This is a genomic window from Ruegeria sp. CDSA034 (assembly GCF_059612275.1).
In genome coordinates this window covers 57,672-103,825 of sequence record NZ_JBXWQH010000018.1, presented here as the reverse complement: position 1 = coordinate 103,825, position 46,154 = coordinate 57,672, and the positions used below count along the sequence as shown (strand labels likewise).

Here is a 46,154-nt window from a genome sequence, read left to right as displayed (position 1 = left end):
AGTTCATCCAAATGGCGGGATAAACTGCTCGCCAAATCCACTGATGCTTTGCCATCTAAAAAGTTTGCGACAGAACCAAGGCAAACGCACGGAAAAGACAGTGGTATCGGTGGGCTTACTCAATGCATACCTCTGGTTGTATTTTGAGTTTGTAACACAACTACCTTATCCTGTCATACACTCCAAGAGGAAACCGGGGGTGATTTTAGAAATCCGCATTTTCTCAAATTGCCCTCGGAACAGTTTTGCTCTTGGAGGCAATCTCCACGCCGGGAAAAGGGTCCCGCCCCTTTTCCAGCCAGCAGGCGTGGGTGCCGGTGGACTGGCGCAGGGCAATCATGCACCGCATGGGCTGCCCGAACGGCGCCCGTCACATACCGGCACATTCAAGTTCATTATGGCATTTTTTGCGCGCCTCAGCGCGCTCAGTTTCCCGCCGCTACCGCGGCGGGTGTGGCAGGGCTGAGCATAACTGAGTTGTGGTGGGACGGTGTCCCTGCCCGGCCGTTGGGCCGCGCGCCACGTGTGGCGCATATGTGGTCCGGGCTATGGCCGGAGCAATGGAAAGGGCGGCTTGCGCCGCCCTGCCCTCTCGTCACTCGGTGACCGGCTCGTCATCGACCCGCTTCGGGAAGGCCACCATCTCGACACCGGGGAACATGCTGTGCCGGACCTGGATCGAGGTGATGTTGCCGGTCTCATCGGTATTGACGAAGAGAACCCCGCAGCGATCCCAGAAAGTCTTGCCTTCTTTTTCGCCGGTCTTCACGTTCAGTTTCAGAGTTTGAGTTGCCATTGTTTGATCCTCGCTTTGGCGTGTTTCGATGAACATGGGAAAAGCGGGCATCAAGGGGATGTCAGCAGGGAATTTGATCCGCGCGGAATGCGCCGCAGGCGCAGGGGAAATTCCTTGTTGAAGCGCGGTGCCCGGCCCGGGCACCACGCGTCTTCCCCGACTTCCCGCTTATGTTCATCTCTTCAGAAACACGGCAGCCGAGAATCTTCTCCGGCAACGAGGTTGAAACTGTCAGGCCAAGTGAAAGGAAGGACGCTCTGGGATCGCTGCGCGCGGGTCATCTGAACAATGCGAAGTGGTGAGCGGCGGCATCATCACCATGGTCCGACACAGGCGCAGTGTTCAGTTCCGGGTGCGGGTGTGGCCTTTCTGGGTCAGAATGACCCGCGTGGCAAAGGTGGGAGGATCACCGGTGGCAAAAGTCGCCCTTTCCAACTGGCGAAGGCCAAAGACCAGACGGTCCGGCCCTGGACCGCGCTTGCGCGGATCAGGTTAACAGGCGGACTCAATTTGAAATGGCGGAGTCTGACCAATAACCGGTGCTAAATCTCTAAGTTGAACTTTGCTGCCCGAGCCATATCAATGGCCAGCTAAGCGAACGCACGGGATGCTCCCGCATCCACGCTCAAATTCATTCCGGAATGCAAATGCCCGCTCCCATCAAAACAGGCATTGTCTGCGCATCAGAATTAATCTCGAATACCTGTTCGACCCGAATTGAGCCAAATCGTGCCGCCTCCAGCGCGGTTTTCATTTGATGGGTCGTCAATCCAAAGCCGCCATCATCTGACGCCTGCCAATCCCACTGTACGAACTGCCCACCCTTGTTGAGCAATCCCGCCAGCACTGCCACGGCTCCAGTGTAATCCTGAAGAAAGGCACAAACGGAAGAGGCGCAGATCAAATCGAATCCTGAGAACCCAGTCTCCAAGCCCTGAACATTTCCTGCTAGCATATCTCCGTGAACGGCCCTGACATTGGGCAGGTTCTTTGCCTTCAGGACCGCAATCATATTCTCCGAGGTATCAACCGCGACAACTTCCGCCACATGCGGCGCAATTTTTTCCGCCAGCAATCCGGTGCCGCATCCAAAGTCGAGCACACGCTTTGATCGCCAAGTCTTCCCGCTAAGATCCAGGTGCTCGTCGAGCGAAGTAAATGCGCAACCGGCGTAACATCTGACGTCGCTATTGTCGTCCCAACCATCGGCATAGTCATTCCAGTCGTCCGTCATGTTGTTTGCGTTTCCTTCTGGATTTGGGTCGGCTCCAACCTATGTGCGCTGAGGCAGATGCGCTAATGGGAACGCACGACATTCTCGAGGTTGGCGACAACAGTCAATATGGGTTTGAGACGACCTTTGGAGGAAAATGAGGCGGCCTCGGCAAGCCTCTACCAACAGTCTCGCACCCAAGAAAGAGGCCCACCGAAGCGGGCCACAAGTTTAACCTCAGGGAACTCTACAGGTATTGAGAACAGGCTACCGCTTGCGCGCGCGATCGACAACACCGTCCGCTGTAATGGTGGCAATGCGATCCTCGGTGCGCCGGGTCATTTCCACCCCGTCACCTGTCATATGCGCCTCGGCAAACTCGGTGAACTTGAAGATGCTGCCATCGGCTTCCACATGGGTTTCGTCTTCTTCTGAGCGGCGTTTCACTGACCCGTCATGCCGGATTTCGATGAGCGTGTTGTCAGCCATTCGCACCGTCACGGAATGCTCATCCACAGCCACACCCTGCCACCACATTTCCGCATCGCGGCGCACCACGATCCGGTTAGGGTGCAATTTTATTTGCACGTCCTGCGCGGTCTCTGCTTCAGCGGATTTGACAACAACAATCGCTTCCTGCGCGGTCGGGTCGTTATGGATCGATGCGCTTCCGTTCTTGGGCGGCCAGAGCCTTGGCTGCGTGCGCGGCTTGCCCTTCTGATCCGTATGAAACCCGACAAACATCTGCGCGGATTTCCAAACGCGGCGAATGGTCTTTTCGGCTGTTGAAGGAGCTACATCGGTAGACATGGTGGGTTGCCTTCTAAAACGGTTAACTCACGTGCATTTTCGGGGTGAGCGTAACACCCACAGCACTCAGCACTTTGAGGATGGTGCCAAATTCCGGATTGCCGTTTTCGCTAAGCGCACGATAGAGACTTTCCCGAGACAGGCCGGATTTGTCGGCTACGCTCGACATACCTTTGGCCTTAGCAACATCGCCAAGAGCTGATGCGATCAGGGCCGTGTCACTGGTTTCAAAAGCCGCTTCAAGATAGGCTTGAATGGCTTCGGGGCTGTCCAGATAGTCAGCCGCTTCAAACTTCGTTGTTTTGACACCCATGTTTTTCACTCCAACTCTTTTGCCATCGCTTTGGCGGTTTTGATGTCCGCTTGCTGGGATGACTTGTCTCCCCCGCAGAGCAAAATTATCAAAACGTCACCGCGCGACACGTAGTAAACGCGATACCCCTTACCCTCAGAAATACGCAGTTCACTGACACCTTCACCAACCGGCTTCACGTCACCGGGATTGCCCAGGCTCAACCGCGTGATGCGAACCAATATCCTGGCTTTCGCTCTTTGGTCCTTCAATCCCTTGAGCCATTTATCAAACAGGGCAGTCTTGCGAATTTCTATCATACCCAAATGTAGCCTACAAGCTACATCCTTTCAAGTGAAGAAAGCGTAAAGCATTGAATTAAAAGAGAACAACACCGCTGAAAGGTAGGGCGCTAAGCGCCCCACCCGATTGTTTCAGAAGCACTCCGGCACCCAAGCATCGATCCGGGCTTTCTGTGCCTCGGTCACGCCCAGTGCAGCCTGATGTTCATTGTCATTGAACAGCTTGTGCATCGCTTCGTTCTTCGCGCCTTTCTTGGATTTCGTGAAGGCTTTGAACATGTCGGTGTCGACATGCAGGTCCAGCAGGTGTTTGTAGAGATCATCCAGCTGCCAGCCTTTCAGCCGTTTGAAGCAGTTCTCAGCCGAGGGCGTCCAGATCGCGCGCATGTTCGCTTCGATTTCACCCTCGATCTCTGCCATGAACTCTGCGCGCTGGGTCAGGAACCGCCGGGCCAGAAAACCTGTGATCTCTCCATTGCGGGTCTTCTTGCCCAGTTCGCGAAACGCCTTGAACGCCTCGACGCTGCCTTTTGCGGCCATCTCCTGGAATTGGTCATAGGCTGCGTCTGCGGCCTCATCCCGCTCCCCGCCGAGGCGCGGGTCGAGGATGAACTGGTCATCGATCTCAGGTGTGTTCCGTTCAGCGCCACCATAGCCAAACCCAAACAGATTGCTGGTCAGACCGGAAGCCGGGGTGGTGGAGAAGGCAAACAGGCTCAACACATAGTCAGGCTTGTCCAGCAGGGCCGTTTGAACCGCCGCCAGCCGGATCGCCACCATGTCATCGATGAACTTCTGCGAATAGGCCGGTTTAGGTGCTTCTTTGATCTCCGGCTCTTTGACCGGGGCCAGTACACCCGCCTCAATGGCAGCCTGCATATGTTCTGCCGCGACATAGGCCGATGTTGTTTTGATCTCGCCAGTGTTGCTGACATAGAGGAATACGCCGGACAGCTTGCGCTGATCGTCAGAATAGAACGGCGCAGCATAGTCCTCGAGCGCGGCCAGCTCCTTTTCGCCAGCCTCGTCCAGAGCTTCACCTTCATGAAGTTCCGCAACTTCGTCATACCGTTCGGCCTGTTCTTCGGTGAAGTCCCGGTTCACCATATCCAGACGGTGCATGCCTTCACTTCCCGAGAACCCATAGGGAATATAACTTTCATCATGGGTCTCCACCCAGTCCCAGCCATCCGCTTCGCGCAGCTTCTCTGCTTCTGCCGCCAGTTTCTCAGCAAACAGGTGATCCAGTAGCGCGCCGTCATTGAACAGGGTCTCATCGGCAAAGAGATCGGCGGTGACCGTGCCACCCGCTTCAACATAGGCCTCCTGCCCCACAAACACGGCCTTGCGGTTGGTGCTGCTAACAGCCTCGGACGTCAGGGCCTGTTTGACATCATGCTCACTGAACCACCGGCAGTCCCTGGCTCGTTCCAGCACTTGCAGAATTTTCTCTTCCTCGGTGCTGACTGTCATGGCCTTGGCCAGCCCCATGCTGATCTCACCAGCTTTGAGCGCGTCCAATACGGCAGCGGGCAGACCGGCCAATGCGAGGCGGCGGCGCACATGGGCTTCGGTCACGCCAAACGCATTGCTGATCTTGGCAACAGACAAAGATTTCTCCGCCATTTTACCATAGGCACGGACCTCGTCCACCGGTTCCAGTTCCTCACGGGCGGTGTTTTCCGCATTGGCCCATTGTTCGGCCACAAACGGGTTGTCTGTGACTTTCACGGGGACCTGTGCCAGATCGGGGCGTTCAGTCACGGCGATATTCAGAGCCCGCAGGCGGCGGCCACCGGCAACGATGGCGACTTTGCCATCCGCATCGCGCAAGCCGCTCAAGTTCTGGATCAGACCGCACATGACCAGACTATCAGCCAGCAGGGCAATCCCCTCCTCGGTAACGTCCTGACGCGGGTTCAGGTTGGACAGGTAGAGATCGGACAGGGCGATGGTTTCGATGGTCTCCGGTGCGGTGAATGTTTCGAGTTTGCTCATGGGGCAAATCCTTGTTTGAGTGTTTCGCTTCGTGTTAAGGATGCCCTACCCCTCATGGGGTAGAGCGTGGCCGCTTAAACGGCTGCGTTTTTGATCAGGAAGCGGCGTCCGATGTCGAAGTCATCGCCCTTCCTGATTAGCGCCCACGCTTCTGCGATACGCTGCTGCAAGATTTCATTGCTCATGGTGTTCACCTCCTTTCTGGTTTGGGATTGGGATCAGTATTCGCTGGGGCACATGATGGTCAGAACGCGACGCGTCACTGCGGGATCAAACGGGCGGTCGGAGCCGTATTTGTAATCCGCGTCGTAGAGGTCAATTTTCCAGAACAGCTTCTGGCCGCTGACGATCACTGTTCCGAAAGTGTGATCGCCGTAGGGGTCATTGCCCTCGTCAAACCGGTCATCAGATGCCACCGCCGACAAAGCTGCGGTCTGAAATTCCATCCCTTCGCCGGACACGCCGGGCGTCACGAAAACCTGTCCCTGAATGCCTTTGGAGTGCATCTCGATTGCCGCATTCGGATTGATCAGAGCTTTCCGAAACAGGTCATTCTCAGCCGCTTGAAGGCTAGTGTCATTTTCGATGTCTGTTGTTGCTTCACTGTTCAAAACCGTCTCTCCTTTGTGGTGCGACCTCCGGGACTGATTCCTTTTGGTGCTGGTTTTGAGCCGAGCCCTGAAAGGGCGTCGTCTCTAAAACCTGCCCCGTGGCGAACGCGGAGAGGGGCGAGACAGGACAAATCGACAAGAGTGGTGCGGCCCGCAGCGCAGCGCGCGAGGACACGGTCTTGTCTATTTGTCTTGTCCGAGGGGGGAGGCCGCGCCTTCCCCCTGACGTCGGGTGGCGTATGGCTTGTCCAAATCCCGCCTGACATAGGCAAAGAAGCCAAAGGATCTTCGATCCTGCAGGAGCGCAAAAGGGATCATCACCCGAACGGGCAGATCATCACGGCATGGAGCGACCATGACCCAAAGCCCCTGCCCCGGCGCGCAAGAGACGGTTCAGGGGCTACTGCGTCAGGGAGATCATGCTGGGGTGTTCTGGGTGGAAGCCGATATGTCGGCTGGAACCTCGAGCCCGGTCACGAGACGACAGGCTCGGGATTTGTCAGGGAAACAGATTGCAACACGAAGTCACTCACCGACCGGAACATACCCTCGACGGCGCTTTTGCTTTTCGAGGTTATGGAGTGCATCAGCAGCCTCGACTTCGTCATCATAAGTTACCATCATGGCTTGTCCGTTTGTGCCAATTCGCCCCCAGGTACGCAGGACGGACACTTCCCCAAACAGCGTTGGCTGCAACTCAATTCCATAGAACCGTGCCATGTTGACGTCCGGGTCCACGTGGATCAGGTGGACAGGAGTGGTCGTTGACAGCTCCATAGCCCGATTGTCGGCTAACATAGTCTTTCTGTCCAATGACTTTGCGAGATCAGTTCTTCGGAAAGGATTCCAAGCCTGTAAGGAACCTGACGTCGACTTGGTTACTGTTAAGCAGATTTTGCCGCCTTTAACGACAGCGCTTTCAATGACCGTTTTTGCAATGCTGGCAAAACACAGTCCTTATCGCCAGTGACAGAAGCGTTCGAATTTCGGTGTATCCAAAATGGGACGCGTGCCCACAAGTGTTGGATACACAATAACTGGCCGTGGTCACGCGACCTACGATGGCTGCGCATTTGTATGAAATTGTCAGCCGTTAAGTGTTGAGAAATGCTTTCTGTCCAGTAGAGCCAAAAGCCTACTATATATAGTGCTAAGAGTATCTAGCTCTACTACATACTTGATTTTTATCCTCTTTTGTTCTATATTTATTGTACCGTCAAGGGGGGAAGCAGATGTCCGAAACTGCCATTTCAGAGACACAGACCGCACTGCCAGCCACGGCCAAACAACTTGCTTACGCACATAAAATAGCGGCGCAACAAAACGTAGTTCTACCCTGGGAAATCCAGCAAGACCGGCGTGCTTTGAGTCAGTGGATTGATACACAGCGCGCAACGCCACGCATACGTGATACCAGACCGAGTTCCAAACAGGTGGCTTTCGCAGAGCGTATCGCACGGATCAAGCGCAGCGTTGTTCCGGACGAGTGCTTTCGGGATCGCACATTGATGTCCCGCTGGATCGACAGCAATAAGCCTTGACGGACCCGGCCCCGATCGCGTCCGCTGTGGTCATGACGATAGATGAAGACAAGGTGGATGACGCGGTTCTGGCGTTGCTTTGGCTAACGTTGCATGACGAATGCCGCGCCTGGAAAGGTTTTGACTGGGACGCGCTTGACCGTCTGTACCAGAAAGAACTGATCCTGGACCCTAAAGGTAAGGCGAAGTCAGTGGTGTTGACCGAGGACGGGTTACGCCGATCGGAAGCGCTCTTCACGGAACTATTTGTACAGAAGCCCACAAAATAGCTATCTCACAGCGCGACCAGCAAGGCAATCTAGACTGGCGTAAGCTTGACCTCTGGCTGACGACTGCAACCTACGCTAAATCGACCCTGTCCAATTAACGATGAAGAAAGATACCGGCTGATGGGACATGATCTGGACAGGCTCATAAGGTTCGTCACGCGCGGCTTGCGGACGTTCTGGAAGAGCATTTCCTGCCGACCCTCGAAACATTTGATCTCGACTTCGAAGACCTGACTGATCTGCTGGGCGAAAACTGGCCAATGGTCCTGTGGGGCGGCAGGCTGGAGGATCTGCTGGGCCGAACATTTGGACCAAACAATAAAAACGCGGCCGATGCCTATCTGAAGCGGCATGGATCGAAGGAAAGTGCCCAGACCCGAGCTTATATCGCGGGGTTGCGGGACGCTCCCGTCAGCCTCTACGAGGTCAGCACCATCAAACCAGGCAAATCCATGGTGCTGACGGACCTGCTGTCAGACGCCGACCCCGTCACCGTTCGGGAAAAAAGCGCCACACAAATGGTGCAGCAATGGGATCGCATCGTTGTTCGGGTGGTCAGGCAGGGTGATCACAACATAATCTCGGGCGCCCTGCTTCCGTTCGACGCGAACGCCGTTGCGTTGCTCGATGATGAGCTTCGGGCCGTCCTGAAATTGAATGAGACAGATCAGTTGCGGCTGACGCCGGATCAACTACGGCGCTCCGCGCCCCTCTTCGCCAATGCCTGGCTCTTTGCACATCTGCCGAATCTGCTGGATCCGGAACTACCATAGATCCGCAACAGTGATGGTGACGATCTGGTCTTTCATGATCTGCGTTTTCCCCTCGCCAGCGGAGTGACACAAAACCGAGTTTCAGAGCGACTGTTGCAGGCCGCTGAACTCGTGGCCTCGGGTCAGAAAGAATGGACATGGCTGGCTTTGGACGACGCCGGCGGCATGCGACGCACGACCGGCCTGGTCCTGGACAAGTCGGTGTCCGGCGCTGCTGTCCTCGGATCTCTGTCCCTGAAAGGCAGGGCGCTGACGCTGTCTGTGGATTCAGTCGCGCGCGCGAGACGTGGCGAAGCATATATCCTTGAGCTGCTGGGTGATCTGGTGAAGCCGCCGCTGACAGCAATCCAGACCGTTGAGCAGATGATGGCAGAGGACACTCAAGAGACCGGACCCGCTGCAGACGAGGACATCCCCCCTGCCCTGGCCCGGCAGCTCGCCCAGGAGTATCTCGACCAACACTACCGTGACTCGCTCGACCAGCCGATACCGGCCTTGGGTGACAAAACTCCCCGCCAGGCCAGTTGCAGCGCCGCAGACAAGAAACAAGTGATTGAATGGCTAAAGACAATCGAAAACCGCAGCGCCCGTCAGACCGGCTCCCCTGTCGCAGATTATGATTTCAGCTGGATGTGGGACGAGCTGGACCTGTCAGACCACCGAAAATGACAGATAGCCTGGACAATCGAGCCATTCAAGTTTCACTCGAAACCAGGCAATCGCATTTGTCAGAAGTGTAACTATGCTACTGGTCGTTGACGTGCCCTACTGCCCACCCGCAATGTTGACTTTGCCCACAATCTTCGCACCGCTTTCGGTTGCCATAGTCCTGGCCTCTACATCAGCTTGAACATGTGAAGTCGATGCAATCTTCAGATCGTCACATTTCAGGCTTCCCTGGTGCTTGCCATCAATAATGATCTTCTTGGCCGAAAGTGCACCGTCGACCGACCCACCGATCTGAACAGTGATTGTCTCAGCGCTAACGTCGCCAACCACTTGCCCTTTGACCTCGATGCCTCCCGCACTTGAGTTGAGATTGCCCTCAATTGTCAGATTTTCTTCAATGATTGAGCTTGCCACGTTGAAATCCTCTGGATGAGACGTTGGCGACCCTAAGACGGAAGCTGGGATTTGACCACCAGCGTTAAAGGTGACCTGATCCCGGGGCAAAGATCCGCCTTTAGCCAAAGGCAATACTGCAGGACTGCTGTATTTGCATTTCCGGATGCTCTCTCTACTTGGCAAAGGCGCGCGCCAGAATCGAGCCCATACGCTGTGCGAATGCGGATGGGTCGATGGGGGCTTCACCTTCGACGATGCGGGCTTGATCCAGCAATAGATGGGCAGCGTCTTTCAGCAGGTCGTCATCGTTCACATTCTCTTGCGTGGCACGGTCTGCCAGTTTGGTAACGATCGCATGGCTGGGGTTCAGCTCAAGAACGCGCGGGGCGCCATGCAGCAACTGCCCGTGGCGTTTTAACAGGCGCTCCAGATTGACATCCAAGTCCCCGTCATCGGCAATGAGGCAAACAGGGCTGTCGGTCAGACGTTTCGAAGGGCGCACGTCTTTGACGGCTTCGCCCAGTTCGGCTTTAAACGCAGCGATCAGTGCAGTGAGGTCTGCCTCTTCAGGCTTGACGTCTTCCGATTGGGTTTCATCTGCCTTGAATTCATCGAGATCAGCTGCCCCACGGGTGATGGACTTGAACGGTTTGCCGTCATAGTCCGTGATGTGCTGCAGCCAGAACTCGTCCACATGGTTGGAAAGGAGCAACACCTCGACCCCTTTGGCCTTGAAGCCCTCTAGGTGGGGTGACTGGGCCAATTTGGCAGCATCCTCGCCAGTTATGTAGAAGATTGCCTCTTGTCCCTCTTTCATTCGGGCCACGTAGTCGGCTAGGCTTGCCAAATCGCCAGCAGCGGTGGAGGCGAAGCGGCAAACCTGGAGGATCCGATCACGGAGCGCGGCATCTTCGACCAGGCCTTCCTTCAGCACTGCACCGAAGTTGCACCAAAACGCCGCGTACTCTTCAGGTGCTTTGGTGGCCTTTTTCTTCAGCTCGCTCAGCACCTTTTTTGTGATCGACGTCTTGATCTTGGCAAGCTGCGGGTCGGTCTGCAACATCTCGCGCGAGACATTGAGCGACAGATCCTGGCTATCCACAACCCCCCGCAGGAAGCGCATATAGGCTGGAATCAGATCCTTTGTGGTCTCGGAGATGAAGACTCTATTGACGTATAGCTTCACATGACTTTTGCGCTCGGGTTCAAAAAGATCGAATGGCTGGGTGCTGGGCACAAAGAGCAGGCTGGTGTGGTTGAGTGTGCCTTCGACCTTACTATGCATCACGTGCCACGGCGCATCAAAGGCGTGGGAGCAGTGACGGTAGAACTCAGTGTATTGTTCCTCCGAGATGTCCTTCGCAGGGCGGGTCCAGAGCGCTTCGGCTGAATTGAGCGTGCCTTCTCCAAGTTTAACCGGGAAGTTGATATGCTCGGAATAGGTCTTGATGATGTGCCGAATACGGGCTTCTTCGGCAAATTCCTTGGCATCTTTCTTGAGGTGCAACGTCACTGTAGTTCCGTTGGTCACGCGCTCGGTCGGCTCAATGGAGAACTCGCCCTTGCCGTCAGAAGACCAAAGCCAGGCCTCGCTCTCGCCTGCCTTGCGGGTCACGACATCGACCCGAGACGCCACCATGAACGCTGAATAAAAACCCACACCAAACTGGCCAATCAGGCCTGGCTTGTCCTTGTCGTCAGCCTTGAGCGCTTCAATGAAAGCACCGGTGCCGGATTTGGCAATGGTGCCAAGGGTCTCAAGCAGATCAGCGTGGTTCATGCCGATACCATTGTCCGAAATCGACAACGCCTTGGTCTTGGCATCAATCTCAAGCGTGATCGCAAAATCCTCGGATGGGGCAAGCGACGCGTCGGTCAGGGCAGCGTAGCGCAGCTTGTCACAGGCGTCGGATGCATTGGATACGAGCTCTCGCAAAAACACCTCGCGGTTGGAATAAAGCGAACCCGCGACGATCTCCAAGAGCTGGCCCACTTCGGTCTGGAAGGAAAACGTTTCTTTCTCAAGGGTCTCTGTCATGGCTCGTAACTCCTATTGGCAATCGCGGCGCAAACTAATGATCTATCATGCCGGTTTCAACTAGCCCCAAGGGCCACCTCTCGAAGGGTGGGCGCTGCTTTTCAACCCTTTGGCACCACCAAGTGCCCGCAGCTTGGCGATGCGCTTGTCTATCGGCGGGTGCGTGGCAAAAAGGCTATCCACCGCCTGCATATGAAGCGGGTTGACGATGAACATATGCGCCGTGGCCGGGTTACGCTCGGCAGCAATATTGTCGATCCGGCCAGAGAGCTGGCCCAATCGGGCGAGCGCCGAGGCCAACCAATCAGGATTACCGCAGATCGCGGCCCCCTCGGCATCTGCCTCATACTCACGCACCCGGCTGATCGCCATCTGCACCATGCCCGCAGCCAGGGGCGCAAGGATCATCATGGCAATAGTACCGACAATACCCAAAGGCCTGTCGCGCCCGCCGCCAAAGAAGATCGCGAAATTCGCCAGCATCGAAACTGCCCCGGCCAGGGTTGCGGTGATGGTCATCGTAAGCGTGTCGCGGTTTTTGATATGTGCCAGCTCATGAGCAACAACAGCAGCCATCTCTTCGCGGCTCATGTTGCTCAACAAGCCGCGCGTGACGGCAACAGCGGCATTCTCCGGATTGCGTCCGGTGGCGAAGGCGTTGGGCTGCTCGGTCTCCATGATGTAGAGCGCGGGCATGGGCATACCGGCCTTCCGGGCCATCATTTCGGTCATTTTCCACAGCTCCGGTGCCGAGCGCGCATCAACACGCCGCGCACCATGCATACGCAGAACGGCTTTGTCCGAATTCCAGTAGGAGAAGAAGTTCATCGCAAATGCGAGGCAGAGCGCGATGACAAGGCCCACCTCACCGCCCAGCATGAGCCCGATGACACCCACAAAAGCTGTCATCACGGCCATGAGAACAAACGTACGCACCATCAGACTTGGCCTCCAAAACCCATCGCCGCGCATATAGGATCTGCCTTTTGCGAGAACAATGACCTGGTACGGGAAGTAGCTGGATTGCGGGCAAAACTGTAATTCGGAGAAACTAATTCAACTTCCTCTATCCCAAGCTGCGGCCTTTGATGTTAGAACCGCAGAAGAAAAACATTGAACAGATGACTGACAATGAAGCTGGAATTTCATCACATTAACTTTGTGGCCGACGATGTCGATCGTATGCACGACTTTTACACAAGCGTACTTGGTCTTGCTGATATCCCACAACAAAATTTCCCTCGCACTGAAGCAAACGAAGATATGGGCTATGACGGCAAAATCAGATTTGCGACCGAAGGTAGCATGCAGATGCATCTTGCAGAACGGGACTTAGGTGTCGCGTTCAAAAACATGCATGCAATAAATCCGGTTGAACGAGGGCATATTGCCTTTCGTACCGATGACCTTGATGCCTTTCTCAGAAAGCTCGATGAATGCGGCATTCCATACTCAGACTATGGAACGGCTTTCTCGAAAGAGTGGCACCAAGTGTTCTTTCACGACCCAGAAGGAAACGTGATTGAAGTTCATCAAAAAGTCTCCTCCATGGGATAGGCAAATCGCTTGCGAAGCGAAGTTCCACTCGTGCATTTGACGGCCCAAAGCTGCCATTCATCGGGTCAGGCCACGCCGCAACGCAGCTTCATCAAACCGGCCATTCGCTGCGCGGGCGAGATCCGTGCGTTGTGATAGGTAAGCACCGCGGACGAAGGGGGCTTTCGCATTATCTCGGACAACGACGCCAGGCAGCCCTAAAAACAATCAAGGGATCTGTCACGACCGGCCGCCAGAGCGGCGGCGACCTTGACCGACGCCTTCCGGCACAGCCGCGCGCCAAGCTGAGGTGCCCTTGCAGCGGGAACAGATGCGCTCGCCAAAACCTTCACTCCAGAAAGAGGATTTGCAGCGCAAGCAGAACCGTTCCTTGGGCGCATCTGCAAGCGCACGCATTGGCGGTTCCGAGACGATGAATTCCTTCTTCTTTTGCATCAGTTCCTCGCGTATCGTTGATTCAGGCATTCGCTTCTTCCACTTCATTCAGGTACAAGCGAAGTGGCCTGTTGGCATGGCATCCCTTCATTTTCGGCGTTCTGAATTTCAGAGCTGTCCTGCGAAAAAACTTGCGGGGTCTCGTCTTTGGGACTTTGGTCAACGAGATCGATATTCTCCCGCGTTGTCCGCGATCCAGAGTAAAGATGGCGCAATTGGGCCTCGGATACCCCGTCGGCCTGCATCACAAGCTGCACCATTGGGTCTGCCAGCATTTCTTCCAGAAAAACATCAGACAGCTCTCTTCCTGAAAGCTTGTCCTTCGCGCGGGCATTGTCGAGATCAATTAATGAAACGGTTAGGCTCCGGGTTAATCCCGGATGGGAAATGCGTGGATGCAGGTGGACAACAACCGAGGCCTTCCAAGCTTCAGGGTCTTGGTGATCCGGAGGCGAGGCGAGTTCGGTCTCGATTTCATACTCGCCGGCGGGGAGCGTTTCTGCAAAACCGGGCACTGTGAATGGCCAGTCGAAAACTGCGATGGTCTTGCTGAATTGGTCATCCATTGCGGTGGTCCTTTCGATTAAGGGCCAGGTAGGGCTCGCCAGCCCGTTCCGGCGCGACTCTCGGGGTTTTTCGAGATTGGCTGAACCGGTCTTTGCCGCCCTGATTGTCGGTTTCCTTATTCGACGGTTCAGCAGGACGGCAGACCTAATAGCCAGGTCATTGAAAGACATGATCCCAATCGATTTCGGATTTTCCACTGAGACCTCGGTGCGTCGGTCAGACCCGAAAATTCGCACGTAGCCTATCAGTATATGGGGTTTGAAGGGCCGATTTACTACGGCGCGTTGCCAAGCAAATCAGCACATGACGCTCGGTATCGGACCGCTATTTGAGAAGTTACAACAACTTCAAATTTAGGCAGGCTTCGCTATCCCCGTTAGTTTTGGCAAGTTTTCCTTGCATAGTCGAATTCTCGCGACATCCGGCGCGTTTATTGCCCCCAATAAGAGCGTTGTAGTTCATGCCTATTTTCATTTCGCGCCTGACGGGCCCGGTGAGTTTGGCTGAGCCGGTGTGATCGCTTGTTGCGCCGCGGTAGATTGTACTTGAGGGAAATTTCAGACTGCTTGCATCGGTATCCCACTTTCTAACATCAAGGGTCGAATAGGTTCCATGGTCGCTTTCTAGTTGCAATCCAAACATCCCACTTACCGTAGCAAACCAGTGTGAATTGACGAGGGCGGCCTTGACGCAATCATATTAAGATGCATCAAGGTTCAGCCCTTCTATGCACGCTTTGGCGAGATCGCGGTTCGGAGAATCGGAACCAGGCATGGTTGCCCAACCCGCATCCATCACGGCGTCGCGTCGCTTGTACGACGTGGCAGCCTGGATCGTTGCGAGCTTTGCTAAACGCTGATTATCCGTGCGGGACATGTCGTGGCAAATTGGCACGAGCGCCGCGATCACCTGGTCCCGCGCCATTTCGCTTGCCAACTTGTTCGCGCTTCCGCCAGTCATCCAGCCGCCCCAAGAGAATCCAACGACACCGACAAACACCGCGCCGAGCAGTGCGCCATACATACCGGGTTTCAGCCATTCAGGATTGGTCATATCAAGTCCTCCAGCGGAGAAAGCGCCGCTTCGCTATGTTGAATTGTTTCACAACGGGCCTAGTCGCAGGCAATGGCGTGCTCCAGATCCTTTTGTGTTGTCATGTGCATCGTTGTTTGACCGACATGACTCCCTCGACCCCTGACCATTAAGTAGGTCGCGGTGCGTCGGTAAGCCTCAAAGCTGACGCCTTGCAGCAACTCCTCCTCGAAGAGAATTTCATACGCGCCAGCCGGAAACACGATGTCGCTGTTTCCCAACCTGAAGGCATTGGTGAACGTCACCTTTGACCTGATCGAACGCGTGAGCATCCCATACCTCCGTTGAATTGATCGCTGGATTTCCGGCACCGACCATGGTCGGCCGCATCAGTCCAGATGCCCCGTCAAGTCACAGCACTTAGGGCTATATTATTCCCAACCCACGGGCTTTATGCTGATCGAAGTTAGTACCCATCAGGTTCTTTACTGTCAGGATGTGTGCAACTACCTCACCCCCGACAATCGGGGCTAGAAGGTGGCGCATCCAGGCAGATGCAAGTCTTTGCGCCTTGCAGCAATCAAGCAATATTGAATGCGGTATCCAACGCGTTGATCGGTATCTTTGTCCCAACGATTTTTGTCGAGCGCCGCTCCCCCAGCCCGAAAGGAAAAATCATGTCTGTATCAGATGTTCTTCGCCCGGATGGCTCCGACTACGACCCTTTCCTGCTTGCAGAAGTGGGTGAAGACAAAACCGGTGCAACAGTCACGGTTTTGTCAGCCCTTGCGCGTCTCGGGCTCGAGCCTTGGACCGAGGCTCGTGAGCTTACACTTCTGGGCCGGGATGCAGCGCATGCCCGGCTGAAAGCACATCTTTCGACAGTCAGAGATGTACCCACGCTTGATCATGCGAGCGGCAGCGTGGCGACAAAGTTGGTGGCCTTGTTACCTAAGCGCGTGTCGCATCGCGTTTCGAAATTGCCTGAGACAATAAAGTATACCGGCCCCCGGGTCCCGATCTATTGGATGCTGATTTCACTCATGGGCGCTCTGATACTTGCGCGGATCTTTTATCTCGCTCAAGCGGGCTAACCTGCGTCAGTACGAAGGCGCTCTGAAACCCGTTAGGTAACATGTGTCCGCTGTGTATTTGGTTGGCATTTTTTTTGAGTATCTGAGGGGCGCGGGGAACATGGAGCTCCCCAAAAGGGCTGTATGAGTCTCGTGCTTCTTATTCTCGGACCGTCCAGGAAAGGACATTCCAATGAATGATGAAGACCAGAGTCAGGAAAACCACGCCGTCAAGCACATGGCCTCCGTCAAGGCCGCCTGGGACAAAGCGCCTGAAGGCCCCAAAAAGGCGACGGCATTGAAACACTATCAGGCCGCTGAAAGTGCCCATGAAGCCGAAAATGACGAAGAGGCTCACAAGAAACTCAAGGAAGCCAGTCGGGCGCTGATGTAACGTCACGCGTTGGAGATGCAAGCAGGATCGTCCAAAACCAGATTGTGGGACCCAATCAGGCCAGAAGCGGCCGCTTCTGATCCAGATACGCTGGATCGAAATCCGCCAGTTTAACCAGACCCTCATAGTTATTGAACGTCACAAACCCATCCCGAAATGTAACCAACTCGTCCTCCCTGAGTTTGCGCAGGACGCGGTTGACGTGAATGGCGCTCAATCCCAGTGCATCGGCAAGATGGTACTGTGTGAGCGGGCAGGCATAGCCTTTCTTGCTGCCCATCCCCACAAGCGACAGCCTGACTCCCAGTTCCAGTAGGAAATGTGCCATGCGCGCATCCGCATCACGCCGCCCAAGCCCGACAAGATGTTCGACAACCATCGCTTCGTCGCGTGACACGGCCCATAAAACTGCAGTGGCCAGCCGAGGTGTCTCTGCGAAGGCTTGCAAAAGATCACTCACCAGAACCTCGGCGGCTTCGATATCAACAATCGGCTCAATGCCATGGTCTGAAGTGTGCAACAAAACGCTGCGCAGCCCAAGGAAATCCCCAGGAATCTGGAAATCGACGATTTGGCGTGATCCGTCAGGCTGAATCTTATATGAAACAACCCAGCCTGCGGCGAGGATATAGGCAGCCTGTTCCGATTGTCCCTGATGAACAAGATCTCGGCCAGCCTCAAAGGTTCTCCTCCGCTGGTGCAATTGTTCCAAAACGGCCAGTTCCGCCTCTGCCAAGGCAACAAATGCCGAGAGTTTCTGTGTTAGCGGGCTGGTGTTGGTGTTCATCGTAGGATTTCCCCGAGCCTGCAAAGACTCTACGAAGAATTTGGTATTGAGGCTACTTTCGATCAGTCCAAAATACCAAAACTCATATGACAATAGAAAAACCATCACCACCTCGCCTGGTCACGAATCCAATGACTTTAAAAGGAATGACCCCAATGTCAGACCACCAAGATCCCGCAGGCATGGCTGCACTCTCGATCTGCGAGGCTCTTCTACTTGCCTTAAACGATCTCAATCTTCTTCAGGAACGTGAGATCGTCGGGGTTTTGCGCGATGCTGCCGTGACCCACGAGTGTGCCAATGGTTCGGAATTAGAGCTAGAAACCCATTCGGCAGTCGCCAAATTGATCAACGAGATTATTGTCAGCGGTAACTTCTCGCGCCGATCTTAGATCACGCGGCCGGATACTTGGACGTCCTGTTGTTCGTGTTTCTACCGACGATGCTCCTCGCTGCAATTGCTGGTATGTGGTTCTTTTACCTGCAGCACCAGTTCGAGGATACCAGTTGGCAGCGGGAAAATGATTGGAGCATTCTGGATGCGGCGCTTGAAGGCAGTTCACACTATGCACTGCCCGGAATGCTGCGCTGGATCACCGGGAATACCGGAGTTCACCATGTTCATAATCTGGCCAGCCGTATCCCGTTCTATCGTCTTCCCGAGGTCCTTCGAGGTCATGACGTCCTTGCCAACACCCGGCGCATCACTCTCCGCGATAGCTTGCGCTTCTCAAGCCTCGCGCTCTGGGACGAAACCGAACGCATCGTTATAGTGAGTTATGAATCAATCCGGGTACAGATCAGAAACTTCGGAAACCAAATTGCGAAGCATGCCAAAGCGGCGCTCCAATGGCCTTCGGACACCATGGGCCGGAGTTGCGGCTATTGCCCATGTCTCCATCCCTTCCTAACGACGCGAATCCTGCACGCACTGCTGTGGTTCAATCTTCGTCTTGCGACTATGAAAATTACTTTTTCTTATTCCCGATCCTGACCGGCCTCTGACCCTTTGTGAAATCGGCCGTCGCCACGATTTTTTCCTTTGGTTTCTTTGGCTTTTTAACTTCGCGGTTGCCGCGCCTCTTGTCACCTTTTGACATCTAAATTCCTTTCAGGTTGGTTTCTCTCAATACGTTTGCATGTTACAAATCGACCGACTGCATTGAGGTGGTCCCGTCGTTGGGTCAAAAGACCTGCGTCACGCCCTCAAGGGTCCCAAATCTGATGCAGTTCCAGACCTGTTGGGTTTTTGTGCGACCATCGCCTCGGTTGTGATCAGAAGGCTTGCAATCGACGCCGCATCTTCCAGAGCAACCCGGACAACTTTGGTGGGGTCAATGATCCCCGCTGTCAGCATGTCGACATAAGTTTCCGTTTGAGCGTCGAACCCGAAGGATGGGTTTTCGCTTTCGATGATCTTTGCCGCGACGACCGATCCGTCCACGCCGGCATTTTCGACAATCTGGCGCAGCGGTGCCTGGATTGATCGCCGGACGATCCTGATGCCGGCATCCTGGTCGGAGTTGGCACCTTTAAGGGTCGCAAGCGCTTTGTCTGAATGGAGCAGCGCAACACCACCGCCTGGAACAACACCTTCCTGAACCGCCGCGCGAGTGGCGTTCAACGCGTCGTCAACCCGGTCTTTGCGTTCCGTTACCTCAATCTCCGTGGCCCCTCCGACCCGGATGATGGCGACCCCGCCTGTCAGTTTAGCAAGACGACTCTGCAGCTTTTCCCGTTCGTAGTCGGACGTCGTATCTTCGATTTGGGAGCGAATCTGGGCGACCCGTGAAGTGATTGCTGATTTGTCGCCAGCGCCATCAATGACGGTCGTATCGTCCTTTGAGATGACGACTTTCTTTGCGGCACCGAGCATGTCCAGCGTGACGGTTTCAAGCTTGGCCCCCAAATCGGTCGAGATCACTTGACCGCCCGTCAGGATCGCGAGATCCTCCAGCATCTCCCTGCGGCTATCCCCAAACCCAGGCGCCTTCACGGCGGCAACTTTCAATCCACCACGAAGCTTGTTGACCACAAGCATGGCCAGCGCATCGCCCTCCACGTCCTCGGCAACAACCAGAAGCTGCTTTTCGGCTTCCATGACTGCTTCGAGGAACGGCACCATGTCGGCAAGAGACGACAACTTGCTCTCGTGGAACAGTATAACGCAGTCTTCCAGCTCTACGCTCATCTTGACCACATTTGTTATGAAATATGGGCTAAGGTAACCGCGATCGAAATTCATACCTTCGACCACTTCGGTTTCGGTCTCCAATCCCTTGCTCTCTTCAACCGTGATTACGCCTTCAGTGCCGACCGCAGCCATCGCATGGGCGATCTGACGGCCAATCGCTATATCTCCGTTGGCGGAGATGGCCCCTACCTTCGCAATTTCGACACTGTCGCCAACCGGTCGGGACAGGTCCTTGATCTTTGCGGCGACGACCCGGACGGCTTGTTCAATACCTCGCTTCAGATCCATCGGATTCATGCCAGCGGCAACGGCCTTCATCCCTTCCTTGACGATCGCCTGAGCCAGTACGGTAGCAGTGGTTGTGCCGTCGCCAGCCTCTTCGTTGGTGCGGGACGCGACTTCCTTCACCATCTGGGCTCCCATGTTTTCAAAGTGATCCGGAAGCTCGAATTCTTTGGCAACAGTAACGCCGTCCTTGGTGATACGCGGGGCACCGTGGGATCTGTCCAAAATGACGTTTCGACCTTTTGGACCAAGAGTGATCCTGACGGTGTTCGCCAGCATGTTGATCCCTGTTAGCATTCGGCTGCGCGCATCAGCACTGAATTTGACGTCTTTGGCGGACATGTCGGGAACTCCCTGAGACAAGGATTGGATGATGGTCTGCTGCGTCGGAAAAGACCGTCTGGTCCATGGTCTTTTCGTCTTCGTCGAAAAGGCGACGCTAAGTGAACGGCTTCGAAGCACTCCTTTTTAAGGTTTGCCGAGCAGAACAGCACTGGACGGAGGCGTGCTGATCGGGCGAGTTTCATTCGGGCGGGAGCGGTGGCGGATTCTTTTTCGGGTCCACTTCAAAGGTCGGGAGTCAAACCACTACCGCGCGGTGTCACAAACATCGAACCGTGTTTTTGGTGACTATGATCGCGTTAATCAAGTCAGCAACGGCCTGATGGCATTTTGTTTCCAATCCTATTGTTGGAGCGTTTTCGTGAGCCGTCACCGCGGCGCGTAATTCCCTCGCGGCTTGGCGTTCCGGAAGCAATTTTTGATTATTCAAGGAGAGCGATGGTGCCTCATAGATCGAGAGTGCCGCTATTCCTGCAAACTCTGTTGGGTCAGACATCATGGGCCGTTCCTGTCGCGTTAACTCATCAGGACCAGAAGTGGGCTCGATGAATTCAACCATCGTTGCAGAATTTTCTGCATGTTGGACTGATTGAAAGCAGCTTCGCGTCGAATTTTCTCGTGAAATTTTCGCCGCACTTGGATGACCCAATAAAAACAATCGAAAACAGACCTCTCACTCGAAAACTATCTGCAATCGTCGCTCTTTCGGGTGCTGAACGGTTGTGTTGCAAACTTTTAGAACGGCCAGAGTTAACGACATGCTGGACACATTTATCCAGCGATCACACCAAACAACCGAAAGCCCAAAGTTGTAGCGCTAGAGAGCTGCTTCATTCGGATCATATAGACGACTTCAATGCCATCCAAGTTAGCGGACGCAGATGCGAAAGATTTGAACCCACACATGCGCCGAACACGCTGTATTTTGAACTGATGTTCTTGCTCGATCAGTCTATTCAGGAGTTTCGACCTTATTGTCTGTACTTTAACCGGGCAACCAAATCGCCTCAAGTTCCTGTTCACTTCTTGAAATACCTGCTGCGTTGGCTCCGCTCTTATCGATTACGGTTTTGCCAGTGCTTCCGATTGACTACAACGCTTTGGCAAAGAACTTGGTTGCTGCGAGACCGTTCCATCGCTCAGGCAGCACGAAATCATGGGTGTTCCCTGTCACCTGCTTTATCGACAGTTCGATAAAGGCGCATCCAATTGCCGCGAACACGCAGTTAAATCCGGTCCATGCGCCAGGAATTCAGCACAGGGTGCCTTTTCGATTGTGCTCGCGCGGCGATCATCGGCGAGTATTTGGGAACCTACCTATTCAATGTGGCGTTATCTACGCGCACGACCGACCGCTCTGCGGACACTAAGCGGACATAACTTGCTCCTTCAACTTGTGCGATTGCCATGGAGTGTAGTCTAATCGTGGAAGCATTGGAGGACGTCACATTGTGGGTGTCATTGCTTGACCGCCTTTTGACCAAGATCATCCAAGAAGGTGAGCTTGCGGTGACTTGGCCGGATGGGCGTTGCAGCACCTATGGCCGCGGAAAAGGGCCCAGTTCAGCCATAACCCTCCACGACAAAGCGCTTCCGCGCAAATTGGTAATGAACGGCGATCTCGCCTTGGGCGAAGCCTATATGGATGAGACTCTCACAATTTCGCAAAACGATTTACGCGGCTTTGTTTCGCTAATTGTGCGCAATGCGAACAACTATGGTGGTGGGCGTTACGGCACGTCGGTCACAGGGCTGCGCAAGTCACTTAGACGTATCGCACAGTATAATCCCGTTCATATCGCGCGCAGAAATGTCGAACATCATTATGACCTTTCCGCTGATCTCTATGAACTTTTTCTTGACCAAGACCTTCAATATACCTGCGCCTATTTCTCAGATCCGGTGCAAAGCATCGAAGAGGCCCAGGTAGCAAAGAAGGCGCACATAGCCAAGAAGCTCTTAATCGAACCAGGAATGACAGTGATGGATATCGGCTGTGGTTGGGGCGGCATGTCAATTACCATGGCGCGAGACTATGGAGCGAAGGTGGTTGGTGTGACCTTGTCCAAAGTGCAGTTGGAATATGCAAAAAGCAGAGCCGAAGCGGCCGGTGTCGGGAATATGGTCGAATTTCGCCTGATCGACTATCGAGAGGTCGACGAAGAATTTGATCGTATCGTTGTGGTCGGAATGATGGAGCATGTTGGTCGGCCCCAATATCCAACATTTTTTCGCAAACTGCGTGAGAATCTGAAACCGGATGGCGTCGCATTGGTGCATACAATCGGTCGATCCACCGCACCCGGTCGAACGTCGCCATGGATTCACAAATACATTTTTCCCGGCGGATATGCACCATCAATGTCCGAAGCCATGAAGGAGATTGAAAAGCAGGACTTGGTGACCACAGATGTTGAAGTCTGGCGCGGCCACTACGCGCGAACGCTTCAATGTTGGCAGGAAAAGTTCGAGGCCAATCTGGAATCGATCCGCGACCTCTACGATGATCGGTTTCTGCGAATGTGGCGATACTATCTGATCGTATCCGAGATGGCCTTTTCGGAACAGGGCTTGGTTGTATTTCAGTTTCAGCTAAGCCGAGGTCAGATGGTTGTTCCTGTAACCAGAGATTATCTGTGCAAAACGTCTAATCAATCGGGCTGAACTCACGATTTGCGGGCCAATCCGCTATTCGCGGGACAGTCGGTCAAATTCCGCCACAAGGCGCAACGTTTTTCTTTATTGGCCCAACCGACCCGAGCGTGCATATTTGGGCGTCATGAAAAACAAATAGTGAACATGTAAACCAGTTGCCATTCGTTGTGCCCTATGCGTACCGATAAGACGCGAGGTGATTTCAACGGACAAACTGGACTTTTGCGTTTGCGGCGGATGCACGTGCCGAAAACCCAAAACTTTGAACCTATTAAACGCGGATGGTGTGGATGACGTTTGCTCCCAAACACCGCGTTTGCGGCATCGGGTGTCGGTCGCAATCTGGCGTTCGGCGCTTCGCGTTTCGTCCAAATCCACCGGTTCTTCCGTCATCTCTTTGTCCTCCGATTCATCAGCGTTCGGCCGCAGCCGTCAGGCCGGGAGGGGGAGGAGATGTACTTCCAGACGGCTCTCCGGCCTCCATTCCTCTCAGAAACCTGAAAAGTTCGCTATCGGTTGTCAGGACCAGCGTCGTTCCGCCTGAAATCATGTCCTTGTAGGCCTGCATTGTCCGGGTAAACGCATAGAATTCGGCTGCTTGGGCGTCGATGTTGTAGGCTTTTGCGTAGATCGCAGCCGCCGAGGCGTCAGCCACGCCGCGGATTTCCTCGACGGCGCGATACGCTTCGGATTGTATCTTGTTCAGATCGCGAACCCGGTTGCCGCGAATTCGCGCGGCTTCGCCATTGCCTTCGGAAAGAAAACGTTCAGCGATCTGGCGACGCTCGGAGATCATGCGGTCATAGATCTTCGGACGCACACTCTCATTGTAATTGATCCGCTTGAAACGGATATCGAGAAGCTCGATCCCAAATACACGAACCTTCTCTGAGGCGGCTGCGAAAATCTCCTGTTCCACAAGTGCGCGGCCTTTCTGGATAGGAACCAGAGAACCTATGTCCTGCGCACGCTCCTCATCGGTTAGAAGCGTGTCCCGCAGCGGGATCCGGCCTTTCGTAGTCCGGATAATCTCTATCAACTCGTGTTTGGCGACGGCATTGCGGGTTTCGCTGCCGAGAATATCGTCTAGTCGGGATTGCGCGCTGCGCTCATCGCGCAGCCGCAGGAAATATTGCAATGGGTCGGTGATTTTCCAGCGGGCGAACAGATCGACGGAAATGTAGAGCTTGTCCTTGGTGGGCATGTCGGACGGATTGCCATCCCACTCAAGAACCCGGCGGTCGATCCGGTTGACTTCCTGAACGATGGGCAGCTTTAGCTTTAAACCGGCCGTTATAACTGGTTCTCCCACGGGTTTGCCGAATTGGGTGATAATGGCCTGTTCGACTTCGCCAACTGTGTAGAGGGAACCGGAGGCAATCACGCCAACTGCAGCCGCAATCCCTGCAATGAGACCCAGTCTGATGCTCATGACGGATCCTCCTGAAGCCTGTCGAGGTTCAAAAGCGGCAGGATGCTCGCAGTCGATCCTTCGACAATGATTTTTGACAGGATTGTGGGCAGAACATCCTGGAGGGTTTCTATGTATATCCGCCGCCTCGTGACCTCAGGCGCCTTGACGTATTCGGCCAAAAGCGCGGTGAACCGCGCGGCGTCGCCTTCCGCCTCGTTGATGCGTTTCAGGCGATAGCCGTCGGCCTCGCGGATCCGCTGATCTTTCTCGCCCTCGGCCAGCGGAATGACTTTGTTATATTCGCGGCGCGCCTCATTGATCAGGCGTTCCTTTTCCTGCTGGGCCTGGTTGACCTCATTAAACGACGCCTGAACGGGTCCCGGCGGGTTGATGTTTTTCAGCTGCACCTGGTCGATGCTGATGCCCATGGCGTATTTCGTGGACAGAGCCTGCATCTTAAAAAGTGCCTCGCTCTCGATCTCTTGCCGGCCGATGGTGATGACCTCGTCAACCGTGCGGTCTCCAACGACCTCGCGCATCACCGACTCAGAGACGTAACGCAAAGTCGCGCTTGGCTCGCGTACCTCGAACAGGAACTTCAGGGGGTCCGAGATCCGGTACTGCACCACCCATTCCACAAGCGCGGCGTTCAGATCTCCCGTAACCATTTCGGTTTCACGTCGGCCGTCTGACGGGCTTTGGAAGGGATCACTCCTGCCCGGCGTGGTGAATCCGAATTCCTGCTTCAGTTGCCGTTTCACGGGCACCAGTGTGGCAACGTCGATGCCAAACGGGAATTTGAAATGCAGGCCAGGCGGAACCTCAGCAATGTATTTGCCGAAACGCTGGACAACGGCGACCGAGTCGCTCGGGACTGTGTAATAAGAAGACCAGGCTGCAACCGCCGCCAAGACTATCGCTCCTGCAACCAGTACCCCTCTCAGAGGCGGCCGCCCTTCAGGGAGTAATCCGCTCAGGCGGTCGCGGCCTTGACGAAGAAGATCGTCAATCTCGGGAGGATTGCTCTTATGTTTGCTTTGCCATGGCCCACGGTCTTCCGGGCCGCCGTTCTGGTCGGGCATATCGTTTTCTCCCTTGCTCGTGCGAACCGGCACTCGGCGCAGACCTTGGCGGTCGGCGGGGTGGATCCACGTGTCTTATTCCCTCTGTGTCGGCATTCCTTCGTTCTCAGCAGCCTGTATTTGTGAGTTTTCTTGTGGCGATGTACCTGTTGTATCCGCATCCCATGTCTCTTTGTCCGCCTGAGATGCGCGCCCGCCCGCGTAGAGATGCCGAAGCTGCATCTCGGAAACACCGTCGGCCTCCATCACCAGCCGAACCATCGGGTCTGCCAGCATTTCTTCGAGGAAAATTTCGGCCAGATCTTTTCCGGTCAGCTTGTCCTTTGCCAGGGCGTCATCGAGGTCGGCCAGTGAAACGGTCAAGGTTCTCGCCAGGCCGGGGTGGGATGCCCGAGAATGCAGCCTCACCGCTACAGATGCTTTCCAGACTTCCGGGTGCAGCTGGTCGGGCGGTGAACACAGTTCCGTTTCAATGTCATACTCTCCTGCCGGAAGCCTCTCGTCGAAGTCAGGCACACTGAAAGGCCGGGCGAAAACCGCAATTGACTTTCTGACTAGCTCGTTCATAGGAGAAGTCCTCTCATCAAAGCGACAAGCGCGCCAAAGCTGCGGCTGCCAGAGCAATGCCCTTGTCGTGGTAGTCCCCGTGGAATACGCCATCCACCTTGACCTCCCAGATCCCATTCCTCTCTCTGACACGGACACGATCAGCTTGCGCGGTTGGATAATAGGGGTGTGCCGAAGTTTGTCTCTTTTCCGGTTGGTGCAATGGCTTAACGAGTACGCTGGAGCTCGCCGCCTTTGGCAATTGCGTTTCTCCAAGGGCCATCACGGCGCGAATAAACTCCTCCGCGTAGTCATCCGCGTTCCGGTGGTCATGCTCGTGCCGCACCATGGCCATCGGCTCAACAAAACGCTTCTTCAGGTGCTCAACAAAACGCGGTTCCGTGTGCGACATGTAAGCAATGAGCGACTGGAGAACCCGTTCATGGGCTAGAACGCGCCGTTCAAGATCGGTTGTTTCAGGCAGAGGTGGTGACATGGCGCTGCTCATCCTTCATTGATCGTGTTTTCCGGACGCTCCGGTGACTTGTTTACGTCAAGGGCTGCAAGGCAGGCTTGCGCGATGTCCCGGTTCGGGGTCTCTGTGCCTGGTATCGTCACCCAGCCAGCCGCCATCAGGGCCTCTCGCTGCCGGAAGGTAGAGGCTGCCCGGATCGCCGCCATCTTGGCAGCCCGTTCCGGATCGGATCGGGCCATGTCCAGACAGACAGGCACCAATGCGGTGGCAACATGTTCACGGGCCATAGCCACGGACCTGTCGTTCGAGGTTCGGCCGGTTACCCAGCCGCCCCAAGAAAATCCAGCTACACTAACAAGTACCGCGCCGATGACGGCACCGTAGAGGCCGGGTTTAAGCCATTCGGGAGTGTTCATTGTAGTTCCTCCAGCGGCAAAGCGCCGCCTCGCTATCTTCAGGTGTCACATTGAATGCCGTGGCCAAGTGCCGTTTCCAGGTCGGTCCAGGTAATTGGCCGCATTTCTGTTCGGCCCAGCGAACGCCCCTTGCCGTTTATGGTCAGGAAAATCGCTGTTCTGCGGTAGTCCGTGAAACTCAGCGTCTCGATAAGTTCTTCCTCAACCAATACTTCGTATTCACCGGCAGGCAGCTCGTCCGAATATCCGGATAGGGCAAACGGGCGCGGGAAGGTCACGGTGGATCTGATTGAACGCAGCGCCATCCCCGGTCTCCGCGATGTATACGTGCCTTCCGCGCTGCAAGGGCTGCCGTATCCTGATTGCAGAGAGGTAGCCTGCATTTGCGGTCATCATACATTATCCCAGAACCGGGCGATGCGCGCTGACCCATGTTAGCGCCGCTGGGCCCTGGGCAGTGCCGGCGAACCTTGGAGCTGCCCTGATGCTTGACTCTAGAGGTTTGGACACCGGCTGATCTGCGTCAGCGCGTGCTCCAAGCGATGCGGGTATGATCGAAATAATCCGAAACATTTTGATCTTGCCAGAGGAGGCCCCGGTCAGTCGGCACGTTCGCTCCCAAGGTCCGAAAGCACTGAAAAGGAGGAAATGGTGATGCCCGCAGGTGGCATTCTTTACCCGCATAGCCCTGAGTTCGATCGGTTTTTGCTAGCTTTCGTTGGTGAGGATCGGAAGGGCAATGCTGTTACGGTACTTTCGGCCCTTGCAAGGCTAGAACTCGAACCTTGGGAAGAGGCAGATCCCGATTTATTGGATGCTGATTGCACTCATGGGCGCTCTGATGCTTGCGCGGATCTTTTATCTGGCTCAAGCGGGCTAACCTGCGTCAGTACGAAGGCGCTCTGAAATCCGTTAGGTGACATGTGTCCGCTGTGTATTTGGTTGGCATTTTTTTTGAGTACCTGAGGGGCGCGGGGAACATGGAGCTCCCCAAAAGGGCTGTATGAGTCTCGTGCTTCTTATTCTCGGACCGTCCAGGAAAGGACATTCCAATGAATGATGAAGACCAGAGTCTGGAAAACCACACCGTCAAGCACATGGCCTCCGTCAAGGCCGCTTGGGACAAAGCGCCTGAAGGTCCAAAAAGGCGACGACATTGAAACACTATGCCAAGGTATTAGTCTGGTAGCCAACAGGCGTAGCAAAGTTTGTACTCGCCCCAAGTATCACCGCAACAACAAAGGGCCGCAGGTCAATGCCGTACTATTCGGCAGGGCCGATTGCGAACGGGGTCACCACGACGGCAACAGCGTTATTGGTGACTGCTTCGGTCAGCACCAAGGACAATAGGTAGACCGCAGCAAGCGTTACAATTGGAGGCATTCCGTCTAGTGCCGGGGTTACGCTTTTGACGATCAGGCCAACGGCCCCAGAGTTTTGAAGACCTATCCCCACAATCAACATTGAGAAGATCAGGACAAGAACACCTGCGTCGATGGAACTCCAGGCCTCGTTGCTGTCGATGCACCGCAATACGAGGATGGTCGCAATGGCGATGAGAGCAAGCACACTGACCTCGGCTATCCTAGCGGCTGCAAGGACCACGACCACACACCGCGCCAGGAGAGCGAGCGGCGCTTTCTCGCGGCGGAAAGCGCGGCCTCCGGCATCCGTGATCGCTGCGAGATCGCCAGCCTCGGTCATCTGCGCAAAGCCTTCAAGTGTTCCCTCCAAAAGCAGCGTATCAGCCGGACGCAGGAGTGCCGTTGACAAGTCAGGTCCAATTGTTTCCCCGTGCCGGTGGGCGCCAACAACGCGCATGCCATAGCGAGTTGGGCAAATTCGCACACCACGACTTCGACGGGAAAGGGTAACGATAGCCTCAGCGACTATCAGGTCGATGACGGTCTCGGGGACTGGTCCTTGACGCAAACTAACTTCGCTACTTTCGATCCTACGGAGGGTGAGGAGTTCCGATGTCGTCACCTTGGCAATGATCTTGTCACTTGGCTCGAGAACGTGCTCATTCAGGCGATCGCGCTTTACCCCGGATCGCGACCGGACACCAATGATCTCCATGCCTCGCCGGTTCAGGTCAAAAATTCCGCCCATGCGCTGACCCACGCCCAGATAATCCTCCCACGGACGAAGCTCTGTGAAGAAGGCTGTTTCATTGTCTGCGCCCAGTCGTGCAATATCCCCGCGATCGGGCAAAAGAAAAGGCCCGAGCATGAGTAATGCCAAACCGCCCGTGGCTGCCGCAACCAAACCGACCGGAATAATTTCGAAAATTGAAAGGGGCTCGATTCCCGATGCCTGCGGCACACCATCAACCAGCAAATTGGTTGTATTCCCGATAAGTGTGCAAGTTCCTCCAAGAACCGCCATGTATGATTGCGGGATCAGCAGGCGTGTTGCGGCAAAAAATGAGGCTTCGCGCCAATCGAATGGCCACCGGGATTAAGACAATGACGACCGGCGTGTTGTTCATCATCAAATCTGAGGCGATTAGGTACAAAGCCAATATTTGGGCAGCTATCAGAAAGACCGAAAGGAAATCGAGTATCAACATATTGGTTTTTCCTTTCACAATGCGCAGTGGCTGGTGCTTTGGACCCGATGCAAACACACTCCTTCAGGAAAGGAGGAGGACATGCCCGAAATCTGCGAGATCGACGCCCACAGATTGCACTGCGCCGGTGCTCGAACATGACAAGGCATTTAAAACCTGCACAGGTCGTACCAGCAGTTATTTTCTTCATCTCTATCAACTGTCGCCGATCTGCAAACCTTGTTTCAGCCCGCGGATTGGACGGATCAGGACCAAACGAATTTGGTGAGCAATTCAGTCGGGATCACGGGTGTTTGCTGGTGCGAAATCCTAAGCCAATTGTCCTCATCTTGCAAATATGTGGACGCGCAGAGTGCCTCATAGATCGGCACGCCGGCCTTCTCGGCCGAAACGCGATACGCGAGCATTGCAATGCTGCCGCGAAGCGTCGTATTGCGGTCGGTCATCACAACAGATCGCCAGCCTGTATTCCGTTGCAAGTGGTCCCAGACCTGTTCGCCTTGAAGGATGCCGGGCGGAAAGGGAAAGATCATGACGGCGTTCTGTGCAGTCGTCGCGCGCGCGCTATCTAGACCACTAGTCCAGAACCTCTCCTCAAGGCTCCAAAGGAACGCGTCTTCGATCGCCGACGTGACCTCAGGTCTCTCAATCGATCGCCGGTGGTCCACGGGCGCTTGATGGGCAGAGGTCATTCGTCTGATCCTGGCGAATTGATGAACAGCATTTGTATCAGGACGAAGACGATCGCGAGTATCGTCCAGATTGCACCGCTGGACACCAAGCGACCATTGGCAACTGTCGAGCTCACCCGCGTCAGAGGAGTTACTCGTGGGCTTTCCGGAAGCAACAGGCTCAATTCCTGCGCGACGGCATTGTGGTCCTGCTTTAGCTCGGGAACGTCCCTGAATTTCGAAAGGAGGATCTCAAGCCGCGCGCAGGCTTCTTCCCGCCGCAACTTCACGAGTTCGGCGGTTTCGTTCCAGGGATCGAGGCCAAGACGTGCAAGCGCCGAGAGAACCGTCACGACATATCCGTTCCGGTCTTCGCCGACAGGTGCATAGAGAAAGCGTTCGAATTCAGGTGGGCGAGTACCCAGTGCTTTGTTTTCAGCCATCTTTATTCTCCTCTTTTATTGACGGTCAGCTCTTGACCAGTACGCACCGGGCAAAACGAAGTTCTGGACGCACACAGGTGGAGCATTTTCAGATTTAACCAATTTTACGCGATCGCTCGTCGCGGTGCCCTTACACAGGTCAGTCCAGTTGGCGGTCCAGGGGCCTTCGGTAGATTGCATTCCGGTGGCCGAGACTAACATGCGTCAGCGCCCGTCGAATGATCATGAGATACAAGGAGGGAGTTCGTTCGACCATGTAGCCCCTGGAATCTGGTGGTGAGTGACAATGGCGCGGGAAAGACCCGCAGACAGTCTGGAGGTCGGGGATGAGCACGCGATCGTCGAGATCGATGGTGACTTTTGCCAATGCGTTTGTATTGCCGGGCTACTCGGACGAGCTGGCCGCAGGCGAATATGAAATCGTCGTCGAAGAAGAGCTTTTGCAAAGCCTCAGCTTTGAGGCCTTTCGCCGGACTGCGACCTACTCGGTCGTCCATGGGAAAGGGAGCCAGATTGGTCGCACCGAACAGCGTCCAATTACCGAGAAAGACCTAGAAACGGCGCTGCGCCGGGACCGGCGCATTGACCCAGACTGAAAAATGATAGCGAGGCGGCGCTTTCTCCGCTGGAGGATTCGAAATGAACACTCCTGAATGGCTGAAACCTAGCATCTATGGGGCCGTGATCGGTGCGGTCTTTGTCGGTGTGGTTGGATTTTCATGGGGCGGTTGGGTGACTGGCGGAACCGCAGATACCAGAGCGACGGCGATGGCTCGAAACCAAGTCATAGCGGCGATGGTGCCGGTCTGCCTCGATATGGCACGCGTGGATCCGGATCGGGTTGCACATATTGACACTATTCGAAAAGCCACAACCTACAAACGCCGCGATGCCGTCATGGAGACAGGCTGGGCAACCATTCCGGGCACGGATGTTCCGGACCGTGACATCGCTCAAGCTTGTCTTGCCGGCCTTGACGTCGACAAGCCGCCGGAACGCGCGGAAAACACGGTGGAAAAGGGATGAAACATGCCACACCAAAACCGTTGGCTGAAATGGCGCTGCAGAAGCTGTCTTTTGTGATGACGATGGCCGTTCAATCAGCGGAACTGACGGGACACCCTATCCAAACTATCGAGAACGAAGACGTGCCACCACTACGAGACGAACGGCCTGAGTCGTGGCGCACCCAACAGGACCTTAACAGGGCAACTGAAACCCAAGAATAAAAGCCGATGCCATTAGGTCAGAAGGGAGCCAGTTATGACACCTAGAAAATTGCCCAAAAAGAAACCGTCAGAACGGCTTTCGGTAAGAATGTACATTCTGGCTGGTATCTTCGCGTCATTCGCATTCCCTGTGTTCGCACAATCTGCAGACGCCCTCATGCCTGAGAATGCACACTCCAGGAGTTACGGGGACGGATGGGAATGCGACCGATCCTACCGGATCGAAGACGACCTTTGCGTCGCCATTATAGTCCCTCAGAATGCTTACGCAACAAACAGGACCTATGGCAGGGGCTGGGATTGTTTGCATGGATTTCTAGAAGAAAATGGCCTGGCTTGTGTCGAAGTACCCGTACCCGAAGGCGGATATCTCGCCTCTTCAGGAAAAAGTTGGCGGTGCCTGCGCGGCTTCGTGAAAATTGACGAGACTTGCCTGGAAGTTGCAGTACCTGACAACGGGTACCTGTCGGGCGAGTCTTATGGTGATGTTTGGGTTTGCAATCGGGGCTATCGGGCCGAAGGTGAGATTTGTGCCCCAATCATGGTACCAGCCAATGCCTTTCTGAATGGATCGTCTTATGGGCAACCCTGGACATGCGAGCGCGGGTACTTCCAGCGAGTTGGCGCTTGTGAACCGGTTATTGTTCCCGAGAACGCTTACTTTGACGATGCCTCCCATGGACAAGGTTGGAAATGTGACCGCGGGTATGCGGAAACTGCCAGTGGATGCGTTTTCATAGACTTACCGGCCAACGCCCACTTGGACAGGGCCGGAAACCGCTGGGAGTGCCACCGAAATTTCCAGCGATCAAAGGGCGTTTGCGTTCTGAACAACTAACGCGAAGCCTGCTGATCCCAAATCAGGCGTCACTTCGTTGACCCTGGTGGCTTCATTGTCCCGGGTTTGGCTCGACATAGAAAGGAACAGACATGAAAACGGAAGATCATTTAGCGCAAATGAAGAGACCGGTCGCAAGAGCAGCACAGGCGCCGCCGATGGAACTCTCAATTTGTCCAGATAACCCTCCTAAGATAATCTCTTATGACGCTCCAACCGCCACCGTCTATTGTGAAGGGAATTTCGGCAAGACTGACGGCAAGACTGCAAACGGTCTAGTCCGGTTTTCGCAGGTCTTTCGTGTTCTGTCAGTAATTGACAGCACTCTAGAAGGGCGTGACAGCGGCGAGGTTCTCGATGGTATCGACAACGGCATTCCAGTGCATGGCGATCTTAGCGCGGCCATCGCTCACGAAGCGGTAGCCCCAGACACTCTGATCTATGGAATGGCACCGTCCAGTGGTACATTGTCCACGGCAGACAGAGGCGTTGTTCTGGACGCGATTTCGTCAGGCATGAATATCGTCAGTGGGCTACACGAATATCTCGGCGACGATCTCGAAATTGGCTCAGCCGCCCAGTTTGGATGTGTTACCATTCGGGACATTCGGAAGCCGCAACCTAGCAAGAACATGCGTCTGTTTGACGGCTGCGTTGCAGATGTTGAAGCGATCCGTATCGCTGTGTTGGGCACTGATTGCGCAATCGGAAAGCGGACCACGGCAACTTTGCTGGCGAATGCCCTGAATGAACGGGGGATCAAGACGGTTTTGGTCGGAACCGGTCAGACCGGCGTGATGCAGGGAGCCAAGTATGGTATTGCCTTGGATGCAGTGCCGCCTCAGTTCTGCTGTGGCGAGCTTGAGCGTGTCATTGTTGCGGCATCCGAAAAGGAACAACCAGATGTCATCCTAATTGAAGGCCAAGGCGCGCTCAGCCATCCGGCTTTCTGCACATCAGCATTCATTCTTCGCGGTAGCCAGCCACACGCCGTCATTCTGCAACACGCCCCCAAACGGACCCACCGTTGCGATTTTCCCAACATGCCGATGCCCGATCCGCGCCTCGAGATAAAACTTATCGAAGCTTTCGCCAAAACGAAAGTGATTGGTGTCACGCTCAATCATGAAGGAATGACGAACACCGAGGTGGAAACAGCCATCAGGGGCTTTTCACGCAACTTCTGTCTCCCAGTGACTGACGCTCTGCTCCGACCAGCGGCGCACTTGGCAGAGTTGGTTCTTTCTGCCTATCCCCAGTTGCGGCCATTGCCGCGTGTGGTTGCCGAATGACGACGCCGCGGATCGAAATCGACTTGTGCAAGATCCGCCAGAATACGCGCTTTCTGGTGGACCGTCTTGCTTCGCACGGGATCAGTGTGACAGGCGTGACAAAGGCTGTTTGCGGTGACCCAGCCGTCGCCCATGCCATGCTAGAAAGCGGCGTTTCCCAGTTGGCCGATGCCCGGGTCGCGAACGTAAAGCGCATGCGTTGCGCCGGCATCATCTGCCCAATATCCATGATCCGCTCTCCTTTGCTGAGCGAAATCGATCAAATCATCGAGACCTGTGAAACCAGTTACAATACAGAGATTGACGTTATCGCGGAACTTTCCGCAGTCGCGCTACGCAATGGCGAGGTGCATGGCGTTATCTTGATGATTGAGATGGGAGATATGCGCGATGGGATAATGCCAGAAGATCTTGAGCGTATCGCGACATTGGTGATGAAGATGCCTGGCGTAGCTCTCAAAGGTATTGGTGCCAACTTCGCCTGCCTGGGCAACATTGCTCCAAACGCTGATGCAATGGATGTCGTAACGACGCTCGCATACGAAATCGAGGGCGCTTGCGGCCCATTTCTTGAGACCGTATCAGGAGGCAGTTCCGCCAATTTACCTTGGGCTTTGGATCTACCGACAAAGGGGCGTATCAACGAACTGCGCCTGGGCGAGGCGATCCTGTTGGGCACCGATCCCGTTTCCGGCGAGCAGATAGATGGGCTTCATACAGATGCGTTCACTCTTGTGGTCGAGGTGATCGAAACAAAGTTCAAGACAAGGCCCTTTCCCTTGCGTCTGATTGATCCGGCTCTTTTGGCGTTGCGTCTTGTGCAGGATAGTTCCAGCAAGTCCCGTTCGGTTCTTGCTGTCGGGCTGCAGGACACGAATGTTGGCGGGCTGAGCTTTCCTACGGACATCACATTTGTCGGCGCGACGAGTGATCACACTGTCACTGAAACCTCCAAATGCGCTTTGCAGGTTGGGGCCGAAATCAGGTGTCAGTTGAACTACGGTGCGCTCATGAGGGCGATGAACGCGACCGATGTCGAAAAGGTCTTTGTCAGTGAAACAACTTGGAACGGAGCTGTGATAGAACCGGATCGTGTGCATCCAACGGTGATATAGGCCGATGAGCTCAAATTGAGGCAGCATCAAATCACGATAGAGGAACCGATCTCTTGGTAGCCCATAGTAAATCGGGTCTCCAACACCTATATGTGCACTAGCCACAAGTGAATTTTATGTTCCATCGCGAGTTCGAAATACTTGTTGGCAATCAAAGGAAAAAGCGTGTCTTTCAAGGATCTGACGATCAGAGCGGCAGCGTTGCTGAATTCGAAGGCTGCTGAAGACTCAGAAGTCGAACCCAAACTCAAACCTGCCTTCATCGGCCCGGAACAGGTCAAGTCTGACCCCAAGAAATTATGAAAATCCGGTAGGTCTGAACGGTGTCGTCACGTTAACCGTCGTTCGGTTGCCGATGATATGATTTGGACGTAGGTGACATTGATGAATTCAACATCCATCAGCTACAAGCGTCACCGATTTCCCCCTCAGATCATTACCCACGCGGTGTGGCTTTATCCCAAGCTAACCTGCGTCAGTATTGCGGGGCGGAGAAGATGAGTACATGGCTTCGTGCCTGCCGAATCTCCGGCGGCACTCATTTCCGAGCAAAATAGAAGCGCGTGAAGCGTGCGGTTCTTGAAACGAGCCGCATTGCCCAGCGTTTCCTATTCTCGGAATGTCCAGGAAAGGACATTCTAATGACGCCTGAACAAACCAATGTCACCGAGAAGATGACCTCGGTCAAAGCAGCTTGTGACAAAGCACCTGCCGGTCCCAGAAAGGATCGGGCGCTGGAACACTACCAGGCTGCCGAGAAAGCGCACGAGGCGAATAACTACGACGAGACGGACAGGGAACTCAACGCGGCTGCAGAAGAGATTATCTGACTTATCTCGTCTTATTACTGACTTATCTCGTCTTAGAAGAAAATCAGGCCGCCCAAGTTTAGCGAAGGGCGGCCTCCTTCATTTCAAAAGTGAGCCGGTCTGATCCAGATACGCCGTATCGAAACCTGAAATGGCCACCAATCCGTCATAGTCGTCGAACGTCACGCGGCCGTCCTGAAAGGTCAGCAGCCGTTTTTCGCGAAGCTGCCTCAAAACACGGTTCACATGGATGGCGCTTAAGCCGAGTGCATCAGCAAGATGGTACTGCGTCAAAGGGCAAGCGAATCCTTTCTTGCTCCCCATTCCGACCAACCTCAGCCGTTCCGCCAGTTCCAAGAAGAAATGCGCCATGCGCGAATCTGCGGCGCGTCGGCCAACCCCAACGAGGTGTTCGACGACCATGGCTTCGTCCCGTGATGCTGCCCAGAGAACGGCTGCCGCCAGGCGAGGCGTTTTCTCGAATGCTTCCAGAAGGTCGCCCCCCAGAACCTCCACCGCCTGAATGTCCGTGACCGGTTCGAAACTGTGGTCGGAGGTGCGCAGAAGGACGCTGCGCAATCCAAGAAAATCCCCTGGTATCTGGAAGTCTACGATCTGTCGGGTTCCATCCGGCTGAAGCTTGTAGGAACACACCCAACCAGCGGCCAGAATGTAAGCGGCCTGATCCGACTGCCCCTGATGCACAAGATCACGCCCCGCGGTGAAGGAACGGCGGCGCAGATGCAAACGCTTCAAAACGTCCAATTCATCGTCAGACAAGGCGACGAAGACTTGCAGCTTCCGTGTCAGCGGGCTTTCAAAGATATCCGTCATCGGGGCCTCACAAGCCGGAAAAGCTCCAGGCGCAATCGTGCAGAGACTGCTTTCGGTTAGCCCAACATAGCCTTTTTTCTGCGAAGATGCTTGTGATAAGCGAGGCCGCCCGGTCGCGCGTTACTTTAACCGTTACCTGGAAGGAAGTCACAAAATGCGTAGCGAACAGGACTTCTCGGGAATGGCGGCCCTCGCAATCTGCGAGTCGATGCTGCTGGCGATGAACGATCACAAGCTTCTCGCAGAACGTGAGATCATGGGTATCCTTCGCGATGCTGCAAAGACGCATGAAACCGCGGCTGTAACTGATGGAGAGATAGAGGCGCATCGGTCCGTGGCGGTTCTCATCAACCGGATCATTGCTAGCGGGAACTCCGTTCGGAGGCCGCCGGGATGACACATAATTTCAGCGAGATAGATATCGCCCATGCCGTTTTCGTCCAACTCGAATAACGCACGGGGCCAACAGCCCGACCAGCAGGACATGCCGGGTAGCATGGGCCACCAAGACGGTAGCATCCAAACCGACATGCAGACTGCCGGATCTGCCTCGACCGCGCGGCAAGCGCGGGTCCAGCCAGGACCCTTGCCCGTCACGGGCGGGGCACCCAGCGCGGGATACCCCTCCGGTGTAACCGGTCCAAGACAGGAAGAGGCGCGGCTGACCGCATCAGACTGGACACGAACCCTGATGAAGTACCGGCAGCCAATCCCCTCTCGCAGTATTTTCGAACTGACGGTCACGCTCGCGCCTTTCGTGGCAATATGGGCGGTTGCCTGGTGGGTGCTCTCGATCAGCACCGCGTTGGCACTGGCTCTCGCGTTGGCGAATGCAGCCTTCCTGCTCCGGCTGTTCATAATCCAGCACGACTGCGGGCATGGTTCCCTGTTCCGCGACCGGCGTCTGTGCGATTGGATCGGTCGCGTGATCGGCGTTATCACGCTGACACCCTACGACGTCTGGCGCAAGACCCACGCGATCCACCACGCCACGAGCGGAAACCTGGACCGGCGGGGCATCGGAGACCTGCCGGTGCTGACAGTCAGGGAGTACCGCGGGAAGGGATGGCCCGATCGTACGCTTTACCGCCTGTTACGCCATCCGGTTTTCCTGTTCGGGGTGGTGCCGTTCTACACGTTCTTCCTGCACAACCGGCTGCCAGTACACCTGATGCGGTCCGGCTGGCGCTACTGGTTGAGTGCGATGGCGACAAATGTTGCCATAGGCCTCACTCTGACAGTGATTGTCTTGCTGGGCGGTTGGGAGGTAATGCTGTTCGTCTTCCTGCCGACGATGCTTCTGGCCGCAATAGCCGGCATGTGGTTTTTCTACGTGCAGCATCAGTTTGAGGAAACCAGCTGGCGGCACGAGGAAGACTGGAACATCCGGGACGCGTCCCTTCACGGCAGTTCGCACTACGCTCTGCCCGGCATCCTGCGCTGGATCACCGGGAACATCGGAGTCCACCATGTGCATCACCTGGCCAGCCGCATCCCGTTTTACCGTTTACACGACGTGGTCAAGGATCACGACGTCCTGGCACAGACCAGACGCATTACGCTTTGGGAAAGCTTCCGCTGCGCGCGACTGCACCTTTGGGATGAGAAAAGCCGCAGATTGCTGTCGTTTGCAGAGGCCCGGGCACTTCCCACCTGAGCCTTGCGTAATATTGCCACTGGTCAGTGAATTGGTGCGTTGGATAGGAAACTGGGAGCACCTCAATAGGACATTTGTTGCTCCACGGACGGCCACATCTGCGTCAGTAGGGTTTCTTTCTGAGCCAGTATTGTCGGGACAATTGGGCTGATTATTCAGTTGTCGCTCTATTCAGGAAGGTGGATGCTGCGACCGGCATATCGTCAGCGGCAAAGGTATGAATGAAGGAGGGCGGACAGATTGAGCTCATGGCCGACTATGAACCCTATCTTGCGCTCGCAATTGTCATCCTTCTGTTCGCAGCATTTCTTTCCGAGCGCTTCGAACCGGACGTAACCGCTGCGGGGGCCGCCGCGCTGTTTGTCGTATTGGGGTTTGTCCCCACGAATGAAGTTCTGGCAGTGTTTTCGAACCCTGCACCCATAACGATCGCCGCGATGTTCGTAATCAGCGGCGCGCTGGTCCGAACCGGGTTTCTCGACGCACTTGCGAACAAGGTTGTCGCCGCAGGGAGCAAGCGCCCGGTCGCCGGTATAGCGGCGTTTCTCATCGCGACGCTAGTCGCCTCGGGTCTGATTAACAACACGCCGGTCGTCATCGTCCTCATACCGGTGGCCATTCGTTTGGCGCAGAGCCTGGGCTTTGCCGCGACACGCCTGTTGATTCCGCTATCCTACATGTCCGTCCTGGGCGGGACGTGTACTCTGATCGGCACGTCGACCAACCTTCTGGTGGACGGCGTTTCCCAGGCGTCTGGCTTGGAACCGTTTTCAATTTTCGAGATCACACCGGTCGGTCTGGTGGCCGCGGCCACAGGCGGTGTGGCGCTCCTCCTGCTTGGACCTGTCCTACTGCCGGACCGAAAGGATATTGCGGAACAGGGCGGCGACGATAAAGCGACTTTTTTGACCGAGGTACGCCCGCAAGAGGACTACCCGAATATTGGTCGAACGATTCATGAAATCGCCGCCCTCAGCCGAAGAGGTGTTGAAATCGTCGGCATCCGTGCGCGGTCTGGAGTCAAGAGAGAGGGATTGAGTGAACACATACTCGAACCGGGCGACAGGATCATTGCCAAGGTTGCGACATCAGAACTGCTCACCCTCAGGAAACTTGAAGGGATCGAAGTCGGGTTGCGCCAGGGGCCAGAGGCCGAAAACACCTCGGAGCTGATCGTCGCCGAAGCTATCGTGACGCTTTCACGCCGAAGCCGCGGAGTGCGCATTGCCCAGCTTGCCATGGGGCACCGATACGGCATGCGTGTTCTTGGCGCCCACCGACATGGGGAAGTGCTTGGACCCGACCTGTCGACGGCGCTTTTGCGCCCCGCCGATACACTGCTTTTGGAAGGAACGCCTGAAGGCTTTGCCCGAATGACCGAGGCGGGCGATCTTGCCGCGATCACAGATGCCGGGGGGCGCGCCTTCCGCCGCGGGAAAGCGCCGCTAGCTCTGTTCGCGCTTTTCGCGGTTGTGGCGCTCGCCGCAGCCGGGTTCGCCGAGATCAGCGTGCTTGCCCTTGTCGCGGTCGCTGCCATCCTCGTGCTCCGGTGCATCGACAGCGGCGAAGCCTGGGCGTCCATCGACGCCAGCGTCCTTGTGCTGATCTTTTCCATGCTAATCGTCGGAAGCGGTATGCAGAATGCAGGAGCTGTCAACCTGATCGTGGAGACATTGGTGCCGACTCTCGTAGAGTTGCCCCTAATTGTTACGCTCGCTGCGATCTACATACTGTCTTCGGCGCTCACCGAGGCGGTTACCAACAACGCCGTTGCCGTCGTCGTTACACCTCTCGCGATCGGTGTTGCGGAACAACTCGGTGTCGACGCAAAGCCGTTCGTCGTCGCTGTGATGTTTGGCGCAAGTGCAAGTTTCGCCACTCCGGTCGGCTATCAGACCAACACATTGGTATATGGCGCAGGGAACTACAGGTTTTCCGACTTCCTCAGGATCGGCGTTCCGATGAATCTTATCGTCGGCGCAGCCGTGGTCGGGGTGATCCCGGTATTCTTCCCATTCTAGGGTATCCGGTCTTGATCTGCGGTACTTGTAGCGCATTTTGCGCGCGCTGCATGAATTGTCAGCAGGAGCAGCATGAGGATCCCGACCGTTGCGGCAATAGCTGATCCTGAGAGAATTCCAAGCTTTGCGGCATTCAGCGTCGCCGGATCGAAGGCCAAACCCGCTATGAACAGCGACATCGTGAAACCGATACCAGTTAGAAACGAGCCGGCCAGAATTAACGGCCCCGACAGGCCCGGCGCTAACACTGCCAGGCCCAATCGGACAGCTAGCCAGCTGAACCCGAAGACGCCGATCGGTTTTCCTAACACCAGGCCGACAATTATCGCTAAGGAGACCGGTTGTTCGAAATCGGCACCCTGAACCGTGATGCCGGCATTTGCCAGCGCGAAGATCGGCATGATTGCAAAGCCGACCCAAGGGTGCAGCATTGTCTCGAGCCGTTCGACTGGCGAGAGTGCCTCCGTGACCGCTCTGCTTGCTTGACGCAGGTTATGGCGGGTTGCGGTACCTCCCTGCTGCCGATAGCCGGCCGGAACGGCGCGTAGGCGCCCAAGGATTGCATGCAGCCGGGCATCGCTTACCCATATGCGCGTCGGCGTCATAAGGCCCAGAATGACCCCTGCGATGGTCGCGTGAACGCCGGAGGCGTCGATGCATAGCCAGACTGCCGCACCGAGCAGAAAATAAACCGGGACACTTCTGATCCCGACGCGCGAGGCGCCTGCGACGATACCAATTCCCAGCAGACCCAAACCGAGCGCCGACCAGTTCAACGCTTCCCCGTAACCGAAGGCGACTACGAGAATTGCGCCGATATCGTCAAAAATGGCCAGAGAAAGAAGGAACAGACGCAAGGTGGACGGGATCCGCCTTCCGAAAAGCGCCAGGCACCCAATCACGAACGCCGTATCGGTTGCCATCACGGTTCCCCAGCCGTGCGCCCCGGGCTGCCCGGACATCAACAAATGATAGAGCGCGACCGGCACCACCATGCCGCCCAAAGCGCCCGCGAACGGCAGGGCGGCCTGTCGCGGGTTTTGCAATTCGCCCAGTACGATCTCGCGCTTGAGCTCCAGAGAAAGCACGAAAAAGAAGAGGGTCATCAGCCCGTCGTTGATCCAGTGTCGCAGCGAGCGGGTGAAATCGAACGAACCGAATGTCAGGCCAATAGGGGTCTTCCAGAAGCCCAGGAAGCCTTCTTGCCAAGGCGAGTTTGCCAGCGCCAAAGCCAGCAGAACAGCCAGGAACAGGAGCCCACTCGCGGCCGCTTGGATCTCTAGGAAGCGTGCGAAGGGTTTTGTTATTCTATCGGCGGGCTCTTGGGGCAGGCTTTGATGATTGTCTATCATGGGACAACTACGCCAATTCGGGTGAAAAGAGACTACGCCATTGAAGCGTGGACGCAATGACCACGTGGATCAATGTCTGGCTATGCAGGAGCCATCCACGCAGGATATTCACCAGCAGGTTTTTCAGTTTCTGAGAAACAGACAATGCGGAAACGGTTGATTAGGCTTCACAAATTAAGGAACAGGTTAGCATCCGGCATTCATGAAGCCCCGGAGTTGGTTCTTTGTCATTTCCCCGCGAACGGCTCCGAACAATAGCTGGATCGTCACCAGAAGTCGTTTGTCAGACTTCGGTGCTTCGGCTCTTTCCTTGAGCCAGCTGTGACTTTCCAAAGTTCAGTCCGCTTCACTCAGAATTTTGAAACCAGCGGTCAATAGATGCGTGGACATTTCCTCGGGTGTCGCGAGATGACTGATCGAAGGTTCTGAAGCCTAAGGTGCCGGATACAAAACTCACCGCCTTCTCCCTGCAAAATGTCATAAATTCTAAACCTTGCGCCGGATTTGAGAAAACGTCGCGCCTCGGCATAGACCGTAGCCTTTTCCGGGACGTTCATAGCGACGTGAACTGGAACCGCACCATCGAAATGGCTGTCGGGAAAAGAAAGGTCTGTTGAATCACCCTGAAGGAACACGGTTTTGTCGCTCAAGTTGACCCCTTCCGAAATCTCGTTTGCCGCATCGTATAACTCTTGCGTCAAATCCAACTTCCTTGGCCGGTATCTTCGATCCGAAGACTTCCACCGCGCGAAACGCGAAGGGCTGGTTCAGACGTCTGTATCAGCAAGCGCCCGGTATACGGTCATTCTTGAAATCCCTAGTTCACGCGCGATCTGGGCTTTTGCGGTGCCCTCGCTCGCCAATCGCCGGATTTCCTCATCATCTACGGATTTCCGCCGCCCCTTGTAGACACCTTTACCTTTGGCGGTGTCGATCCCAGCACGCTGACGGTCGCGGATAAACTTCAGCTCCATATCGGCGACCATACCGAGAACGGTGATGACCATGCGACCCATATCTCCGGCGGTGGTTACGTCCGGTTCAAGAACACGAAGTGATGCGCCCTTGGCGTCCAGCTCATATACCAAGTTCAGCACGTCACGCGTGGAACGACCGAGGCGATCTAGGCGATGCACAACCAGCTCATCCCCTTCGCGCAGAAATTCTATCACTGTAGCCAATTCAGAACGGTCATCACGGGAAGCACCAGAGACTGTTTCGGATCGAACGATCTCACAGCCTGCTGCTCTCAGCGTGGCTTTCTGGATATCAAGATCCTGGCTTGATGAGCTGACGCGAGCATATCCAATCTTGGGCATAGCAAATTGTCACATTAGGGTGGTTCCCACTCTGATAATGTAACAATATGCTGTTGACTACTCATTTGTGACATCTTGGCGTGCCACATCACCCTGTCTCCTGCGGGTGTACCCTTTTGTGACGCACGGATCAGGCGGCCATTGCTCCGAAGTCGATCCGCTTGTGTAGGTCAACATCGAACCGGCCATAGGGATTGATGTGGGAATAGATCAGTGGCGTGAGACCGTGGTAATCCCGCTCAGACAGGCGGGTTGCCCATCCCGGTTCTGACAACACGGATTGCACCATGCGCGTGTTTACATAGACAAGGGATGCCTGAAGCAGATGCAAAGCATGGGCGGAGATTTCCTGATCGGCAATCCGGTTGCTGGAAATCTCGCCGCCTTTGCCAAAGAACACGAAACCATTGGCGCTGTTCCAGTTCTCCACCACATTCAGCCCTTCATGAATCTCGCGGCGGAAATCCTCGGATCGAAGATAACGACATAGAAAGATGGTCTTGATCGCTCGCCCGAGCTCAGCGAGAGCCTTATAAGTTGGATGCATCACATCAGCGCGGGCGAAACGACGCAGGATGGCTTCCGGATCGGCCGTGCCGTGCTGCATGGCCGAAGCGTATTTGACCATTTCGTCGTACTGTCTTTCGATCTCGGCCCAGTCAACAGTGCCGGACAGGATCGGTAGCAGGTTGGGCAGTTGTCCCCGCATTGCGGAATTCGGTAAGGCCAGCTTTTGTCGGGCGATGGCCTTCAGACGCGGGGCCAGTTCGAATCCAAGAAGATGACAGAAGGCGAAGCCGATGGCACTTTGGCCGTGGCTATCAACATACTGGCGCTGGATCTCCATGTCGGTGCAATGGCGCAGAACCCCTTCGATCATCGCGGCCACTTCGGATGATGAGCAGCGTTTCAGCTGGGAATAAATACAAGTTGCCTGCCGTTCTACATGCCAATAGATCATGACACCGCGCCCGCCATAGCGTGCGTGCCATTCGGTCATCAGATTGCGATCCCAGGCTCCGAACTTGGTGGAATCCGCCGCGCAGGCGGTTCCCGCATTGCCCCAAACTGACGGATTGCGAACCGCCAACGTGGCATCTGCAACCTTGGCCGCCGCTGCCCGAAGAGACGCGGGATCGACGTAGCGGCGACGGATATGCAACAGCTCATCATAGCTGATTTCCGGCGTGCCAGCAGCTACACGTTTCAAACCGGCATTGGTGCCCAGGCCGTAGAGGCAAAGCAGCAGGCGTTGATCCCGAATATTACGCGGCAGTGCTTCCCGGCTGGCCGACGTTTCAAATGCTCCCAGAAAGCCTGTGTCCAGCGCGGTTTCCTTCAGCGCATCCAGCAGCCCGGTCATGGGCCACCGTCGACTAATCTCTGATTTAAGGCCGATCAATCCTTTTGGTTCTGGTGCCGGGGTGAAAGGTGTAATGCTAATGCGGTTGTCGCCAGACCAGCGCAGGCGCGCCTTGTCATTGCTGGGCAGCGAGGCGTTGAGTTGGCGCAACTCATACTCCAACTGGGATGTGTCGCAAACTTTTTGTCTGGATTGACGAGCCCGCAGGTTCCAACGTTTGTTCTCGTCGAATAGTTTTTTTAACAGGTTGTTTGAGCATGATCTCATTGAAGGGCTGTCATTTCCCCAAGGATGCAGTTTTGTACGCTGTTTACTTCTATCTGCGGTACACTGTGTCCTATCGGGATTTGGAAGCGATCATGGCTGAGCGCGGTGTGCGAGTGGACCATGCCACATTGAATAGGTGGGTTGTGAAATACTCGCCGATCGTCGCAGCTCGTGCGCAATCAAAGAAGCGTCAAACGCTGAGTTCATGGCGCATGGATGAGACCTATATTCGTGTTCGCGGCAAATGGATGTACCTCTATCGGGCCGTCGATAAAGCTGGGAATACTCTTGATTTCATGCTGTCCGAGCGCAGGAACCGTCCAGCAGCAGCCAGTTTCTTTGCCAAAGCGCTGTCGTCAAATGGAATCCCGAGCAAGATCGTCATCGACAAAAGCGGTGCTAATGCGGCAGGCATTCGAGAGGTGAACAGGATCCTGAAGCGGTTCGGCTGCCTAGCCAAAATCCAAACGGTCAGGTCCAAGTATCTGAATAACCTGATCGAACAAGATCATCGATTTATCAAGCGTCGCGTACGGCACATGTGTGGGTTCAAATCGTTCAGTTCCGCATCAGCTACTTTGGACGGCATAGAGGTCGCCAACATGATCCGGAAGCGGCAATTCCCCAGCAATACGACGTCTGGCTTCCAGCTATTCGCCGAGATCGTAGGATAGGTGTGTCCAGTAAGTCGCTGACTTTGGCCGCTCCAAATGTTTGCGACACATCCGGCGCTGATGGGTATCCTTGTAACTATTGTCATGACCCGGATTCTTGGTCTTGCTCAGTTTGGTCTTTTCTCTTTCGGTCTGGCCGTGGCTACCGGGCTTGCGATTCCGACGAAAAACGGCGTAACAGAGCTTGTCGTGCGCGAGGTTTCCCGAGCGGCTGCCGCAAACGATCCAGCAAAACTGCATGGCGTTTTACGTTGGGTTCTCCTTTTCAGCGCGTTCTATTGCGCCGTGGTCGGTGGAATCGTTGCGTTCGTCGCCATAACGTTCTTCCCGGCCAGTGATCTCGCGTTTTCAATTGCCATTTCAACACTGCTGTTGCCCGGGTTCTCCTTGATTGGAAACTGGTCCGGCGGTTTGCGCGGCTTGGGAAAGCCAGTGGCAGCGCTTTTTCCCGATACGGTGCTGCGTCCGGTCATTCTGATCATAATTTCACTCATCCTCAACGTATTGCTACCCGGAGCGATGACGGCAACCCATGCTACCTTAGCAATGGTTGCAGCAGTGTCTTTGTCAGCTGCGCTTAATCATTACCTATTTTGGCACAAAGTTCCTGCCGCGCTTGCTGCTACTGGGAACGCGAAGATTGAACATCGTGCGTGGCTACGATCTGCCCTACCATTTACTGCTATCGGCGGCGTGCAAGTAGCGACAAGGCAGGCAGATCTGATCCTACTTGGGC

Annotated in this window: 56 protein-coding genes and 1 pseudogene (1 of these 57 only partly in view); 23 read left to right on the top strand and 34 right to left on the bottom strand. The window is 55.2% G+C overall.

Translation table 11 applies throughout. The features are described from left to right. On the top strand, positions 1-466 hold a 466-nt coding region (locus tag AC2FLJ_RS21610; RefSeq protein ID WP_496707589.1), incomplete at its 5' end, for a hypothetical protein. A 129-nt stretch (positions 467-595) separates the two neighbouring features. On the opposite strand, the gene AC2FLJ_RS21605 is transcribed toward AC2FLJ_RS21610, so the two are convergent. The 8 genes from AC2FLJ_RS21605 to AC2FLJ_RS21570 all read right to left on the bottom strand — a co-directional run bounded on the left by AC2FLJ_RS21605 (position 596) and on the right by AC2FLJ_RS21570 (position 6,820). Continuing rightward, complete coding sequence (locus AC2FLJ_RS21605; RefSeq protein WP_496707588.1) at positions 596-796, bottom strand: hypothetical protein; 201 nt, start codon at positions 794-796, stop codon at positions 596-598. 631 nt (positions 797-1,427) lie between these two features. After that, complete coding sequence (locus tag AC2FLJ_RS21600; RefSeq protein WP_496707586.1) at positions 1,428-2,030, bottom strand: class I SAM-dependent DNA methyltransferase; 603 nt, start codon at positions 2,028-2,030, stop codon at positions 1,428-1,430. Between the two features lie 246 nt (positions 2,031-2,276). Further along, entirely contained in the window at positions 2,277-2,819 is a 543-nt protein-coding gene (locus AC2FLJ_RS21595; protein ID WP_496707584.1) for a hypothetical protein, read from the bottom strand. A 22-nt stretch (positions 2,820-2,841) separates the two neighbouring features. After that, entirely contained in the window at positions 2,842-3,132 is a 291-nt protein-coding gene (locus AC2FLJ_RS21590; protein WP_170766490.1) for an addiction module antidote protein, read from the bottom strand. A gap of 5 nt (positions 3,133-3,137) precedes the next feature. Beyond that, positions 3,138-3,431, bottom strand: a complete 294-nt coding sequence (locus tag AC2FLJ_RS21585; RefSeq protein ID WP_496707582.1) for a type II toxin-antitoxin system RelE/ParE family toxin — start codon at positions 3,429-3,431, stop codon at positions 3,138-3,140. Positions 3,432-3,545: 114 nt separating this feature from the next. After that, on the bottom strand, positions 3,546-5,411 hold the full coding sequence (locus AC2FLJ_RS21580; RefSeq protein WP_496707580.1) for a ParB/RepB/Spo0J family partition protein: 1,866 nt from the start codon (positions 5,409-5,411) through the stop codon (positions 3,546-3,548). Positions 5,412-5,629: 218 nt separating this feature from the next. After that, positions 5,630-6,022, bottom strand: a complete 393-nt coding sequence (locus AC2FLJ_RS21575; RefSeq protein WP_496707578.1) for a DUF3768 domain-containing protein — start codon at positions 6,020-6,022, stop codon at positions 5,630-5,632. Positions 6,023-6,547: 525 nt separating this feature from the next. Then, positions 6,548-6,820: a WGR domain-containing protein gene (locus AC2FLJ_RS21570; protein WP_496707576.1), complete on the bottom strand. Its 273-nt coding sequence runs from the start codon at positions 6,818-6,820 to the stop codon at positions 6,548-6,550. Positions 6,821-7,269: 449 nt separating this feature from the next. Between AC2FLJ_RS21570 and AC2FLJ_RS21565 the strand changes: the two genes are divergently transcribed. From AC2FLJ_RS21565 to AC2FLJ_RS21550, 4 genes are all read left to right on the top strand, one after another. Continuing rightward, on the top strand, positions 7,270-7,563 hold the full coding sequence (locus AC2FLJ_RS21565) for a hypothetical protein (protein ID WP_496707591.1): 294 nt from the start codon (positions 7,270-7,272) through the stop codon (positions 7,561-7,563). Further along, positions 7,560-7,832 carry a DUF6429 family protein gene (locus tag AC2FLJ_RS21560; RefSeq protein WP_496707575.1) on the top strand — a complete coding sequence of 91 codons (273 nt, stop codon included), beginning with the start codon at positions 7,560-7,562 and terminating at the stop codon, positions 7,830-7,832. Before AC2FLJ_RS21565 ends, AC2FLJ_RS21560 begins: the two co-directional genes overlap by 4 nt. Before the next feature lie 260 nt (positions 7,833-8,092). Further along, positions 8,093-8,605 (top strand): DUF7986 domain-containing protein, encoded by a 513-nt coding sequence (locus AC2FLJ_RS21555; protein ID WP_496707573.1) that lies wholly within the window; start codon positions 8,093-8,095, stop codon positions 8,603-8,605. A gap of 63 nt (positions 8,606-8,668) precedes the next feature. Then, a complete protein-coding gene (locus AC2FLJ_RS21550; RefSeq protein ID WP_496707571.1) occupies positions 8,669-9,274 on the top strand; it encodes a hypothetical protein in 606 nt (201 codons plus the stop codon). A 96-nt stretch (positions 9,275-9,370) separates the two neighbouring features. On the opposite strand, the gene AC2FLJ_RS21545 is transcribed toward AC2FLJ_RS21550, so the two are convergent. The 3 genes from AC2FLJ_RS21545 to htpX form a co-directional block, all read right to left on the bottom strand. Continuing rightward, entirely contained in the window at positions 9,371-9,688 is a 318-nt protein-coding gene (locus AC2FLJ_RS21545; RefSeq protein WP_496707569.1) for a bactofilin family protein, read from the bottom strand. 154 nt (positions 9,689-9,842) lie between these two features. Next, entirely contained in the window at positions 9,843-11,708 is a 1,866-nt protein-coding gene (gene htpG, locus AC2FLJ_RS21540; RefSeq protein WP_496707567.1) for a molecular chaperone HtpG, read from the bottom strand. A 60-nt stretch (positions 11,709-11,768) separates the two neighbouring features. Then, the gene (gene htpX / locus AC2FLJ_RS21535) at positions 11,769-12,647 is read right to left on the bottom strand and encodes a zinc metalloprotease HtpX (protein WP_496707565.1); all 879 of its coding nucleotides are present in this window, start codon (positions 12,645-12,647) and stop codon (positions 11,769-11,771) included. Positions 12,648-12,839: 192 nt separating this feature from the next. Here htpX and AC2FLJ_RS21530 point away from each other — a divergent pair, with 192 nt between their 5' ends. After that, positions 12,840-13,265, top strand: coding sequence for a VOC family protein (locus AC2FLJ_RS21530; RefSeq protein WP_496707563.1), 426 nt, complete (start codon positions 12,840-12,842; stop codon positions 13,263-13,265). Positions 13,266-13,484: 219 nt separating this feature from the next. Here the strand turns inward: AC2FLJ_RS21530 and AC2FLJ_RS21525 are convergent, their stop codons facing one another. From AC2FLJ_RS21525 to AC2FLJ_RS21510, 4 genes are all read right to left on the bottom strand, one after another. Beyond that, complete coding sequence (locus AC2FLJ_RS21525; RefSeq protein ID WP_496707561.1) at positions 13,485-13,730, bottom strand: hypothetical protein; 246 nt, start codon at positions 13,728-13,730, stop codon at positions 13,485-13,487. Between the two features lie 14 nt (positions 13,731-13,744). Beyond that, a complete protein-coding gene (locus AC2FLJ_RS21520) occupies positions 13,745-14,215 on the bottom strand; it encodes a hypothetical protein (RefSeq protein WP_298855084.1) in 471 nt (156 codons plus the stop codon). A gap of 751 nt (positions 14,216-14,966) precedes the next feature. Then, positions 14,967-15,320 carry a hypothetical protein gene (locus AC2FLJ_RS21515; RefSeq protein WP_176865328.1) on the bottom strand — a complete coding sequence of 118 codons (354 nt, stop codon included), beginning with the start codon at positions 15,318-15,320 and terminating at the stop codon, positions 14,967-14,969. Positions 15,321-15,379: 59 nt separating this feature from the next. Next, positions 15,380-15,631 carry a hypothetical protein gene (locus AC2FLJ_RS21510; protein WP_282121187.1) on the bottom strand — a complete coding sequence of 84 codons (252 nt, stop codon included), beginning with the start codon at positions 15,629-15,631 and terminating at the stop codon, positions 15,380-15,382. A 345-nt stretch (positions 15,632-15,976) separates the two neighbouring features. Here AC2FLJ_RS21510 and AC2FLJ_RS21505 point away from each other — a divergent pair, with 345 nt between their 5' ends. Both AC2FLJ_RS21505 and AC2FLJ_RS21500 read left to right on the top strand, forming a co-directional pair. Continuing rightward, positions 15,977-16,393 carry a hypothetical protein gene (locus tag AC2FLJ_RS21505; protein WP_496707560.1) on the top strand — a complete coding sequence of 139 codons (417 nt, stop codon included), beginning with the start codon at positions 15,977-15,979 and terminating at the stop codon, positions 16,391-16,393. 172 nt (positions 16,394-16,565) lie between these two features. Beyond that, entirely contained in the window at positions 16,566-16,766 is a 201-nt protein-coding gene (locus AC2FLJ_RS21500; protein WP_496707558.1) for a hypothetical protein, read from the top strand. Positions 16,767-16,821: 55 nt separating this feature from the next. Here the strand turns inward: AC2FLJ_RS21500 and AC2FLJ_RS21495 are convergent, their stop codons facing one another. After that, the gene (locus AC2FLJ_RS21495) at positions 16,822-17,553 is read right to left on the bottom strand and encodes a Crp/Fnr family transcriptional regulator (protein ID WP_496707556.1); all 732 of its coding nucleotides are present in this window, start codon (positions 17,551-17,553) and stop codon (positions 16,822-16,824) included. A 155-nt stretch (positions 17,554-17,708) separates the two neighbouring features. On the opposite strand from AC2FLJ_RS21495, the gene AC2FLJ_RS21490 reads away from it, so the two are divergent. Together AC2FLJ_RS21490 and AC2FLJ_RS21485 are read left to right on the top strand one after the other, a co-directional pair. Beyond that, complete coding sequence (locus AC2FLJ_RS21490) at positions 17,709-17,945, top strand: hypothetical protein (RefSeq protein ID WP_299664513.1); 237 nt, start codon at positions 17,709-17,711, stop codon at positions 17,943-17,945. A 17-nt stretch (positions 17,946-17,962) separates the two neighbouring features. Next, complete coding sequence (locus AC2FLJ_RS21485; RefSeq protein ID WP_496707554.1) at positions 17,963-18,547, top strand: fatty acid desaturase; 585 nt, start codon at positions 17,963-17,965, stop codon at positions 18,545-18,547. Between the two features lie 204 nt (positions 18,548-18,751). On the opposite strand, the gene groL is transcribed toward AC2FLJ_RS21485, so the two are convergent. The 3 genes from groL to AC2FLJ_RS21470 form a co-directional block, all read right to left on the bottom strand. Then, positions 18,752-20,374 carry a chaperonin GroEL gene (gene groL / locus AC2FLJ_RS21480; RefSeq protein WP_496707552.1) on the bottom strand — a complete coding sequence of 541 codons (1,623 nt, stop codon included), beginning with the start codon at positions 20,372-20,374 and terminating at the stop codon, positions 18,752-18,754. A gap of 259 nt (positions 20,375-20,633) precedes the next feature. After that, positions 20,634-20,873, bottom strand: a complete 240-nt coding sequence (locus AC2FLJ_RS21475; RefSeq protein WP_282121193.1) for a hypothetical protein — start codon at positions 20,871-20,873, stop codon at positions 20,634-20,636. 272 nt (positions 20,874-21,145) lie between these two features. Further along, the gene (locus AC2FLJ_RS21470; RefSeq protein ID WP_366524170.1) at positions 21,146-21,397 is read right to left on the bottom strand and encodes a DDE-type integrase/transposase/recombinase; all 252 of its coding nucleotides are present in this window, start codon (positions 21,395-21,397) and stop codon (positions 21,146-21,148) included. Between the two features lie 384 nt (positions 21,398-21,781). Between AC2FLJ_RS21470 and AC2FLJ_RS21465 the strand changes: the two genes are divergently transcribed. After that, positions 21,782-23,038, top strand: a complete 1,257-nt coding sequence (locus tag AC2FLJ_RS21465; protein WP_282121194.1) for a class I SAM-dependent methyltransferase — start codon at positions 21,782-21,784, stop codon at positions 23,036-23,038. Positions 23,039-23,441: 403 nt separating this feature from the next. On the opposite strand, the gene hflC is transcribed toward AC2FLJ_RS21465, so the two are convergent. From hflC to AC2FLJ_RS21415, 10 genes are all read right to left on the bottom strand, one after another. After that, positions 23,442-24,461, bottom strand: coding sequence for a protease modulator HflC (hflC, locus tag AC2FLJ_RS21460; RefSeq protein ID WP_010442286.1), 1,020 nt, complete (start codon positions 24,459-24,461; stop codon positions 23,442-23,444). After that, positions 24,458-25,525 (bottom strand): FtsH protease activity modulator HflK, encoded by a 1,068-nt coding sequence (gene hflK, locus AC2FLJ_RS21455; RefSeq protein ID WP_496707550.1) that lies wholly within the window; start codon positions 25,523-25,525, stop codon positions 24,458-24,460. The genes hflC and hflK overlap by 4 nt, the downstream gene beginning before the upstream one ends. A 75-nt stretch (positions 25,526-25,600) precedes the next feature. Continuing rightward, on the bottom strand, positions 25,601-25,888 hold the full coding sequence (locus tag AC2FLJ_RS21450) for a hypothetical protein (protein WP_282170949.1): 288 nt from the start codon (positions 25,886-25,888) through the stop codon (positions 25,601-25,603). A gap of 220 nt (positions 25,889-26,108) precedes the next feature. After that, the gene (locus AC2FLJ_RS21445; RefSeq protein ID WP_496707549.1) at positions 26,109-26,567 is read right to left on the bottom strand and encodes a hypothetical protein; all 459 of its coding nucleotides are present in this window, start codon (positions 26,565-26,567) and stop codon (positions 26,109-26,111) included. Between the two features lie 8 nt (positions 26,568-26,575). Beyond that, complete coding sequence (locus tag AC2FLJ_RS21440) at positions 26,576-26,962, bottom strand: hypothetical protein (protein ID WP_496671860.1); 387 nt, start codon at positions 26,960-26,962, stop codon at positions 26,576-26,578. Positions 26,963-27,000: 38 nt separating this feature from the next. After that, positions 27,001-27,267 (bottom strand): hypothetical protein, encoded by a 267-nt coding sequence (locus AC2FLJ_RS21435; protein ID WP_496707547.1) that lies wholly within the window; start codon positions 27,265-27,267, stop codon positions 27,001-27,003. A gap of 958 nt (positions 27,268-28,225) precedes the next feature. Next, positions 28,226-29,350 (bottom strand): SLC13 family permease, encoded by a 1,125-nt coding sequence (locus AC2FLJ_RS21430; protein WP_496707545.1) that lies wholly within the window; start codon positions 29,348-29,350, stop codon positions 28,226-28,228. After that, the gene (locus tag AC2FLJ_RS21425) at positions 29,292-29,534 is read right to left on the bottom strand and encodes a hypothetical protein (RefSeq protein ID WP_282121201.1); all 243 of its coding nucleotides are present in this window, start codon (positions 29,532-29,534) and stop codon (positions 29,292-29,294) included. The genes AC2FLJ_RS21430 and AC2FLJ_RS21425 overlap by 59 nt, the downstream gene beginning before the upstream one ends. A 245-nt stretch (positions 29,535-29,779) precedes the next feature. Beyond that, positions 29,780-30,226: a hypothetical protein gene (locus AC2FLJ_RS21420; RefSeq protein ID WP_282121129.1), complete on the bottom strand. Its 447-nt coding sequence runs from the start codon at positions 30,224-30,226 to the stop codon at positions 29,780-29,782. Next, a complete protein-coding gene (locus AC2FLJ_RS21415; RefSeq protein WP_282121130.1) occupies positions 30,223-30,648 on the bottom strand; it encodes a hypothetical protein in 426 nt (141 codons plus the stop codon). Before AC2FLJ_RS21415 ends, AC2FLJ_RS21420 begins: the two co-directional genes overlap by 4 nt. 326 nt (positions 30,649-30,974) lie before the next feature. Between AC2FLJ_RS21415 and AC2FLJ_RS21410 the strand changes: the two genes are divergently transcribed. From AC2FLJ_RS21410 to AC2FLJ_RS21380, 7 genes are all read left to right on the top strand, one after another. After that, on the top strand, positions 30,975-31,244 hold the full coding sequence (locus AC2FLJ_RS21410) for a hypothetical protein (RefSeq protein ID WP_299665506.1): 270 nt from the start codon (positions 30,975-30,977) through the stop codon (positions 31,242-31,244). 43 nt (positions 31,245-31,287) lie between these two features. Next, a complete protein-coding gene (locus AC2FLJ_RS21405) occupies positions 31,288-31,674 on the top strand; it encodes a hypothetical protein (protein ID WP_282121132.1) in 387 nt (128 codons plus the stop codon). Further along, positions 31,671-31,877 carry a hypothetical protein gene (locus tag AC2FLJ_RS21400; RefSeq protein WP_298854938.1) on the top strand — a complete coding sequence of 69 codons (207 nt, stop codon included), beginning with the start codon at positions 31,671-31,673 and terminating at the stop codon, positions 31,875-31,877. The genes AC2FLJ_RS21405 and AC2FLJ_RS21400 overlap by 4 nt, the downstream gene beginning before the upstream one ends. Positions 31,878-32,873: 996 nt before the next feature. Continuing rightward, positions 32,874-34,007 carry an N-acetyltransferase DgcN family protein gene (locus AC2FLJ_RS21395; RefSeq protein WP_233494631.1) on the top strand — a complete coding sequence of 378 codons (1,134 nt, stop codon included), beginning with the start codon at positions 32,874-32,876 and terminating at the stop codon, positions 34,005-34,007. After that, positions 34,004-35,122: an alanine/ornithine racemase family PLP-dependent enzyme gene (locus tag AC2FLJ_RS21390; RefSeq protein WP_282170941.1), complete on the top strand. Its 1,119-nt coding sequence runs from the start codon at positions 34,004-34,006 to the stop codon at positions 35,120-35,122. The genes AC2FLJ_RS21395 and AC2FLJ_RS21390 overlap by 4 nt, the downstream gene beginning before the upstream one ends. A gap of 165 nt (positions 35,123-35,287) precedes the next feature. Then, on the top strand, positions 35,288-35,425 hold the full coding sequence (locus AC2FLJ_RS21385) for a hypothetical protein (protein WP_282121136.1): 138 nt from the start codon (positions 35,288-35,290) through the stop codon (positions 35,423-35,425). 338 nt (positions 35,426-35,763) lie between these two features. Further along, on the top strand, positions 35,764-35,952 hold the full coding sequence (locus tag AC2FLJ_RS21380; RefSeq protein WP_113788272.1) for a hypothetical protein: 189 nt from the start codon (positions 35,764-35,766) through the stop codon (positions 35,950-35,952). A 78-nt stretch (positions 35,953-36,030) separates the two neighbouring features. On the opposite strand, the gene AC2FLJ_RS21375 is transcribed toward AC2FLJ_RS21380, so the two are convergent. Further along, entirely contained in the window at positions 36,031-36,765 is a 735-nt protein-coding gene (locus tag AC2FLJ_RS21375) for a Crp/Fnr family transcriptional regulator (protein ID WP_496707542.1), read from the bottom strand. 154 nt (positions 36,766-36,919) lie between these two features. Here AC2FLJ_RS21375 and AC2FLJ_RS21370 point away from each other — a divergent pair, with 154 nt between their 5' ends. The 3 genes from AC2FLJ_RS21370 to AC2FLJ_RS21360 all read left to right on the top strand — a co-directional run bounded on the left by AC2FLJ_RS21370 (position 36,920) and on the right by AC2FLJ_RS21360 (position 40,443). Then, positions 36,920-37,162 carry a hypothetical protein gene (locus tag AC2FLJ_RS21370; protein WP_282121138.1) on the top strand — a complete coding sequence of 81 codons (243 nt, stop codon included), beginning with the start codon at positions 36,920-36,922 and terminating at the stop codon, positions 37,160-37,162. Between the two features lie 30 nt (positions 37,163-37,192). Then, positions 37,193-38,422: a fatty acid desaturase gene (locus tag AC2FLJ_RS21365; RefSeq protein ID WP_496707540.1), complete on the top strand. Its 1,230-nt coding sequence runs from the start codon at positions 37,193-37,195 to the stop codon at positions 38,420-38,422. A gap of 248 nt (positions 38,423-38,670) precedes the next feature. Then, on the top strand, positions 38,671-40,443 hold the full coding sequence (locus tag AC2FLJ_RS21360; protein WP_496707538.1) for an SLC13 family permease: 1,773 nt from the start codon (positions 38,671-38,673) through the stop codon (positions 40,441-40,443). On the opposite strand, the gene nhaA is transcribed toward AC2FLJ_RS21360, so the two are convergent. From nhaA to AC2FLJ_RS21340, 4 genes and pseudogenes are all read right to left on the bottom strand, one after another. Beyond that, complete coding sequence (nhaA, locus tag AC2FLJ_RS21355) at positions 40,440-41,795, bottom strand: Na+/H+ antiporter NhaA (RefSeq protein WP_282121140.1); 1,356 nt, start codon at positions 41,793-41,795, stop codon at positions 40,440-40,442. The two genes, AC2FLJ_RS21360 and nhaA, sit on opposite strands and share 4 nt — an antisense overlap. Before the next feature lie 371 nt (positions 41,796-42,166). Next, positions 42,167-42,496 (bottom strand): class I SAM-dependent methyltransferase, encoded by a 330-nt coding sequence (locus tag AC2FLJ_RS21350; protein WP_496707536.1) that lies wholly within the window; start codon positions 42,494-42,496, stop codon positions 42,167-42,169. 66 nt (positions 42,497-42,562) lie between these two features. Continuing rightward, positions 42,563-43,114: a recombinase family protein gene (locus AC2FLJ_RS21345; protein WP_299665490.1), complete on the bottom strand. Its 552-nt coding sequence runs from the start codon at positions 43,112-43,114 to the stop codon at positions 42,563-42,565. Between the two features lie 130 nt (positions 43,115-43,244). Beyond that, positions 43,245-44,642: pseudogene (locus AC2FLJ_RS21340) on the bottom strand (Tn3 family transposase); the annotation flags it as partial. A 92-nt stretch (positions 44,643-44,734) separates the two neighbouring features. Between AC2FLJ_RS21340 and AC2FLJ_RS21335 the strand changes: the two are divergent. Beyond that, positions 44,735-45,418 carry an IS6 family transposase gene (locus tag AC2FLJ_RS21335; RefSeq protein WP_496707534.1) on the top strand — a complete coding sequence of 228 codons (684 nt, stop codon included), beginning with the start codon at positions 44,735-44,737 and terminating at the stop codon, positions 45,416-45,418. Positions 45,419-45,454: 36 nt separating this feature from the next. Beyond that, positions 45,455-46,154, top strand: partial view of an oligosaccharide flippase family protein gene (locus AC2FLJ_RS21330; protein ID WP_496707532.1) — the 5' portion only. It continues 575 nt past the right edge of the window; 700 of the gene's 1,275 nt are visible here — the first part of the coding sequence; its start codon is at positions 45,455-45,457; its stop codon lies off the right edge, out of view.

Coding starts and splice junctions, on each gene's coding strand:
- AC2FLJ_RS21605 (WP_496707588.1), bottom strand. CDS start 796: ATGGCAACTCAAACTCTGAAACTGAACGTGAAGACCGGCGAAAAAGAA.
- AC2FLJ_RS21600 (WP_496707586.1), bottom strand. CDS start 2,030: ATGACGGACGACTGGAATGACTATGCCGATGGTTGGGACGACAATAGC.
- AC2FLJ_RS21595 (WP_496707584.1), bottom strand. CDS start 2,819: ATGTCTACCGATGTAGCTCCTTCAACAGCCGAAAAGACCATTCGCCGC.
- AC2FLJ_RS21590 (WP_170766490.1), bottom strand. CDS start 3,132: ATGGGTGTCAAAACAACGAAGTTTGAAGCGGCTGACTATCTGGACAGC.
- AC2FLJ_RS21585 (WP_496707582.1), bottom strand. CDS start 3,431: ATGATAGAAATTCGCAAGACTGCCCTGTTTGATAAATGGCTCAAGGGA.
- AC2FLJ_RS21580 (WP_496707580.1), bottom strand. CDS start 5,411: ATGAGCAAACTCGAAACATTCACCGCACCGGAGACCATCGAAACCATC.
- AC2FLJ_RS21570 (WP_496707576.1), bottom strand. CDS start 6,820: ATGTTAGCCGACAATCGGGCTATGGAGCTGTCAACGACCACTCCTGTC.
- AC2FLJ_RS21555 (WP_496707573.1), top strand. CDS start 8,093: ATGGTCCTGTGGGGCGGCAGGCTGGAGGATCTGCTGGGCCGAACATTT.
- htpG (WP_496707567.1), bottom strand. CDS start 11,708: ATGACAGAGACCCTTGAGAAAGAAACGTTTTCCTTCCAGACCGAAGTG.
- htpX (WP_496707565.1), bottom strand. CDS start 12,647: ATGGTGCGTACGTTTGTTCTCATGGCCGTGATGACAGCTTTTGTGGGT.
- AC2FLJ_RS21530 (WP_496707563.1), top strand. CDS start 12,840: ATGAAGCTGGAATTTCATCACATTAACTTTGTGGCCGACGATGTCGAT.
- AC2FLJ_RS21525 (WP_496707561.1), bottom strand. CDS start 13,730: ATGCCTGAATCAACGATACGCGAGGAACTGATGCAAAAGAAGAAGGAA.
- AC2FLJ_RS21515 (WP_176865328.1), bottom strand. CDS start 15,320: ATGACCAATCCTGAATGGCTGAAACCCGGTATGTATGGCGCACTGCTC.
- AC2FLJ_RS21510 (WP_282121187.1), bottom strand. CDS start 15,631: ATGCTCACGCGTTCGATCAGGTCAAAGGTGACGTTCACCAATGCCTTC.
- AC2FLJ_RS21505 (WP_496707560.1), top strand. CDS start 15,977: ATGTCTGTATCAGATGTTCTTCGCCCGGATGGCTCCGACTACGACCCT.
- AC2FLJ_RS21500 (WP_496707558.1), top strand. CDS start 16,566: ATGAATGATGAAGACCAGAGTCAGGAAAACCACGCCGTCAAGCACATG.
- AC2FLJ_RS21495 (WP_496707556.1), bottom strand. CDS start 17,553: ATGAACACCAACACCAGCCCGCTAACACAGAAACTCTCGGCATTTGTT.
- AC2FLJ_RS21490 (WP_299664513.1), top strand. CDS start 17,709: ATGTCAGACCACCAAGATCCCGCAGGCATGGCTGCACTCTCGATCTGC.
- groL (WP_496707552.1), bottom strand. CDS start 20,374: ATGTCCGCCAAAGACGTCAAATTCAGTGCTGATGCGCGCAGCCGAATG.
- AC2FLJ_RS21475 (WP_282121193.1), bottom strand. CDS start 20,873: ATGATGTCTGACCCAACAGAGTTTGCAGGAATAGCGGCACTCTCGATC.
- AC2FLJ_RS21465 (WP_282121194.1), top strand. CDS start 21,782: ATGGAGTGTAGTCTAATCGTGGAAGCATTGGAGGACGTCACATTGTGG.
- hflC (WP_010442286.1), bottom strand. CDS start 24,461: ATGAGCATCAGACTGGGTCTCATTGCAGGGATTGCGGCTGCAGTTGGC.
- hflK (WP_496707550.1), bottom strand. CDS start 25,525: ATGCCCGACCAGAACGGCGGCCCGGAAGACCGTGGGCCATGGCAAAGC.
- AC2FLJ_RS21445 (WP_496707549.1), bottom strand. CDS start 26,567: ATGTCACCACCTCTGCCTGAAACAACCGATCTTGAACGGCGCGTTCTA.
- AC2FLJ_RS21440 (WP_496671860.1), bottom strand. CDS start 26,962: ATGAACACTCCCGAATGGCTTAAACCCGGCCTCTACGGTGCCGTCATC.
- AC2FLJ_RS21435 (WP_496707547.1), bottom strand. CDS start 27,267: ATGGCGCTGCGTTCAATCAGATCCACCGTGACCTTCCCGCGCCCGTTT.
- AC2FLJ_RS21430 (WP_496707545.1), bottom strand. CDS start 29,350: ATGGCGGTTCTTGGAGGAACTTGCACACTTATCGGGAATACAACCAAT.
- AC2FLJ_RS21425 (WP_282121201.1), bottom strand. CDS start 29,534: ATGTTGATACTCGATTTCCTTTCGGTCTTTCTGATAGCTGCCCAAATA.
- AC2FLJ_RS21420 (WP_282121129.1), bottom strand. CDS start 30,226: ATGACCTCTGCCCATCAAGCGCCCGTGGACCACCGGCGATCGATTGAG.
- AC2FLJ_RS21415 (WP_282121130.1), bottom strand. CDS start 30,648: ATGGCTGAAAACAAAGCACTGGGTACTCGCCCACCTGAATTCGAACGC.
- AC2FLJ_RS21410 (WP_299665506.1), top strand. CDS start 30,975: ATGAGCACGCGATCGTCGAGATCGATGGTGACTTTTGCCAATGCGTTT.
- AC2FLJ_RS21405 (WP_282121132.1), top strand. CDS start 31,288: ATGAACACTCCTGAATGGCTGAAACCTAGCATCTATGGGGCCGTGATC.
- AC2FLJ_RS21400 (WP_298854938.1), top strand. CDS start 31,671: ATGAAACATGCCACACCAAAACCGTTGGCTGAAATGGCGCTGCAGAAG.
- AC2FLJ_RS21395 (WP_233494631.1), top strand. CDS start 32,874: ATGGAACTCTCAATTTGTCCAGATAACCCTCCTAAGATAATCTCTTAT.
- AC2FLJ_RS21390 (WP_282170941.1), top strand. CDS start 34,004: ATGACGACGCCGCGGATCGAAATCGACTTGTGCAAGATCCGCCAGAAT.
- AC2FLJ_RS21380 (WP_113788272.1), top strand. CDS start 35,764: ATGACGCCTGAACAAACCAATGTCACCGAGAAGATGACCTCGGTCAAA.
- AC2FLJ_RS21375 (WP_496707542.1), bottom strand. CDS start 36,765: ATGACGGATATCTTTGAAAGCCCGCTGACACGGAAGCTGCAAGTCTTC.
- AC2FLJ_RS21370 (WP_282121138.1), top strand. CDS start 36,920: ATGCGTAGCGAACAGGACTTCTCGGGAATGGCGGCCCTCGCAATCTGC.
- AC2FLJ_RS21365 (WP_496707540.1), top strand. CDS start 37,193: ATGCCGTTTTCGTCCAACTCGAATAACGCACGGGGCCAACAGCCCGAC.
- AC2FLJ_RS21360 (WP_496707538.1), top strand. CDS start 38,671: ATGGCCGACTATGAACCCTATCTTGCGCTCGCAATTGTCATCCTTCTG.
- nhaA (WP_282121140.1), bottom strand. CDS start 41,795: ATGATAGACAATCATCAAAGCCTGCCCCAAGAGCCCGCCGATAGAATA.
- AC2FLJ_RS21345 (WP_299665490.1), bottom strand. CDS start 43,114: ATGCCCAAGATTGGATATGCTCGCGTCAGCTCATCAAGCCAGGATCTT.
- AC2FLJ_RS21335 (WP_496707534.1), top strand. CDS start 44,735: ATGATCTCATTGAAGGGCTGTCATTTCCCCAAGGATGCAGTTTTGTAC.